The organism is Candidatus Kaistella beijingensis, from assembly GCF_020084865.1.
Taxonomy (GTDB): domain Bacteria; phylum Bacteroidota; class Bacteroidia; order Flavobacteriales; family Weeksellaceae; genus Kaistella; species Kaistella beijingensis.
In genome coordinates this window covers 115343-173013 of record NZ_CP071953.1, presented here as the reverse complement: position 1 = coordinate 173013, position 57671 = coordinate 115343, and the positions used below count along the sequence as shown (strand labels likewise).

Below are 57671 nucleotides of genomic sequence, written 5' to 3'. Positions count from 1 at the left end.
GGGCTATAATGGGGCGCTCCGTAGGAGCGCTATGTAAAAAACAGAATTTAAATGTGATTCAAGAAACCTACAAGGTTTTTAAAACCCTGAAGGTATATGAAAAGATAATGCATTAATAAAATTGAAAAAAATTTCAGCAGATTGATTCGTCATTTCGCTTTGCTTCAACCCTCGTAATGACGGACTGCATTCATAGCCCTGCTTGCAGCGGTTACCCCGCAACAAGCGATGGCAAAAGCGTTGGAGTGAGGAGTATGAGCGGAAAGCAGATTCCCGGCTCCTAAAAAAAAGTTGGAGCGTTGGAGACTTTGAGAGAGGAATACTGAATTGTGAATGAGTGAATGAGTGAATGAGTAAATGAGTGAATAACTGAGTTGAACTTGAAACTAGAAACTAGAAAAAATAACTAAAAAATATATTATGAAGAACTTGTATATCGACGATTTGCCTGATTATTTCAAGCAGTATAAGAAGTCTATTAAAAATCCTAAAAAATTCTGGGATAAGATTGCAGATGAAGGTTTTGTGTGGTATCAACGCTGGACAAAAGTGGTGGATTTTGATATGGAGGAAGCCAAAATTAAGTGGTTTAAAAACGCCAAACTGAACATTACGAAAAACGCTTTGGACAGACATTTATCTTTGCGAGGCGATAAAACCGCAATTATTTGGGAACCGAATGACCCGAATGAAGAAGCGCAGCACATCACTTATCGCGATTTGCACGAACGCGTTTGTAAAATGGCGAATGTCCTCACAGAAATGGGCATCCAAAAAGGTGACCGAGTGTGTATTTATTTGCCGATGATACCGGAATTGGCAGTTACGATGTTGGCTTGTGCGAGAATGGGAGCGGTTCATTCCGTGATTTTTGCAGGATTTTCGGATAGTGCGGTTGCGTCGCGTGTGAATGATTGTGAGGCGAAGTTAATCATCTGTTCTGATGGAAGTTACCGCGGAAACAAAGCGATTGATTTGAAAGGAATTATTGATAAAGCCGTTGAAAAATGTCCAAGTGTGGAAAGAGTTTTGGTGGTGAAAAGAACGGGCGGCGAAGTGAATATGAAGGAAGGCAGAGATTTTTGGCTGGATGATTATTATCCCAAGGCTTCGAGTGATTTTGTAACGAAAATTATGGATGCGGAAGACCCGCTATTTATCCTTTATACATCGGGGTCTACAGGAAAACCGAAAGGAATGTTGCACACTTGCGCCGGATATATGGTTTATACGGCTTACACTTTTAAAAATGTGTTTAATTACCGCGAAAACGATATTTATTGGTGTACCGCAGACATTGGTTGGATTACGGGACACTCCTATATTTTGTACGGACCATTGGTGAATGGTGCTACAACAGTGATTTTCGAGGGAGTTCCGACGTATCCTGAACCAGACCGTTTTTGGGCGGTAATTGAAAAACATAAAGTAACGCAATTTTACACGGCTCCAACAGCAATTCGTTCTTTGGCGAAGGAAAGTTATGAATGGGTAGAAAAACACGATTTATCCAGTCTGAGAGTGATTGGTTCCGTTGGTGAACCGATAAACGATGAAGCGTGGCATTGGTACAACGACCACGTTGGAAAGAAAAAATGCCCGATTGTTGATACTTGGTGGCAAACAGAAACCGGAGGAATTATGATTTCGCCAATTCCTTTTGTGACGCCTACAAAACCAACATACGCCACACTTCCACTTCCGGGAATTCAGCCGGTTTTGATGGATGAAAAACGCAACGAAATTACAGGAAATCAGGTCGATGGAAATTTATGCATCCGTTTTCCGTGGCCGGGAATTGCAAGAACGATTTGGGGCGACCATCAAAGATATAAAGAAACCTATTTTTCTGCATTTCCGGGAAAATATTTCACGGGCGACGGTGCTTTGCGCGATGAAACCGGCTATTACAGAATTACAGGCCGTGTTGATGACGTGATTATCGTCTCCGGACACAATTTGGGAACTGCGCCAATTGAAGACAGCATCAATTTACACCCTGCTGTTGCGGAATCTGCCATTGTTGGTTATCCTCACGATATTAAAGGAAGTGCGTTGTACGGTTTTGTGATTTTGAAAGAGGACGGGCAAACAAGAGACCGCGACAATCTTCGCAAAGAAATCAACCAAATCATTGCCGACACAATTGGTCCAATCGCAAAACTGGATAAAATTCAGTTTGTTTCTGCGCTTCCGAAAACGCGTTCCGGAAAAATTATGCGTAGGATTTTGAGGAAAATTGCGGAGGGTGATTTCTCTAATTTCGGGGATACATCTACTCTACTAAACCCTGAAATTGTGGAGGAGATTAAGAATGAGAAGATCTGATTTGAGATTTACTCACGAGTTTTATAATTATTTTCATAGTTCGTGAATGCATTGCATTTGAAGTTTGAGATTTGAAATTAAACCTTGCGGAAACGTGAGGTTTTTTTTCAGCTTTAAAAAATGTTTTTCCTTTCATCTTGAATCTTAAAATCTTACCTTTGCAAAAAATAAAAAGGAATGAAATTTTTTATCGACACAGCCAATCTGGAGCAAATTAAAGAAGCGCAGGATTTGGGAATTTTGGACGGTGTTACAACCAATCCGTCATTACTGGCAAAAGAAGGAATCAGCGGTGCAGAAGCCATTAAAAACCATTACAAAGCCATTTGCGACATTGTTGACGGCGATATTTCTGCCGAAGTTTTAAGCACCACTTACGACGAAATGATTAAGGAAGGCGAAGAACTAGCAGCAATTCATCCAAATATTGTGGTGAAAATCCCAATGATTAAGGACGGAGTAAAAGCGTTGAAATACTTTTCAGATAAAGGAATTAAGACCAACTGTACTTTGATTTTCTCTGCAGGACAAGCTTTATTGGCTGCAAAAGCGGGCGCCAATTACGTTTCTCCATTTTTGGGAAGATTGGATGATATTTCTGTTGACGGAATGAATTTAATCGAGGAAATCCGTGTGATTTTTGATAACTATATGTTTGATACTGAAATTCTTGCCGCTTCCATCCGTTCACCTTTGCATATTGTAAACTGTGCAAAAGTGGGTGCAGATGTGGTGACTTCGCCTTTAGCTTCAATTCTAAATTTATTGAACCATCCTTTAACTGATAAAGGTTTGGCGCAATTTGTGGCAGATGCGAAGAAAATGGGATAATTTAAATATTAAAAATAAAAAATCCGTCTGAAAAAATTCAGACGGATTTTTTTGTAGCCGCAGAAGGATTCGAACCCTCATCCTCGGAGCCGAAATCCGATATTCTATCCATTGAACTATGCAGCCGACAATGGTGAATTTTGCTTCGCAAGTGAATGGTCAATTTTTAAAATTCACTCAAAGAAATTCACTTCGCAGAAAGTTCACAATGTAATTAATTCACTTAAAATGAAATCTTCACTCCTCCCAAAACCTGCGCTCCCAAAACTTTGTAACCCTTGAAAGTTTGATACTTGGCGTTCAGCAAATTATTTCCGTGTGCAAAAATACTGAAATTTTTGTGAACCTTGTACTCCGCGGAAAGATTTAAATCTGCAAAACCGCCCACTTTGTCATTGGTGTTTTCTTGCATTGAAAACATCGGTAAAGTAGAAACAACAGAGTAAGAATTGGTTGTCTTATCCGATTCAAAAAATACTTTCGCACCCAGATTCAACTTTTTGTCGAGCATCGCGTATTTTGCGCCCAAACTTGCTTTGATTAAAGGTTTGTTGTAGATGTTTTCCTGATTGTCGAGTTTGTATTTCGCGAAATGAAGTTCTCCATCCAAAACCAAATTAGCCAACGGAAAATACTGTACACTTCCCTTAACTTCGCTCACCGTTCCATTATCGTAGATTGCTGAAAATGTGTTTGCGAAGTTATAAGCATTTTTATTGGTAGAACTGTTGTCGAAAAGATTATTCGCCTTAAAAAACATGATATCGTTCACTTTCGAAAATCCTGCGCTGAAATCATATTTGATATTTTGATCAATATCTCCTCTTAATCCAAAATAACCGTGATATTTTGTTTCGGTTGGTTTCAACCATTGGTCAGAAGCGAGATATGGATTTTGTTCCAAAAGATTGGAATAGGAATTCATTTTCAAACCGCCATCAATTCCTGCATAAAACTTGAATTCATCGGTTGCTGCAAATTGTAGTTCCGCTTTTGGAAACCAATACGTTTTATTGTTTTTCAATTCTTCAGGCAAAACTGTATTTGAATTTCTTCCATTTAAAAACGAAAAATCCGAACCAACCATCAAATACGAATTTCCTTTAAAGAAAGTCACTTTCGGCGACAATGTTGCATTAAAGAATGACGAAGAATTTTCATTTAGAATTTTAAAATCTGATTTCAAGGTTTCTAAATTGATTCCCAAATCTCCATTCAAACGTACATCATCAAATTTTGGAATTTCAACACCATGTTTTGAAAGGTTCAATAAAATGTCAGCCTGAACCTCTTTTGCATTAAAATGGTCGCTCAAAAATGAAGATTTCACACGAACATCATTCAAAATTTCATTCGAATAAAAATCGTAATATCCATTGACTTTAAATTGATTTACTTTTTGTTTCAGGTCAATATCCGATGGAATATTAATTCCCTGGATTCCATCAAAGGCGTAAATTCCGTAATAATTGTAATCTTTAAGTCCGTAATCTGCATTGATTCCAAACTTTCCCCTTTCTCCATACGAATTTAGAAATGCCCCCAAATTGGCTGAACTTTGCTTGGAACTCCAGTCATAATCTTTCTTTAAACCCGACGTCGAAAGGAAATGAACGTCACCACCAACTTCCATGTTGTTTTCTAGTTTGGTAGACATATTTCCATCGGCGAGGATTTTTCCGTAATTACCCATTCCCAACTGAAAATAATTGTTCTGATAATTCGCATCAAATTTCGGCGAAATATCCTCACCCTGAATTGTGGAAGTTTTGAAATCCGAAGCAGCGGGAACATCCGTAATATTGTATTTCAGATTTAATGAATCTTCAATTTTCTTGGTTTGCGGAGGATAATTTTTAATGGTTTCGATGGAAGTTTTCTTTTTCTCGATTTTTTTTACTTCGGGTTCGCGCTTTCTGTCGAGGATGAGTTTTTCTTCCTTGATTTGAGAGAAAACGGCAGTTGAAGATACCATTAATCCGAGTAAAAATATTTTTTGAATTGGGTTCGTCATATTCTTTTATTGATTTCGCCACTTCGTGGCTTCACTTTTCTATCTTTATTTCAAAATACAAAGGGCTTCACCCTTTACTGTTTTATTTCGCCACTTCGTGGCTTATAAAATCCTTCGGATTTTGGCCAATTGACTTCGTCGAACAACTTCGTGGCCTCACTTTTCTATCTTTATTTCAAAATACAAAGGGCTTCAACCTTTGCTGTTTTATTTCGCCACTTCGTGGCTTAAAAATCCTTCGGATTTTGGACAATTAACTTCCTCGAACAACTTCGTTATGTTTCGCGATTTGTCCCTACAAATAATCATATCCATTTGCGCCAATTGCAACCTGCACCAATTTGCACCCACAATCATCATTTTATTTGCTTTTTCACTTCTTTCGCTTCCGCCACAATTTCAGGGAAATCTTGGTAATTCGCAATGATTTGGTCAACGGTATAACTCGCTTGATAACTGTCTTTCAAACCGATGTAATTTTTCGCCATCAAAACCAACGCTTTCGCTCCCCAATATTCTTCGGAAGCATAATTATTTGCCAATCTGAAAATCGTTTCGTTGGATGTTTTAAATGCTTTTGCCTTGTTTTGATAAAACGCTTTTGCATACAGGGATTCGGCGGCAACTTCGGTATTTGCAGACTTTTCTAATGTCGCATACGCAGATTTTGCTTCGTTGTCTTTTCCGCTATTCATCAAGCTTCGTGCTTTAATTACTTTTGCCTGTTCAATGACTGCTGCAGAATTTTTTGGATTTCTCATCACCAAATCCGCAAACTTTTCTGCTTGAGAAAAATTCTTTTCTTCTGCATAAATCTTCATCATCTCAAGGTTCGCAAAGTTCTTCACATTCACATTAGCCGAGTTTGAAAGCGATTCCAAATACTTCTTCGCCTCGGAATAATTGTTTTGACTTAAATAAATCTGTGCGATCCGAGTTTGCGCGTCTTCCTGATAATCGTTCTGAACATTGGCGACTTCCTGTAAAATCAACAACGCTTTGGTTGAATTTTGAGTTTGGAAATAACTTTCTCCCAATTCGTATTGGGCTTGGTAAAGTCCGTCTCCTGTTGGATTTTGCGTTAAATATTTTTCGTAAAGCGGAATTGCAGCTTTGTAATTTTTCTGTGCGTAATAATTTTTCGCGGATGACAAATTGATTTCGTCAATTTCCGAAGCGTCAATCCTCACTCCTAAACTTTGTGCAAAATTCTGATAACCTGAAACATCGCCATTTTTCATGAAAATCGGACGTGAAGCCTGAACGATTTTACTTGCAAACGCCGTATTTTTATACTGATTTCCAAGTGATTTTAATTCAGAAAGTGCTTTTTCATTTTGGTTTAAATCAATATAATTTTGAGCGCGGTAAATCTGCGAATTGGCTACCAAATCTCTGTCGGAACTCGTTCTGATAACTTGCGAAAAATATTCGTTTGAATTATTAAAATCGTCATTCGCTGCATACGCTGTTCCGATTTCATACTGTGCATCGTCCACATACTCTGAATTTTTGTATTGCGAAATCAGTTTCTTCAAATTAGAAATTTTCGCTTCAGTATCCCCTTTAAAACCTAAAGCCATTGCTTTTTGGAACAAAGTGTAATCATCCGCATTTTCCGTTTTGTCGTAAATGGCGATGGCTTCGTTCAATTCGTTATTGGCGTAATACGTGTCTGCCAACCGTAATTCCGCATCATTTTTAAATTCAGTTTTTGGATTTTCTAGATATTTTCTGAAATACTCTTTCGCCTTATCGAATTTTTTAGATTTAAAGTAAGCATAACCTAAATCGTAATTCAGCTGTTGTTTTTCAGGAAAATTTTCGTTGGCAATTTTTTCATAACGAACAATTGCAGAAGGATAATTTCCTTTTTGATAATAGGTTTGAGCCAACCAATACGTTGCTCTCGTGTTGAATTCTTTGTTAATGTTGAATTCCAGGCTTCTTAAGAAAAACTTTTCCGCTTGGTCGAAATTTCCTTTGTTAAATTCCTCTGTTCCCAATAAATAGGAAACTTCCTGGTCGATTTTATTGGTTTCTGGAGTAGAATTCGGCATTTTGTCGATGGCAGCCAAAGTTCCTTTGTAATCACCTGAGTAAAGATAAGACTTCATCAAAAGCGAACGCATTTCCGTAACCTCCGAACTTTTCGGGTATTTTGAAATATAACTTTGAATCACATTGGAAGCCGATTCAAAAGGATTTCCGATATCGTAACTTAATTTAGCATACTGTAAATGAGCAAGTTGCTGAACTTTAACATCATAACTCATTTGATAAGCCGAACGAAACGCAGAAAGTGCTTCCTGCTTTTTTCCAACCGCCAAATAAGCGTTTCCTAATTGATAATAAGCGTTTTGAGAAGTCGATGAATTACTGTTAATCAATTGGTTATAATAAGAAACCGCTTCATCATATTTTTTCAGCTGAGCAGAAACAAAACCCATCTCGTACAAATCGCTTTCAGACGGAGTTTGCTTGCTTTCCAAATAAATTTTCAAATGGGGATACGCAGAGTTATAATCTCCTTTCATGAAATAACTTTCACCGATGATCTTGTGCACTTCTGCGCTGTATTCCTTTGATAATGACTCATTTAACAAAGAATTTCCTTCCGTAATTGCCCGATCGTAATCTTTGTCGTTGAAATACATTTGTACGTAATACGGTTTTACCAACCGTGCAAATTTTTCATGATCCTTGATTTGGTCGAAAAAAGAAAAAGCTTTATCGTTCTGTTTGTCAGCATAATACAGATGTCCCAACATGTATGCAATATCGCCTTTATCGTTTCCCTCTGCATTTTTGTAGGCTTCTTCCAACGCTTCCACCGCACCTTTAGAATCTCCCGTCATGAACTTCGCATAACCGAGTTTGGTGATATACTGCGTGTTTTCCTCTTTTGAAAGTTGGTATTGATTGACGTTTTTCAAAGTTTCCAACGCCTTTTCAAAATCCTTTTGCGTCAAGTAATAGTCAGCCAACGGAAGATTTGCCTGTGCAAAATAAGCGGAGTTTGGATATTCCTTGATAAACGCTTCCAAGCCTTGCTCCGCATGATTTTTCCGGAGAATTACGCCAATCACATTATCGAAAAACTGCGCCGCTTCTTTCTTGGAGTTGGTAAGCGAAGAATTATAGAAATATTGACGTGCATACTCAAATTGGGAGGCGTTAAAAATCTTGCTGTTGTAAAGGTTTTCAGCGAGGTTGAAGCGGTAATTTTCACGGTCGGCGAAGAATTGGGATTGCTGCGCATCGGAAATTCCGTAATAGAAAATCGCGGCGGCAATAATGATTTTTTTTGAATTCATGTAATCTTGGTTTGATGAGCGTTGTTAGCGCTTGAAGCGAAAACTACGCTTCCAATATTTTCCACAATTAATCAACGAAAATATTGAAAACTTATTGTTTATACAAGTTTATTTGCACATTGTGGAAATGTGGATAAGTGGTGTTTTTGGTGGAAATTGGTACAGCGTGGTAATTGGTCCAAGGTAAAAACTGCAAAATTAACCACTGCGTCTGAATCTTTGATTCAGACATCCCTAAAAAGAAGCGGAATTTCGCCGCCGATTAAAAACTAGAATCCAGCATGTCGTAACTCGTCACTCGAACCTAATTTCTGTTTTTCAGTAAAATCCAACCTTGACGCTGCTCGTTTTTCTGGGTTACAGGATCAAACCAAGTCACGGAATACCAATACGTTGAAGTTGGCAAACTTCTACCGTGATGACTTCCATCCCAAACCAGACTGTTTTTGTTCTGAGATTCAAAAACTTTATTTCCGTAACGGTCGGTGATCATTAAGGAAATATTATCCATTTTATCCAGATTTTCGATGGTCCAATAATCATTGATTCCGTCGGAATTTGGAGTGAAGGCATTGTTGATTTTAATAAAATAAATTGTTTTCGGTTCGCCGAAACAACCTGTCGCAGATTCCACTTGAATGACGTAAGAGGAAGCTGTAGGATTCAGCAATATATTTGAACTTTGCGAAAGTCCATTAAACCAGTATTGATAAGGTTTTTCGCCTCCATTTGCAATGACTTCTATTGAATCATTGGTTTGATTGATGACCTCAATTTTCGGTTGATTTTCATCAGAAACAATAAAATCGTGGGTGTAAAAACAGCCATTTGCATTGGTTAATTTCACTGAATAATTTCCAGCTTTGGTAATTTGAATGCTTTGCGAATTTTCTCCTGTGCTCCACTCCCACTTCACATTTTCAGTTCCTGCGTCAATTGTTAAAGTTTCGCCGTAACAGATAAAATATTTAGGCAAAATCGTTGAAGATTTAGATGGCGTATTCACAATCAGATGAATCTTAACAACCACGGGGCAGAATCCAGGCAAAGTAATTCTTGCATAAACCGTTTGATTAAAGGCGACTTCATTACTATAAGTCGAAGTGATAGTTTGGGTAAGACCGGCATCTTTAAAATATTCAAAAATCGCAGTAGGATCGGTGGTAAAATCTGATTTTTTAGAATCAAGATTGAAAGAAGTTTTCCCATCAAAATCATCATCGCATAAAGAATAATTAGTTTCGGTACTCAATAAAACCGATGCTCCACCTTGAATAAAACGCACCGATTGTGGATCGGACAAACATCCATTACCATTATCTTTCATTAAAAAGTTCACCGTTAAAGGCAAAACAGAAAGGTCAAAATTCGCAGGAAGCGGATTTCCTGAAAGATCAGTAAAAGTGTAGTTGGAAGAATTGGCAATCACTTTATCCTTAAAATTTTGAAGAGAATAAGAGAGCTCGCTGCAAATTAAGATTTGTGAAATTGTAGCGGCAGGTTTCAACAATAATTTCAAATCGAAGTTGATTTTATCTGAACATTCCAAATTATTTGTTTGGTTGTAAACCAAAATCATGTAAGGATTTGCACCCGAAATTTGCGAGTTGTAATTCTGCCATTGCGCAGTATTCGTCAATTGATTTCCGTTTCCGTCGAAATACCTAATTTCAGAATATCCAGTCCAAACGCCTATATAATCTGAAACTTGAGATGTTAAATCATAAATTGTTGTACCACATGCTTTTGGAAATTTTATTTCAGGTGATGATTTAATTAATGCGGGTTTTGGGTAAATTGTTAAATTTATTGTTGTTGAAACGAAACAGCCCGTGTCGGTATTTTCAATTTTGATATAAACTGTTCCACTTCCTCTGTAGTTTAAATTCGTTATCTGATCTGAAAATGCAGCATCTTTAAAGAAAGTTGCCTTGATATTCGGAGCATATTCCAGTTCGGCTTTTGTAAAATTCAAATCAAAATATTCCGTAGACGAATAACAATGTGCGGGAAATGGCGTTATCGGATTTATTAAAATTTTGGGATGAAAATCGAACTTTAATTTAACAACAGTTTCACAACTGAAATCAGGATGTTTAATTTTCACCAAAATCGGATTATTCGTTTGTGGATTTACCGAAGTTAAGTTCTGAAAAGTACTTCCACCATCCAACGAATAAGAATATTGATAATTTTTACCTGAAAAAAACTGATTTTGGAAATCGTTTAATATATAATTATCGGCACCAAAACATAATTTATTCGCGATTAATTCAGAATTATTTGGTGGTAAAGAGGCAAAAACAATATCGAAAGTCGTATTGAAACTACAGGAAGAAGTTGTGACGCTATTGGCAATAATTCCCACCGTTCTTGTTGTATTAGCGTTGATGGGAAAATTTGTCGGATCGGGAACATTTACTCCGTTTTCTTGAAATGTTACCGTATAATTTGCGGGATTTGCAGGGTAATAATCATACAAATTTACGGAAGTTGTTGTAGCACCATCGGTTTTGCAAATGTATTTTGGTGCATTGTTAAAATTGGGGAAATTTCCACCTACAGAAACTGGAACAGGATCTGAATCTACAAAACAACTTGAATTGGGTGATTTTATTCTGACAAAATAATTTCCGTTTGCAGAAGCTGTTAATGTATTGATGGTGGATAAAACGGTAGTATTTCCAGATTGAAACCATTCATATTGGATTCCAGGAATTGATGGGGTTGTTAAAACCGCAGTGGAACAGCTTGGTTGCGTAAGCGTAACTGGTGGCTTTGAAAGCATTTTAAACGTTACAGAATCGGTAACTGTTGATCCAACCTGATTACCGGAACTATCAAGATAATTTACCTCAACTTTCAGAATATCGTTATCGCTTGGCGAAAAATTGCTTAAAGTGTTGGACGATTCCCCCAATAAAGTTGCGTTTTGATACCATTTGAATCTCGGCGTAAGATTTTGATTGGGTGTAAAAATCCAGGCTACACCTTCACTCTTCCAGAATCCGTTATTGTAATCCGATCCGGCAGAACTGTGTGTAGGAACTTTAAATTTTGTGGCATCATCATTTTGAATTCCTAAAATTGCACGGTAACTGTTCTCGCTTTTATTATTAACATTGATGATGATTCTTCCATCCTGTAATAATAAAATGTAACTTTCGTAAGAGGTGGAAGAAATCGAACCCGTTCCATTGGTTCTGATCATATTCTGAAATGATACTAAAAGCGCATTTACACCTCCAACAGAAACATTTTTGTAAAGATAGGTAACGCCCGAATTCACCGATTTCGGCACCAAATCCGTGTAACCAAAAAATATCTGCGCTAAATTGAGTTCCTGATTTGGATTATTTTTAAAGACCTTATTATAGTCGGTTGATGCCAAAACCGACAAGGTATTATAGCCTGCAATTCCGCTAAAAGTTCGATCGGTGTAGGTATTTAGATCTTTTAAACTTTCCAGTTGAGGATCATTGGTGAAAACAAGTCTTCCGTTGCTTCCTGCCACAACTCTTGAGTAGGTTTTACCGTAAAAACTAAAACTGAATCCAATTGGAAAAGAATCACTGAATTTATTAGAACCGGTTGCTGGGAAAGTAATTTCAGTAGAACCGGCTCCAAGCGGAAAACTTGAGGCGAAATCTTTGGTAATTGCATAATCCCCTGTTGAAGTTGCAACTGCATCAACCTTTAAATTAAATTGCTCTCCGCTACAGAAATATTGTTCAGAAGGATAAGGAACATTATTTGCCGGGTTGTATAAAGATACACTTTGAGCAAAACCCAAAACTAGAAAACAGATAAAAAAAACAACAGAAAGCTTCCGCATCATCTTCAATTTTTGCCAAAAATACATTATTATTTAAAAACCAAAATTCTGCCACTTTTAGTATTTGAAACCTAAAAAAAATAATTTTCCCAAATTTTCTTTTACATTTGTGTAAATTAATTTTTATGAACCAGCTTTTCAGAAGAAAACATTACAGCGAAAGCGACCATTCATCGGGTTTGCTTCGGGTTTTAGGAGTTTGGGATATTGTATTCTTCGGAATTGCCGCCATTATCGGTGCGGGAAGTTTCAGCAGTTTGGGTGAAGCCGTTTTCCGCGGCGGACCAGGGGTGATCGTTTTATACGTGATTTGTGGTTTTGCATGTGGATTCACTGCGCTTTGTTACGCGGAATTTGCGAGTAGAATTCCAACCGCTGGTTCTGCTTATACCTATGCTTATGCCAGTTTCGGGGAATTGATTGCCTGGATTATTGGTTGGGCTTTAATCATGGAATATTCTTTCGGGAATATTTATGTTGCCTTTTCTTGGAGCGATTATTTCACCAGTTTTATGGGCCGAATCGGAATTCATATTCCAGATTATTTAACTTGCAGCTATACGGAAGCAAAAAAGGCCTTTTTAGGACATTCCACCAATCAAGAACTTATCAACGCTTGGAAAACCGCACCAATTATAGGAAATTTAAAAGTAATTTTAGATGTGCCGGCTTTAGTCATTAACGGTTTAATCACTTGGTTGTGTTACGTCGGAGTGAGAGAATCAAAAAATTTCAACAATCTTTTTGTATTATTAAAATTGTTCATCATTCTTTTGGTTATCGCAGTTGGAGTTGCCTACATCAATACGGATAATTGGTTTCCGGTGAGTAAAATTACGGGTGAAAGTTCATTTATGCCGAATGGTTTTTCGGGAGTTATGAGTGCCGTTTCTGGAGTTTTCTTCGCCTACATCGGTTTTGATGCATTGAGTGTTTTATCTGAAGAAACAAAGAATCCACAGAAAAATCTACCACGAGGAATGATTATTTCTCTTGTTTTGTGTACCGCGATCTATATTGTCCTTACTTTGGTTTTAACAGGAATGGTGGATTACCGAAAATTCGACGGAGTTGGAGATCCACTTTCGTTTATTTTTGATAAAACTAATGCCAATGTTGCTTGGATGGAATTCGTGGTTTCATTGGGTGCCATTATCGCGATTACTACCGTTCTTTTGGTTTTCCAAATGGGACAGCCGAGAATTTGGTACGCCATGAGTCGCGACGGTTTAATGCCAAAAAAATTCATGGAGATTCATCAGAAGCATAAAACTCCAGGTTTCGCAACCATTGTTACAGGTTTTGTAGTGGGAGTTCCGATTTTGTTTACCGATAAATCCTTTATTTTAGACTTCACGAGTATCGGGACGATTTTCGCTTTCGTTTTAGTTTGTGGCGGCGTTTTGCTGCTTCCATCAAAACAAAAACTGAAAGGAAGATTTCATTTGCCGTACATCAATGCGAAGATTATTTTTCCGGTTTTGTTTTTAGGAGGTTTGACTTTCTTCTATTTTTGGCAACCTGAATTTTTCCATAACCTCATGGATTGGCACGATCCCAATGAGGGCGAATTTAGAATCTCGATCTTCTTCTTTATCATCATCAATTTGGTTTTGTGCGTTTTAGCTTTCGTGAGAAATCTATCTCTAATTCCGTTGATTGGTTTGAGTTCTTGTCTATATCTTTTAACGGGAATGAGCCACAATAACTGGTTTTGGTTCATTCTTTGGTTTGGGATCGGTATGATCATCTATTTTTCTTACGGCTACAAAAACAGTAAATTAAACCAGGAACTCAACGGAGATTTGAATTAAAATGGAACGCATCAAAACTTTCAGGGAATTTTACCAGTTCTATTTGAGTGAGCACAGCAAACCAATGACGAGAATTTTCCACTTTATTGGAACATTCTTGATTTTCGTGGTCATTGTTTATGTAATTTGGTCGGGAAAAGAAAGATTTCTTTGGTACATCCCCATTTTCGGATACGGTTTTGCTTGGTTTTCACACGCGGTTTACGAGAAAAATAAACCGGCAACATTCAAATATCCTTTATGGAGTTTGATTTCAGATTTCAAAATGTTCTTCGAACTTCTCACCAGAAAGTTAAAATTTAAGTCATAACGAAATGCCTGAAAACTAAGTGTCCTGCAAAAAATTGCAGGACAGTTAGTATCAATTCTTTAGCGATTTATTTTTTAGCCAGGTCATCCATTTTTTGTGTTGCCGCCATCGAAACCATCAAATCGTTCAACATTGTACTTGCAGAATTTGGCGAGTTTGGAAGTAAAACCAAATTACTTCTGTTATTCGCGCCAATCGACTGAAGCGTGTCATAATGCTGAGTAACCACGATTAACGCAGAAGCTTCCTGTGCATTGATGTTTGCAGCGTTCAACATTTTTACGGATTCTTCCAGACCTTTTGCAATTTCCCTTCTTTGGTCTGCAATACCTTGACCCTGAAGTTTTTTAGATTCAGCTTCCGCTTTTGCAACGGCGACAATTCTAATTTTTTGAGCTTCAGATTCATATTCAGCGGCAGTTCTTTCACGTTCTGCAGCGTTAATTCTGTTCATCGCATGTTTTACCTGTTCATCTGGATCGATGTCGGTCACCAAAGCTTTAATAATGTCGTAGCCGTAACTTTGCATGGCTTCCTGAAGCTCGCCTTTTACAGCAATCGCAATATCGTCTTTTCTCACGAAAACGTCATCCAACTTCATCTTTGGAACTTCTGCACGAACAACGTCGAAAACATAGGAAGTAATCTGATTATCAGGACTTTCCAATTTATAGAAAGCATCTGCAACCTGTTCTTTAATCACTTGATACTGAACTGAAACCTTCATTTTAAGGAACACGTTGTCCAAAGTTTTGGTATCAATCATCACATCCAATTGCTGGATTCTCAAGTTCATCCGTTTTGCAACTTGGTCAATAAAGGGAATTTTCAAATGCAATCCCGCGTGACGAACGGAATGAAATTTCCCCAAACGTTCCACAATTGCTGCTGTAGCTTGTTTCACCGTGAAAAACGATGCAAATAATACGATAAGTCCTAAAAAGACAATTACTCCCATGTATGTCATAACTCAAATTTTTATAGGTAATTTTTAATATTAAACTTTAGAAAGATATGAAAAATTCATGAATTTACATCGTCATTCCAATATCAATTCCCTTAATTTTTCGGTAAAGGTCGGTCGCAAAATTATCGGTCATCCCAGAAACGAAATCAATCACGCCCAAAACCTTCTGATAATCATTTCCATCTTCATAAAAAAACTGTTTTGGTAATAATTTTAAAGCCATTTTGTCGTAAGATTTTCTCTCCGCTTTTTCTTTTAATATTGGCGGAATAAAATGATTCAGCAATTCGTACATGACGTTGTATCCTGCATTTTCTATCTCTATTACAGCTTTATGTCCGTAAATTTTTTCAATGGAAAAACTTTCGATTTCCTGCAAAGATCTGTTTTCCGATTTGTAAATATCGAGTAACGCTTTATCTAAGTTTCCTTCCAAAATTTTAGAGAAATTGTTTTTATAAATTTCAATGGATTTATTGATTAAAGCATTGATGACTTTTGCCCTTAAATAAGAAATACGTTCATTGGAATTGGTTAAAATCGCCAATTTATCTTCTACCCTTTTTGTGTTTTGATTTTCCGATTTAATGAGTTCGAGAAACAAATTTTCACAATCAGAAGTCGAAACAATTCCCAGTCGGTGCGCATCTTCCATGTCGATAATGTTGTAGCAAATATCGTCGGCTGCTTCAACGAGCCACACGAAAGGATGTCTTCTAAAAATCGTCGGTTCTTCACATTCCTGAATCAAATTAACCGACTTTGCAATTTCTAAAAAAGTGTTTTTTTCGTTTTGAAAAAATCCAAACTTCTTTCGGTGGATCATTCCTTTTTTCTTCGCAACCGCTTCGCAGGGATATTTTGCAATACTTGCCAAAGTTGAAAAAGTGAGTTGTGTTCCGCCTTCATCTTTTCCGTTTTGCTGATGCGTTAAAACCCTTATTGCATTTGCATTTCCTTCAAAATTAACCAAATCCGCCCATTCTTTTTCGGTGAATTTTTGCTTTAAATCCTTTTCATTTTTCTCAAAATAACTCGCAATCGCATCTTCACCTGAATGTCCGAAAGCGGGATTTCCCACATCGTGACAAAGACAAGCCGCCGCAATAACGTTGTGAAGATTGTGGAGATAGAAGTTTTTTGAATTATCACTCAAATCATTTTCAAATTGATCAACGATAAATTCTCCGATTGCGCTTCCCAAACTTCGTCCCACAGAGGAAACTTCCAAAGAATGCGTCAAACGGTTATGCACAAAAACACTTCCCGGAAGCGGAAAAACCTGCGTCTTATTTTGCAATCTTCTGAAAGCGGCAGAGAAAATAATTCGGTCAAAATCCCTTTGAAAATCAGTTCTTGAAGCGGAAGTTGCGGGATGATTTCCGGTGCGTTGGTTGGTGAAAATTGTATTAAGATTCATAAACTACAATTTGTCTTAAGATATATGTTATTTTTATAAAAATATTTATGTGATAAACTTCAATAACGAAACTTACAAAAGTATAAGTGAGAAATTTTTTTCCTCATAAATACATTTTTACCCGGAATTGTTGTATTAGAAATAATTTTTAAAAAAGGTCTATTCTTAAATCAACCACAAACAATATTCGAATATATTCTTTTTTTTTGGGCTATAATATTAAGTATACCATTTTATTTCTTAATTGCTTTAAATACAGGAGAATACATTCTTGGAAAGATCAAAGAAAATAATTTGAGCACAAGAAACATTGATAATGAAAAACTTGAAGTTTTAGATTTTAATTTTCAATTTATATACATTTTAAATTCTACTCTCCTATTTTACATAATTGACCGGATATTTCATCAATATTTCTACTTTATTGAAATTTTTGGTATTAGTCCTAAATTTATTGAACTGTTTTCCGTTTTCTCTCTTACTGCAATGATCAGCGTTATTTTATCGATTCCACTAACTATTTTATTTACTAAAATAATTAATAAAAAGTTTCTAAAAATAATCAATCTTATAAAAAAAGACTGAAAATTCTATTTTCTAAACATTTCATTTAAAATTCCGAAAACTTCTTCCTGTTCTTTCTCCTTCAAAACAGATAATTTATTCTTAATTCTGATTTTATCAATCGTCCGAATTTGGTCTAAAGCGATTTGACCTTTTTTACTTTTCACCACACAATTTACTCGAGAAGGATAATTCTTTAAAGTAGAAGTTAATGGCGCAACAATTACCGTGTTCAGTGCTTCGTTCATTTCATCAGGAGAAATAACTACTGCAGGACGAGTCTTATTGATTTCGCTTCCTTTGGTTGGGTCGAATTCAATAAAATAAATTTCAAAACGTTTTACCATGTCCATTCTTCGGTATCAAAATCGTTGGGAAACTCCATTAAATCTCCTTTTTCTTGCATAGAACCGGCTTTTAGAAGCTTTTCTTTCCAATCTTTTCTTGGCTCGTCAATTTTTTGAATTAGGATTTTTCCATCTTTCACCGTCAACTCTAACTCATCTTTTGGTTCGATATTTAATTCTTCCAACATTCGTTTGCTAATAATGATTCCTGAAGAATTTCCGATTTTTCTGATTCTTGTCGTCATCTCAAAATTTTTATCAAAGTTATAACAAAATTATAACATTAAAGAGAAAATCCCGAAATATTTTCGGGATTCCTATATATTGAACACGCCTTTTTGGCGTGCTTTTACAAATAATACTTACATATACTCCTCAATCGGTGCGCACGTACAAACCAAATTTCTATCGCCATACGCTTCGTCAACACGGGAAACGGATGCGAAGAATTTATGTTCACGAACCCAATCTAAAGGATACGCCGCTTTTTCACGGGAATATGGTTTATCCCAAGAATCGGAAATCACCAATTGTTCGGTGTGTGGAGCATTTTTCAAGACGTTGTTTGCAGCATCTGCAGTTCCTTCTGCAATTTCTTCTATTTCTTTTTTGATAGAAATTAATGCTTCCGCGAAACGGTCGATTTCTGCTTTGCTTTCCGATTCGGTTGGTTCAATCATCAAAGTTCCTGCAACCGGGAAACTCACCGTTGGAGCATGGAAACCATAATCCATCAAACGTTTTGCGACATCTGCAACTTCAATTCCGAGTGATTTAAACTGACGGAAATCCACGATACATTCATGGGCAACCCTACCTTTTGAATTGGCATATAGAATTGGGAAATGTTCCGCTAGAATTTCTTTCAAATAGTTTGCGTTTAGAATAGCGTGTTCTGTAGCTTTTTTCAAACCGTCGGTTCCGAGCATTTTGATGTAGGCGTAGGAAATATTTAAAACCAAACTTGAACCGTAAGGAGCACCAGAAATTGCGTCTATCGCTTCATGTGAGCCAATCTTAATATTCGGGTTTGATGGTAAGAATTTCACCAAATGTTCCGCCACACAAATTGGTCCAACTCCAGGACCGCCTCCACCGTGAGGAATTGCGAATGTTTTGTGGAGATTCAGGTGACAAACATCTGCACCAATATTTCCCGGCGAAGTGTAGCCAACTTGAGCGTTCATATTCGCACCGTCCATGTAAACTTGTCCGCCGTGTTCGTGAATTAATTTTGTGATTTCCTTAATATTATCATCAAAAAATCCGTAGGTTGAAGGATACGTAATCATCGCAGCAGAAAGGTTTTCGCTGTGTTCTTCAGCTTTTTTCTTTAAATCTTCAAAATCGATTTCGCCGTTTTCAAGATTTTTTACAACAACCACTTTCATTCCGGCAATCACCGCTGAAGCAGGATTGGTTCCGTGTGCAGATTGCGGAATTAAGACGATGTTTCTGTGAGATTCTCCTCTTGATTTATGATATTCGCGAATCACCATCAAACCTGCGTATTCTCCTTGAGCACCGGAATTTGGTTGTAAAGAAGTTCCTGCAAAACCGGTGATTTCGGCTAAATCTTTTTCTAATTCTTTAATTAAATATTGATAACCTCCTGCTTGTTCAGTCGGAACAAAAGGATGAACACTTCCCCATTCTGCCCAAGAAAGTGGCAGCATTTGAGTCGCTGCATTCAGTTTCATCGTACAAGAACCGAGCGAAATCATGGAATGCGTCAACGACAAATCTTTTCTCTCTAAACGTTTTATATAACGCATCAATTCGGTTTCCGTATGGTATTTGTTGAAAACTTCATCTTTTAAGATTTCATCGGTTCTCAATAATTCTTTTGGAATTTGGATTTCTTCTTTGAACAAAAGTTTGAAACCTTGCTTGTCTTTGAAATTCGCCAAAGCGTCAAAAAGTCGCTGCAATTTTTCCTCAGTTGAAGCCTCATTTACGGCAATGCTCACAATTCCTTCAGAGAAATAATTAAGGTTGATTTTCTGATCACGCATGGTTCTCATCAAAGCATTTTTCTCATCTTCATGAATCCTGAATTTCACGGTGTCGAAAATAGGTTCTTCCACAACGTCGTAACCCAACATTTTCAACCCTTCATTCAGTCCGTTTGCTTTAAAGTGAATTTGGTCGGCAATAAAGTTCAAACCTTTTGGACCATGATAAACAGCGTACATTCCGGCCATTACCGCCAAAAGCACTTGCGCGGTACAAATATTTGAAGTCGCTTTTTCTCTCTTGATATGCTGTTCACGAGTTTGAAGCGCCATTCTCAAAGCACGTTTTCCGTAGGCATCTTGTGAAACGCCGATAATTCTTCCCGGAATATCGCGTTTATAATCTTCTTTACACGCAAAAAATGCTGCGTGAGGACCGCCATAACCCATCGGAATTCCAAATCTTTGGGTAGTTCCCACTGCACAGTCTGCACCCATTTCCGCTGGAGATTTCAGTTTCACTAAAGCCATTGGGTCACAAGCAACTACAACCTGCAAATTAAATTCTTTGTAATATTTGATGTTTTCGGTATAGTCTAAAACAATTCCGTTCTTTCCCGGATATTGTAGAAGAACTCCGAAATAAGACTCATTGAACTGATGATTTTTGTGGTTACCAACGATGATGTCGATTCCTAAACCTTCCGCTTTGGTCTTTAAAACGGCAATGGTTTGAGGAAAAACCAAGTCTGAAACAAAAAATTTAATCGCCCCATTTTTTTTCTGTTCTTTGGTTCTGCTCTCAAAAAACATGTGCATAGCTTCAGAAGCAGCGGTGGATTCATCCAACAAAGAAGCATTCGCTAAAGGAAGTCCTGTTAAATCGACAACAACGGTTTGAAAATTCAGCAACGCTTCCAATCTTCCCTGTGCAATTTCCGCTTGATATGGTGTATAAGCGGTATACCAAGAAGGATTTTCTAAAATATTTCTCTGAATTGCACTTGGCAAAATAGTGTTGTGATAGCCAAATCCAATATAGTTGTCGAAAAGTAAATTTTTTTCTGCAAGTTCTTTGGAATGAGCCAACATTTCATGCTCTGAAAGTGCTTCCGAAATGTTCAGTTCTTTTTCCAAACGGATGGAATCGGGAATGGTTTGTGAAATTAATTCGTCAATACCAGAAACGCCCACTTTCTTTAACATTGCCTTTTTATCGGCTTCGTTCATGGAAATGTGGCGGTTTACAAACTTAGTTGTGTTCATATATTTTTAGAAGATTTATTTTAGAATTAAGGTTCGTAAAAATACAAATTATTGGGCAATTTGCCAATTTTTCCGCTTTCCCAATCAGCTTTCACCTATCGGCAATGAGCAGAGAATCATCGTTACTCTTTAAATCGATTTAAAATCATAAACCTCCGCATTTAAAGTTCTGATTTTGACGTAAAACTTATTTTAGTTATTTTGAATTATTCTAAATTACATTATATTTGCCCGATGAATTTACCAATCATACCTTTCAAAATTGCACCGCTGCAGCCTTTTTATGGAAATACCGAAGAAATCTATTGTGGAAAAAAGAAATGCTGCAAGAAATTCAAGAAAGGAAAACGTTGCAAAAAATGTCCGGGAAGACTGAAGATGGCGTGATTTGAGTGGGTGTGTTGGTGAGTGGGTGTGTTTTTTTGGAAAAACTCCCTTAACGCGCAAAAGTTTTTACTAAAAGCAAAATAGCGATTATCAGAAACAAAACCGCCAAAACGATCTTCACTGCTTTTGGTTGCCTGCCTGGATTTGTACGGGTAGATTTTTGAGGTTTAAAGAAATCTTCAGCTTCACTTTTCAGCTGTTCTCTTTCTGTTTCAAAAATTTGCGTAATAGTTATTCCTTGAACAACTGTTTTGTGTAACAATGTATTCGTTGCGTGAAGCAATATCTGAAATTTTCCATCTTTAAATTCTTTAATTCTGAAAGTTCTTTCGCCGTAACCTTTCTCTAAACCAAAAGGTAAAATTTTTACTACATCTGCATTATTCGTATGCCAGTTGATGATGACTTCTTCGCCTTGTTTAACACGAATTTTATTGGCAGAAAATGTTCGGATTGATGGCGGCAGATTTGGGCGATAACTTCTTTGTTGATGCGCTAAATTTTCGTCATAAATTCTCCGTTTTTCATCATCACTCAACATTTCATACGCTTCCTGAATTTCGCGAAAACGGGCTTCGAAGAAATCGTCGTCGGGATTTTTGTCGGGATGATATTTTAAGGATAATTTTCGGTAGGCTTTTTTGATGTCTTCTTCGGAAGCATTTTCTCCAACGCCAAGAAAATAATAGTAGTTCTTCATATTACAGATGCGGGATGCGGGATGCGGGATTCGTGTTTCGCACTGCAAAAATATGGATTTTAGATTTTAACGAAAAAACGGAAAGAAGTGATTCTTTCCGCCTCAAAAAATTGATTAGTTAATTGGAATTTTTATGCTTCTGCCTTTTCAGCTTTGCACGCAGATTTGTGGCAGCATTTTGAAGAGAACTGTGTTTTGAATTTGTTCTTCAATTCAGCATATTTGTCATCATCAAGCTCTCTGATTTTGTCAGCGAATCCGAAAGGAGTTCTCTCTTTGATGTCGTATTCCTCAAAAATACCTTTCATAAATTTTCTTCTTTCGCCCATTTTTTTTGCTGCGAAAGCAACTCCTACTACTGCTAATGCTCCTAAAGCACCTTTTAAACCTGAATTTTTCATTTTCTAAATTTTAAATTTTACGTTTTACTTTTGTTTTCCTCACCCCGATTCTCTACAAAGGAGAGGGAGTTAATTAGGATGTTTTTGATAAAGACGATTGGATTTGTGTTTTACTTTAAAACATTTTTAAAAGATTTTGATCAAACCAAATCTCAATTCTTTTTCTATTAAAGACGGGTAGATTTTTGTTTTACTTTAAAAATGGTTGAAAAACTATGAAAATATTATTTGGAAAATTAACGTTGTGTTTCTACGGAGCGCTCTAATGACGAACTAAACTTTTTCTACAAACTTTTCAATCCTACGGAGCTCAAAAACAATTTTGAAACTTTCTTCTACGCAGATTACGCAGAAATAGTACTGTTAAAATCTGCGCAATCTGCAATAACTTATTAATTATTCAAGAAAACCTCAATCAAATCCCATTAAAAACAAAAAAAAACGAACCGAAGTCCGTTTTAAAATTCAATATTGATTTTTCCTGAAAAATCCGCCGTGTTCGCAACGCTTTTTCCACATTTCTTTCAGTCGCTCTTTTTCCTCGTCCGACATTCCACTCATCTTCTCATCAGAAAATCGGTCGCAATTTTTTCTTCCCCAATGTTTTCCTCCTTTTCCGCCAAATCCGCCGAAAAGAATTTTACTTAACACTAAAATTCCCATCGCCTGCCAAAATGTGATGACTTTCACGCCGATAATATCAGGCAAAAGCAAATTCCAAAGCCACATCACAATTCCCGTTACCACAAAAAACATCGCAATTCCGCCCACGATCAAAAGCCCGATTCTACCTTTAAATTTATTATTCATTTTCTTATCCTTTCAAATCTTTATACAAAATCGCCATTCTTTTTCGCAGATGCTTTACCGCATAATTTTTTCTGCTGATAATGGTCTTGATATTTTCTCCCTGTTCGTCGGCAATTTCCTGCAGTTTCTTTCCTTCGATTTCATTCTCCACGAAAACCAAACGCTGATTTTCCGGCAATTCTTCCAAGGCTGCGAAAAGCTCCTTCCAAACTTCCTCCCGAAACGCCAAAAGTTCAGGATTTTCAGAATCATCCAACAACAAAATATCTTTCACCGCAAAACTTCCGTCCTCGTCTTCATACACGAAATCCTCCAGATTATCCGTCGTCTTTTTTCGGTATTTATCGATAATTTTATTGTTTGAAACCCGATAAAGCCAACCGCCGATATTCACAATCTCGCCAATGTTGGTCAGGTTGCTGAACTGATACCAAACCTCCTGCAAAATGTCTTCCGCATCCTCTGTATTTCGAACTTTCGGTCGGATAAAAGACAGCAGTTTTCCGCCGTAATTCTTCACGGTTTCGCCAATAATGTTGTCTCTTTCGGTTTGCGACATATAAGTTAATTCCAGCTCCATATTTCGTATGACGAGCGAAATTTAATTTTACTTTAAAGAATTTACAATTTTTGCAGAGCGAAGTTGAGCTGGAAATTTTTGGAATTAATTGAACATAGTTTTGTCTTTCTGAAATGTTTTTTTTCGGCGGCGGCTTCGCCGCCGTCGAAAAAAAATTCAAAAAAACCTGCAATAAAATGACTTCCTACTCTTCTGAAATTTCTTTTATTTTCTGAAATATGTTCGGGAAATAATTGTTGTAAAAATCCACAAATTCATCCATGGAATTGACTTTGGATTTTAAAAAAGTTCCAGTTTCGATTGGTTCTAAAATATACGCAACATCTGAACCGCCAAAATCCTGTGCATCCAAAACACCATCATAAATCCAACCAAGATGTTTCAATTTTAGTTCTTCTTTGGGTTTGTTTGTTACTACTTCGCTGAACATTCCGTTATTTTTGGGGTCGAAAAACTTCATCACGCTTCCTTCTTCCCAATTTCCCTCGAAACGGTTTCCCTTCGTCCATTTTGTGTATTGTTCGTCACCGACCAAAGTTTCCCAAACTTTTTCGGGAGTTGCGTTGATTTCTGTTTGAAATTCTAATTGTTTCATGAAAATTAAGAGATTAAGAAATTAAAAAATTACTTGCGTGAAATTAAGAATTATAGGCTTTCTCCAAATCGGCGATCACAATTTTCTTCATCGTCATCATTGCCTGAAAAACTTTTTGAGAACGGTCGGTTCCATCGAAACTGTTCATCAGTTCCAACAATCTTTTAGGAGTGATTTGCCAACTTACGCCATATTTGTCTTTCAACCAACCGCATTGACTTTCTTCTCCGCCATCAGAAGTCAGCGAGTTCCATAAATGGTCGGTTTCCTCTTGATTATCGGTCATCACAACAATTGATATTCCTTCCGAAAAATCAAATTGGTGGTCGTAGGAATTATCCATGCAGAAAAAATTATAATTGTCAATAACAAAATGCGCATGTTGCACATTTTCAGGAACTTCATGGGTTTCATTTCCAACTCCAACTCCGTAAGTTAAGACACTTCCAATTTTAGAATTTGGGAAAATGTTGGTGTAAAACTCCATCGCTTCCATCGCCTTTCCGTTGTTATGATGAATAAACATCAGCGTAGGAATAATTTTTTGTTCGCCCTGTTTTTCACCCAAATAAACCTGCCAAGTCACACCAAACCTGTCTCGAACCCAACCGTATTTTTTACTCCACGGATATTCGCCGAGCTCCATCAATACAATTCCCCCTTCAGCAAGTGATTTCCAATATTTTTCGACTTCTTCTTCGGTTTCGCAAAGGATCATGAAAGAAATCGTAGCATTTTTTTCAAAAGCGGGACCTCCGTTCAACAACATGAAACGCTGCCCAAAAAGGTCGAGATTAATTACCATCGGTGTATCCACCGTAATTTTTCCGCCGAAAGTTTCTACATAAAAATCGGCGGCATGTTTGCCATCGTTATTAAACCAAAGGCAAGGGAAAATATCGTTATTCATAAATTTTGTTTGAAGTTGTTTGAGTTTGTTTGATAGGTTTGAAGCTGTTCAATATTGTTCAACACGGTTCAATAAGTTCAATATTTATCAATTTTTTTTATAAGACTTTTTTTGCGGAATTTTACGACTTTAAGTATCAAATCATAGGGAATCTCTTCATTTAATGCAAACTGAACCGAACCTTTTCCCTGTTTATAGTTAGAAAATTCTTGTGCAAATTCTTCATGTCCGTTCGGTGTGGCGTAAAAACCGATGTGATTTTTATAGCCTGCGAAATAAACCAAAGGTTTTTTGTTTAAAAAGAATGCAGGCATTGCATAAGAGATTCGTTCTTCTGCATTGGGAACTTCGTCCAAAATAATGTTTCGGATTTTATTTAAAATTTCCTGAACTTCTTCAGGAAATTGATGGATATATTTTGAAACTTCACTCACTTAAAATGTGATCTTAATGTTTTTCCACATATTTATGAAATCGGTCTAAAATCGCATACCAACCAACGCGCTGCATTTCTCTTCCGTTCTGAACTTCGGGTTCAAAAACCTGAACAATTTCGGTAGTGTTGTCATCAATTTTATTGAAAAAAACTTCCACTTTTCTACCGTCGTTCAAGTGACTTTTGATGTATTCGTGAACCTTAATTTCATCAATATAACCCGAAAAATTGTAGCCAAAACTTTTATCTTTATATTCTAAGCGGTAATCGAATCTGCCACCTTCACGAAAATCGTTGTCCGCTTTCGGACAATGCCAATTGGTGGTCGGAAAATTCCACTTCACAATATGTCTTGGATTATTAAAATAGTCCCAAGTTTTGAGCAAAGGCTTTAGAATCGTTACTTTGATTGTTATTGGCTCCATAATCTTATTTTTTCTAAAAATAGGAAATTATTTTCAGACGTGAAAATCAGTGAAATATAAGTTAGTGGTTTTCAGTGTACTTGTGGAAATTATTCAAAATAGCGTACCAACCTTCGCGCTGCATTTCTCGGGAGTTTTGCATTTCAGGATCGAAAGTTTCAATAACCTTTGTCGTATTCTCATCCATTTTTTCAAACTGAATTTCCACTTTTCTGCCGTCTTCCAAATGGTATTTTATAAGTTTGTAAGGAATTATCTCGTCATAAATTCCCTCGAAATCAAACCCGAAACTGCCGTCTTTTGCCTGCATTCTCGTTTTGAGTTTTCCACCGACTCTTAAATCGTTTTCCGCTTTCGGGCATTCCCAAGATTCGTGCGCAAAGTTCCATTTCACGATGTGTTCGGGATCGCTGAAGTAGTTCCAAACTTTTTCAATTGGTTTTAAGATCGTGATGTCTATTTTTATTGGTTCCTTATTTTGGTTGTTTAGGAAACTTAACAAATTTTTTAACTTGTAAGGTTTGTTTTGATATTAATTAATCTTTTAAATTTAAAGAATAAAACTTAAACCATAAAAGAAGATCATGTGAATTATTTTATGTTTGTCATGGATTATTATATGTCTAAATTAGTTTTTAAACTTTTTAGAACTCTTTTTTAAAACAGTGAAAGTTGAATTCCACCATTATTCAGGCGCTCTTTTTCGGGTGGTTTCGAATCTCCGAAAACTGTTTTTCCACCAAATCGCCAAGAATTTTTTCGTTCATCTTCAATCACTTCCTGAATATCAAAATTAGGTGTAAAATTTTCTTCTAATTTCAAATTAATTTCATGAAGTTTTTGAATTGCCTGCAGTTTATCGGAATTTCCAAGTTTAGATTTTTCAATTCCTGAACGTAGAATTTCCAAAGTTTCATCGTAAATTTTTGTGGGAACCGGAAACGGATGACCATCTTTTCCACCGTGCGCAAAGGAAAAACGTGCAGGGTCCTGAAATCTTGAAGGTGCTCCGTGAATCACTTCCGAAACCAAAGCCAAACTTTGCATTGTTCGTGGACCAACTCCTTTTAACATCAATAAATCTTCAAAAGTTTCGGGCTGCATTTCCCGCGTCATTGCCAACATTGCGCCCAATCTTTTCAAATTAACGTCAGAAGCTTGAACATCGTGATGTGATGGTAAAATTAATGAAACTTCCTTCATAATTTTTTCCGGAGCTTTGTGCGAAATTTCTAAAATCCCATTTCGATTTTCTTCAGCAGATTTTGCGGTTAAGTCTAAAATAATTCCTTGATTTTTTCCACAAATTCCGGTGTGAGGTTCATCAACAAAAGATTTTAAATTTTCGGAATGCCAATGATAGCGACGCGCAGTTTTGTCTTTTGGGTTCATTCCCTGTTGAACGACGCTCCAACTGCCTTCATCGCTCAAAATAAAATTATGGGTGTAGAGCTGATAGCCATCGTGAATTGCTGTATTGTCAACCTTTGCGGAAAGTTTGCTTGCTTTCACCAATTCAGTTCCGTTGAGTCCGGTTAAATCTGCAATTTTTAGTAATTCGTTTGGGGTTTCCTTTGAAAATTTTCCTTTTCCGCCTGCAATGTAAATTCCCAAAGATTTTGAATGTGGATTTACGGCTCTTTTCAAAGCGCCCATTACAGAAGTCGTAACTCCCGAAGAATGCCAATCCATTCCCATCACTGCGCCCAAACTTTGAAACCAAAACGGATCGCTCATTCTGCGAATAACTTCGTCTTTTCCGTAATCGCTCAATAAAACTTCAAAAATTGCAAGTCCAAGTTTCGACATACGTTCGTAAAGCCACTGTGGAACGTAGCCATAATGAAGCGGTAAATCTGCGGAACCGGAGCGAAGCATTTTTGAAGTTTGAGATTTTGAATTACATTAATAACTGAAAAAACAAGCACTGTCATTCTGAATGAAGCGAAGCGAAATGAAGAATCTCTTGATTGAGATTCTTCACTTCATTCGTTCCTCATTTCGTTCAGAATGACAAACCATATTTTTCTAATAAACAAACTACTTCAAAGCATTCAAAGCGTTTTCATAATTTGGTTCCTGAACGATTTCCGGAACTTGTTCTGTATAAACAACGTTATTATTTTCATCCGTCACAATTACCGCTCTTGATAGCAAACCTTTCATTGGTCCGTCCACAATTGTTACTCCGTAGTCATCTCCAAAAGTTCCTCGGAAATCGGATAAAGTTTCTACATGGTCCAAACCTTCAGCCGCGCAAAACCTGCCCAAAGCAAACGGCAAATCTTTAGAAACATTAATCACCACAGTGTTTTCTAAATTCCCCGCTTCTTCATTAAATTTTCTTGCAGAAGCGGCGCAAATTCCAGTGTCAATACTTGGAAAAATGTTGAAGATTTTTCTTTTTCCGTTGTAATCTTCCAAAGTTTTCACCTCCAATTTATCATTTACTAAAGCCAAATCCTTTAACGATAAACCAACTTCGGGAAGGTTTCCGATCGTGTGAATTTCATTTCCTTTTAATGTAATATTTGCCATAATGTTTAATTTTTAATTCCCTCAAAAATACGGAATATGATCCGCAAAGTAAATTAATGAAAGGTTAAATTAGTCTTAAAGTTTGCAGAAGAGCCTAAATAATTGCAATTTTTTCTATCAAATTTTATCTTTGACAAGATGAATGATGGAGATGATTTTAAGGCAGAATTATTGCAGCAAAAAACACCGAATTCAATAAAAACAATTTATGAAATATTTAAAACTGAACGACGGAAACCAAATCCCCGCAATTGGTTTCGGTACCTATAAAGCAACTGAAGAAGAAGGAATTGAAGCCGTAAAAACCGCTCTACGAAACGGCTATCGATTAATCGACGGTGCCGCAAAATACGAAAACGAAGTCGCCGTTGGAAAAGCCATCAAAGAAAGCGGAATTCCACGTGAAGAAATTTTTGTAACGACGAAAGTTTGGCGGGAAAATTTGGGTTACGAAAACACGAAAAAAGCATTCGAAGATTCTTTACAAAAATTGAATTTGGATGATGTGGATTTATACCTGATTCATTGGCCTGCAAATGCGAAAAATTTTGAAAATTGGCAGGAAATAAATGCTGAAACTTGGCGTGCAATGGAAGATTTGCAAAAAGAAGGCAAAATAAAATCCATCGGTGTAAGCAATTTTTGGGTTGAACATGTGGAAGCTTTAATGAAAACCGCAAAAGTAAAACCTGCTATCAACCAAATCGAATTTCATCCCGGATACTGGCAACCGGAAGTCACCGAATTTTGTCAAAAACACGGAATTGTAGTGGAAGCATGGTCTCCATTAGCAAGAGGAAAGGTTTTTGAAAATGAAGCGCTAAAAAAAATTGCAGAAAATCATGGAAAATCGGTTTCACAAATTTCATTGCGGTGGATTGTTCAACATGGCGTAGTTCCCATTCCTAAATCGACAACAGAGGAAAGAATTCTCGACAATATTTCCATTTTCGATTTTGAATTAAATTCTGACGAAATGAAAACAATGAATGAGCTTCCTGAAATGGGTTTCAGTGGCGAGTTACCGAATATTTGGCCGGATAGAATTCCGCAAGAATAATTTCAAAATCAAATATTCTGAAGCTCCCATAACTTCACAAAAAATCCTTAAATTTGTATTCCTTAAAAATTGAATAAATAAACTACAATAATGTCACAGGCAAAAATTTACTACACATTGACGGACGAAGCGCCAATGTTGGCTACACACTCGTTTTTACCGATTGTAAAAGCATTCACCAATTCTGCAAATATCGAGATTGAAGTTCCCGATATTTCTTTGGCAGGAAGAATTTTAGCAAATTTCCCTGAATTTTTAAATGACGACCAAAAAGTTCCTGATTATTTGGCTCAATTGGGTGAATTAGCGACAAAACCTGAAGCAAACATCATCAAATTACCCAATATTTCAGCTTCTGTTCCACAGTTGGAAGAAGCAATTGCCGAACTTCAAAAACATGGTTTCGCAGTTCCAAATTATCCTGCAGAACCGAAAAATGACGAAGAAAAAGCAATCAATGCAAAATATGCCAAAGTTCTTGGAAGTGCGGTAAATCCAGTATTGAGAGAAGGAAATTCCGACCGTAGAGCTCCGAAATCCGTAAAAGATTACGCAAAAGCCAATCCACACAAAATGGGAGTTTGGAATGCAGATTCTAAAACTTCTGTGGCACACATGAATTCAGGAGATTTCTATGGAACAGAAAATTCAATGACGGTTGAAAACGAAGGAAAATTCAGAATTGTTTTTTATGGAAATGATGGTTCAGAGAAGGTTTTGAAAGATTATGCACCTTTGAAAGCAGGAGAAATTATTGATACTTCGGTTTTGAGTGTGAATACCTTAAAATCATTCGTGCAGGAAGCCATTGATGAAGCGAAAGAAAAAAATGTACTTCTTTCCGCACATTTGAAAGCGACCATGATGAAAGTTTCTGACCCTATTATTTTCGGGGCGATTGTAGAAACTTATTTTAAAGATGTTTTTGAAAAATATAAAGATACTTTCGCGGAGTTAGATATCAATCCGAACTTTGGTTTGGCGACACTTTTCGAGAAAATTTCGGGAACTCCGAAAGAGACCGAAATAAAAGCAGATATTGAAAAAGCGATCGAGAACGGACCAAGAATCGCGATGGTAAATTCTGACCAAGGAATTACGAATTTCCACGTTTCTTCGGATGTGATTGTAGATGCTTCAATGGCAGCGCTTGTTCGTGGAGGCGGAAAAATGTGGAACAAAGAAGGCAAAGAGGAGGACACTGTTTGCATTATTCCGGACAGAACTTACGCAGGTTTCTACGAAGCGATTATCGATGATATGAAAGCAAACGGTGCGATTGATCCGAAAACTTTTGGCTCCGTTCCGAATGTTGGTTTAATGGCGCAAAAAGCTGAAGAATACGGCTCTCACGACAAAACTTTCCAAATGACTGCAGAAGGAACCGTGAAAGTAGAGGACGAAAACGGCAACACTTTACTGGAGCAAAAAGTTTCGAAAGACGATATTTTCAGAATGTGTCAGGTGAAAGACGCTCCAATTCAAGATTGGGTAAAATTGGCGGTAAACAGAGCCAGACTTTCCAACACTCCTGCTATTTTTTGGTTGGATAAAGGAAGAGCGCACGATTCGCAAATCATCAAAAAAGTAGAAAAATATTTGAAAGGTTACGACTTGACCGGACTTGACATCAGAATTATGGATGTGAAAGACGCGATGTTGGAAACCTTGAAAAGAGGACGTGAAGGAAAAGACACCATTTCCGTTTCTGGAAATGTTTTGAGGGATTATTTAACCGATATGTTCCCAATTTTGGAACTCGGAACTTCGGCAAAAATGTTGTCCATCGTTCCATTAATGAACGGCGGAGGTTTGTTTGAAACCGGAGCAGGCGGTTCTGCACCAAAACATATCGAGCAATTTATTGAAGAAGGTTATTTACGTTGGGATTCTCTAGGTGAATTCCTTGCGTTACAGGCGAGTTTAGAGCATTTATCTCAAACGCAAGACAATCCAAAAGCGAAAGTTTTATCCGATGCTTTAGATACTGCAAACGCAAAATTTTTGGCAACCGACAAATCTCCGGCTAGAAAAGTAGGCGGAATAGACAACCGTGGTTCGCATTTTTATTTAGCGATGTATTGGGCAGGAGCTTTGGCCAACCAAACTGCAGATGCAGAAATTGCTGAAAAATTCAAACCAATCGCTGCGGCAATGCAGGAAAATGAAGCTAAAATCAATGATGAATTAATCGGCGCACAAGGAAAACCTCAAGATATTGGCGGATATTATCAACCCAATTTTGCAAAAACCGATGCGGCGATGAGACCGAGTTTGACTTTGGATTCTATTGTGAATGGGATATAAATCAAGATTCCAAATTCTATATTCAAGATTAAACTTCCCAAAATTTCGGGAAGTTTTTTTATGAAATCTCAAAGCCTAAAAAAACAATTATATTTATTACATAATTAATTGTTAAGAAAATTTTAAGAATTATTGTTGTTTTTTTAAGAAAATTTTTAATTTTGAAAAAAAACAGAATCAACCGTTGAAGAATATACAATTAATTACAGGGATTATTTGTTTTATGGGAATTTTTTCGTTGCCTTATGGTTTCTACACATTTTTGCGGCTCGCAGTTTCCACATCTTCAATAATCTTCATTTTCAAAAACCAAAAAAACGGCATTGATTTCTGGAACATCATTTTCGGAATTATGCTTTTACTTTTTAATCCGTTATTTCCTGTTTATCTGCATCAAAAAACAGCTTGGATAATAATTGATTTCATTGCTGGTACTGTATTTTTAGCAAAAGCTACTTTAACCAAATGAATTATTTTTTCAAATATTTTGTTTTTACTGATTTTTTGAGAAAGTCTCTTGAATTACTAAAATTTTGGGTGATAATTTCGTGGCGCAAATTGAAATTAGTTTTTAAAAAGAATAAAAATCTAAAAGAAATTGATCTTTATTTTTCGAACAAATACGTATTTGACAAATCGATTTTCACACTTTCTTATAATTTTCAAAATGCGATTTATTATGAAGTCGTAAATATTCATAAATCAGTAAATGCGGAAATTATTGAGATAATCAATAGTAATCTCAAAGAAATTATCCTAATTATTCATGGATCTAAAGAAAAGAAAACTTTAGCTTTCGAAGTAAATGTTGAAGAAGAAATTTCGTCAGAAAAATTTAACGTCGAATTTAAAAATAGCTTTAAAAATCTTCAGCTACAAATGAAAAAAAATCAGGAAACTCCGAAAATTGAAATGGAATTTAAACCCATTTTTTTTGATAAAAAACAACCACAATTAAACTTAAAAACTATAAAATTTAATCCTAAAGAATTTAACAAAACCGATTTTATATGATGGAAAATTACACTACTCCAAAAGCCGGGAAACTTATGAAATTTATGTGGGAATGTGCAGGCGGAGATACTTTTCTGCTTGAAAGAGCAACTTATTCTGACCAGGTAAAGTATTTCTGTATGGGCGGAATTGTTTTGGCAACCGGAATTATGGCCTCACTTTCAGGAGGTTATGCTTTCTACACCATTTTTTCACCGAAAACTGACAGTGTGCTGAATAAAATGCAGGTTGTGAATGCAACTGAAATTCCAATTCATTATCCTACAGTAATTTTATCTGTCGTTTTTGGAATACTTTGGGGATTGATGATTTACAATATCGACCGGTTTATTGTAACCAGCACAGGAAAAGGCGACGGAACGGAAGCAATTACTATGCAGGAATTCAAGAGTTCTCTCCCAAGAATTATTATGGGATGTATCATTGCGATTTCGATTTCAAAACCTGTCGAAATAAGGATGTTTAAAACTGAAATTGATTTGGAAATCCAAAAAGAACAGGAAAAAGAAAAAGCCAATCTAATTTCGCTTGCGGAAGTAAATTTTAAAAAAGGAATTGCACAAACCGAAAAAAATCTTGGAAAAATACAAATGGATATTGATGCTTTGCAAAAACTTCAAACAGAATATTCCGAAAATCTATCCAATGAAATTTCGGGAAAATCGGGAAACGGTGCGGATTACGGACCTAGAGCAACGCAGTTTGAAAGGCTAAAAAAAGAAACCGAGGCAAAAATTGCAGAACTAAAAAACACTTCAGAATTCAAAAAAGCGGAAAAAGACAAAGCTGAACTCGAAGATAAATATAAACAGGATATTGATGATGCAAAAAGAAAAGGAGCAAGTTTAGATGGTCTCCTTATTCGGATCAAAAAAGCTCACGAAGTTGCTGGAACAACCATCACATTATTTATAACACTCCTATTTTTGGCAATTGAGCTCACTCCTATTTTCTTTAAAATGATGCTTATTAAATCTCCGTACGATTATTTGTATGAAAACCGAAACGAAATGAAACTTGCAGAAAACGGAATAGAAGTTCGCTATGATTTTTATAAGGACAAGGAAGGTTTGGAAAGACACCTTGTCATAAACCATGAAGCCGACAAGCAAAAATTTGAAAAAGTAAAAATTGCGGAAATCCAAAAAGAACTCACGCAATACGCCGTAGATAAATACAAGGAAAGAGAAAAAGAAAAAATTGACGAAAACCCAGAATTGTATATCAAAGAAGTTTAATTGTGAGTCAAAAGAACAGTAGTTTTCACGATTTTTTTCTGAAATTCTCTGGAGAAGATTTTCAAATTATCAAAAGAAGCCGAACGAGCTCCGCTTTTGTAGGAATCGGCGTGTTTGTGTTTGTTATCTTTATGCTCTGTTTTGTAAGTTCATTTTCATTTCTATATAATTCTTTCGATGGTAATATTTTTCTTTCGGCTCCGGTTGGCGTATTTTGGGGATTGCTGATTGCAACGATTTACGTTTTCTTAATTTACACGATTACACCGATACTTTTACCAACACCCAAAAAAAAGAAAAATAAAATCATTGGTGAAATCGAACCTTTAAAATTCGATTACAACATTTCATTTTTTTTAAGATTAGCATTTATTATTTTCTTGGCAATAATTGTTGCCCAACCTTTGAACGTGCTTTTACTGAAACAATTCTCGGAAAGAACGGTTGAGAAATATAAGATTGAATTCAAGTTAAATGAAGCTTTAAGCGCAGACTCACTGTTTGTAAAGAAGGAACTTACATTCAAGGAAAAATTTGCAGAAAGAAGCCGGCTTCTTCCCAAAAGTGATTCCGCTGTGCTCAAAAATTCCTTTATGCTTATAGATAATAAAGTAGATGCAGATGTGAATACATTGCAATATGGAGGAGAATTAAGACGGAATTTGCTAAAACTGAAGTCTCTTCCGTTCAGCAAAAAAAATCAGGAAAAATTTGATTTTATTTACGATGAAATTCTAAATCTTTTGGACAAAGAAAAAAGCGATGATTCCGAATTTTTGCAGAGTATAGAAACCATCCATTTCGCGGACAATTTTCTGAAATCAGACTTCGATATTTATAAAAAAAGCATGACAGAAGTATTACAGGAAAAAACCGAGCGTTTTCAAAAATTGGATGCTCTGATTGAAAAAAGCAATTTTTACGTCACTACAATGCGGACTATTTTAGCAGAAAATCCAGTGTCTTGGCTGATCAGCTTCTTATCCATCATGATTTTTTCGCTTCCAATTTACATCAAGTATAGAATTGGGAAAACAACAGAATTTTTCAAGACCAAACAAAATATTGAATTGAAATTTGTGCAGGAAAACTACGAAAAACACCTTGAAACCTACAAAAAAATTCTCACCGAAAAACTACTTTCTTTAAATGCAGATCTGAAACAAAATCTTGAAATTCAGTTAGAAAGAATTAGAATTCATAACGTTGAAAAATCGGAAAAACTTCGTTTGGAATTAAAAGAAGAAATTTCTGAACTTTTTCGCGACAAATATCAGTTCTGGAAGAATCCGCCTTTCCGAACACAAAAAACAATAAGAAATACTGTATATAAAACCGAAAAACAATTCTTGGAATTTATATATGGCAATAAAGACGATTGATTTTGTTTAACTTCTTTAAAAATAAGAAAAATAAAAGTTTTACTTCCGCAGAAAAGTCGACTGCAGAAGAAATACCTGCTGAAATTATCCATACTTCCGATATTATGGAAGATCATGGCGGTAAATATTACCTCATCCAATATTGGGGAAAGGAGGAGCGCAGAACACATATTTCTGGCATTTTAAAAGGAAAATACAGAGGTTTCTACGATTATGAAGACACTCACTCCAAATATTTTCGTTTTGAAATTTACGAGTCTCAAATTACGAATGTGGAAAAATTGGAATTTGAGCCAAATTATGAAAAAAGCAAATTCTTTCCAAAGGATAAACTTCCCGAATTACTATCCACCTCTTTAAAAAATGGTTCAGACCAGTATCAGATCAATATCCATGATCCTCAATTCACGGATCAAAGAAAAATTTCTCAAAAACTACAACAAACCGATGGCAATGAATCTTTTGGCGTGATAGAAGGTGAAATTTTTGGTTATGTGAAAGATGAGGTTGACGCTGTAGTAGAAAAAAAAATCTACATTACCGAACCTGACATTTGCAAACCCACATTAGAACCAACCGGAAACCAAGAAATTAAAGAAAACTGCATCCGAAAAGAATATTGGTGCGAATGCAAGACAAAGACTTATTGGGGAAATTGGGAATGTGAAGAACTCGTAAAATCCGACATAAAGACAGGAAATATTGAGCGGTCAGGAAATTTTTTTCGCGAAGAATATTGGTATGAAGGAAAAAAACATAAATATTGGGGAGATTGGAAGACGAAAACGGTGACCGAGAGTTCATCTTCATATGGATGCGGTACAATTTTATGGTTAATTTTAGGAATAATTTTGCTTATTATTTTTGCGCCCTATTTATTGTATATTGTTCCGTTTTTAATTATTTGGCTCATTATCAAATTTTTACAGGGAATTTTTAAGTATATTTTTCCAATTTTAGCAATTCTGTTATTAATTGGATTATTTTCTGGAGTTTTTAGAGGCATTTCAGAAGCTAATAATCCAATACCTGTTAAAATAATAAAAGACGATTCTCTTGAAAAATCGGTTGTCGAAAAAATAGAGAACAAGAAAGAGCCAAACAAACCTGATAGCATCATTACTCATTTTAGAAAATGGAAGGACTATAAAGGAAATATTTATGAAGGAAAATACAGCTTGAAACTTAATGACATTCGGCAAGCACATCAATTAAAGAGACAGCTTCCACAAGATAATTACGCCTATTTTATTCATTCCTTAAAAGAAAATGATAGAAGTAAAATCGAAAATCTCTACACCTTGTTTGACGGAATTAGAGCTGACAAAAAACTCAATAATGATCAGTTCGCTGATGTTATTGTAAGTTTTGTGCAGGATATTCCCTATGCATTAGTATTGGATAATGCCTGTGACCCAAACCTTTATAGCGAAAAATATATAAAAGATTATTTTGCAGGTGCAAGCGCCAGTTGCGATCCAAACCAAGCTCTAGGAATTAATTCACCTGTTGAATTTTTAGCAAATTTGAAGGGTGATTGTGATACGAGAACACTGCTTATTTATACTATTTTGGATCATTATGGGTATGAGGTATTGTTACTCACAAGTCAGATTTATCAACATTCAATAATTGCAGTTTATAAAAATTCAAACGCAATAAAATTTAATTATTTCGGAAAAAATTATACCGTTTGGGAGACAACCAGTTTTCAGGAAGCAGGAATTCTACCACTTGAAATCTCAAATCAAAATTATTGGGACGTAACTTTAAAATCAAAAAACAATGGACAATAACAAACTTTTTATCATCGGAATTTCAATTCTGATTTATTTTTTCATCAGTATTTTCGTTACGAAATCAATAACCGCAAAATATCGAAAAACAGCAATTCAAAAAGATGATTTGAATGGTTACAATTTAATTCTTGCTGGAATTATTTTATCGATTGGCATAATCGGAAAAGAAGTTTTTTCTCATTTAGATATGGTGATCGACTTAATATCCACAAATAAATCTACAACTACCTCTTTATTTCAGCAAATTTGCTTGCATTTAGGAACTGGAATATTTACTTTGTTGATGTGTTACTTTTTATCCCAAACATTACTGAAATTTATTTATGAAAAAGAAAAAATTACGGAACGATTTGGTTTTAATCAGTTTGGATACTTTATATTGTTTAGTATATTAATGATTTCCTTAAGCTTACTGGTAAATATTTTTGTTTTAGAAGTACTCCAATTTTTCGCACCAAAAATTGAGGGAAGCTTATACAATTAAGTAAATCTAACTTGAGTTGCTAAACTTCCCGAAATTTTGGGAAGTTTTTTTTTCAATAAAATTTGCAGATTAAAAATAATTTCCAAATTTGTAAAATAAGCAACCGAAAAAGTGAAACAATTCATAGTTAGTTTTTTTAGTGTTTAACGAAAATTTCCCGCCATCAAAAGCGGGAAATTTTTATTTATTTCAATTTTAAAGAGACTTTTTTTAAAGCATTTTCAAATTATTCACTTCCAATTCTGTAAGGATTCTCCAGTGTCCGCGTTTGATATTTTTCTTGGTTAATCCTGCAAACATCACCCTGTCGAGTGCTTCGACTTCATAACCCAACTTCTGGAAAATTCTGCGCACCACTCTATTCCAACCGATGTGGATTTCGATGCCGATTTCGTTTTTCGGTTTGCCGTCGATGTATGAAATACTGTCCACTTCTGCAACGCCTTCTTCCAAACGGATTCCGTCCGCAATAGTGTTTAAGTCTGCTCTATCGAGTTTTCTGTCCAGAGTGACGTGGTAAATTTTCTTCATATTGAATGAAGGGTGCGTCAACTTTTTGGTTAAATGTCCGTCGTTGGTTAAAAGAATCACTCCTGTTGTGGAACGGTCCAATCTTCCCACTGGAAAAACGCGGTAAGGTGAAGCATTTGCCACCAAATCCATCACGGTTTTTCTGGCTTTTTCGTCCTTGGTAGTTGAGATATACCCTTTTGGTTTGTTGAGCAAAACGTAAACAGGTTTTTCGGGCGTAATTCCCTGTCCATCAAAGATGACTTTGTCGGTTTTCTGAACTTGATAACCCATTTCTGTCACCACTTTTCCATTGACTTGAACCAATCCTTGCGTGATTAATTCGTCTGCTTCTCTTCTTGAACAGATTCCCGAATTGGCGATGTATTTATTGAGTCGGATTGTTTCTTTCGGAACCTCTTTTGAAAGCTTGTCGAACCTTCTTTTTTGCACAAAAGAACGAGTTCTTTCCGCATCATCATTTCGGTCAAAAGATTTCTTGAATGGTTTTTTAGGACCGAATTTGCTGTCTCCTTTTTCGTATTTATCTCTTGTATCAAAAGATTTTCCCGTTCTTTTTCCTGCAGGTTTTCTTGAGGTTTTCTCGAAATTTTTTTCGTAAGATTTAGCTTCCGACTGCGACATCAATCTTGGTTCTCTTGCAGGTTTTGCAGATTTTTTTTCCGCTGAACCTTCAGATTTTGGAGCACGTGAAGCAGCAGGTTTTGTTCTTCCTGCAGAAGGTTTTGAAGTTCGTGAAGAAGAAATTCTCGGTCTTCTTGGTTTATCGTTGTCTCGGCTCATCGTCTGAAAAATTTTTGCAAAGATAGGTTTTTTTTGGCGGGATGCCGGAAGATGGATGCTGGAAGTCACAAAATTCTGCAAATGATTCCGCAAAAATCTTTCCCTTAATTTTTAGAATATTATAGGTATCCTATTTCGTATTTCGAAATTCGTATTTCGCTTTTCGTAATTCATATTTCTGCTGGATTCCATTGGCCAACATCGCAAAGATCCCGATGAGAAGCCAAATTCGCAAAACATTGAGGTTCGCAAATTTTGAATATTTAGTTTTGTTGAGTACTAAATAAACTGAAAGTATCTGCACGAAAATACTTGTCGCAAAATAATAACTCATAATGCTGTGCAAACCTTTCTGATGAATAATCAGCATAGAACAAATTTGTGCGAAAATCAAGAGAACGACTATGATTCCCCTCGTTGTGTAATTATGAAAAACATTCGCAATCGTGCGATAACCGAAAACTCTATCGGCATTTTTGGTCAAAGTGTCTTTAATAATGTCGATGATTAAAAGCATCAAAAAGATGAAAACCGCCATCAGAAAAACCTTCATCGAAAAGGTTTGGTAATACATCAACATTCCGAAAAATGGGTATAAAGTCAAACTGACGAAAGTTAAATTATTGATAATTAAAATCTTGCTCAATTTATGACTGTAAAACCACATCAAAAATTGATAGATTAAAAAGAAAAAGAAAACCCTTGGCGAAATTAAAAATGCAATCGTGAGCGAAAATAAATTCAGCAATAAATAGGCGTATAGAAAATATTTTTGCTTGAAAAAACTCTGTAACCGAGTTCGGAACGGTTTGGTTAATTGGTCTTTTTCCCGATCGTAAAATTGATTGATAATTCCACCTGCCAAAATACTTAAAACCGCACAAAATATAATTCCGTGGACTTTGAAATCGAACACGAAATTCCTCAAACTTTCTTCCTGATTGAACAGAAAAAAAGTAGAAACATAAAGTGCAAAAGTAAGTAAAACGGTCACGAAAAACCTGGCTCCCAAAAGGAAGCCAATCAATTGCGATATTCTGTAAAGGATAGGGTTTTTCATGAATTTAAGCCGAATAAAAGTAAAAATATTTCAAATTTTCCGACTTAAATAATTAGAATCTGTAAATGACTTCTTTATGGAAACCTTCCAACATTTTTTCTGCTTTTTTGTAATCTTTAGTGAAACCCAAAATATAACCTCCACCGCCGCTTCCGCAGAGTTTTAAGTAATAAGCATTCGTATCAAGACCTTTTTTCCAGGCGTTGTAAATATTTTGCGGAATCATGGGTTTGAAATGTTCGTATGCCCAAACTGAAAGATTTTTCAGGTTTTTGAAAAGTGGATTCATTTCTTTTTTCAAAAAAGCGTCGATACAAGCGTTGTTGTAACGGATAAACTCTTCCTTTAAGGTTTTTCTGAAACCTTCCGTCTTCATTTTTTCAAAGAAAATCTGAACCATTGGTCCCGTTTCTCCCGTCATTCCCGAATCGATGAGGAAAATCGCTCCTTTTCCTTCGTGACTTGCTGGAATGGAAACTTTATCTACATTCTCCTTATTTTCAATTAAAATCGGAAGATTCATGTAGCAAATCAGCGGATCAATTCCCGAACTTTTTCCGTGGAAATAGGATTCCATTTCGCCGAAAACTTTTTTCAGGTTTTTCAAATCGTCTTTTGAAATGTTTTCAGGAACCAATTTATTCACCGAATACCTCTCAAAAATCGCTGCAACCAACGCTCCTGAACTTCCCACTCCATATCCTTGCGGAATATTGGAATCGAAAAATAAACCTTTTTTAATGTCTTTTTGAAACGCTGAAATGTTCAGTTTAAAATTTTCCGGAAGTTCCAAATTTTTCAAATATTCGGAATATTTTTGAAGTGAAACGTTCGATTTTTTCTCAAATTCGGAATCCAAATCGGACAATTTCATCGTTCCCGTGTAGAAACTGTAAGGTAAAGTAAGTCCCTGCGAATCTTCGATAATGCCGTATTCGCCGAACAATAAGATTTTTGCGTAGAATAAAGGATTGGTCATAGTTTATTAATTCCTTGATTTACTGGTGCAAAGATACGATATTTTTGGTGCAGATGGATGCAATTGGTGCAAAATAATGGTTGCTGATTTTTGCAATGGTTACAATTGTAGGAATGTATGAGATAATTAACTGGTTCATTTGTATGGAATAATGGTGATTTGTCAAAAAACCGAAGGTTTTTAATTTGAACAAAGCTTTCCCAATTGATTCTTCGCTTCTTCATCATTAAAAAACTCAGCATCTTCACCCCCATATAATCGTAATATTCGTAGGCTTCTTTTTTCAACTGTTCAAATTCTAATCTTCATCTGAAATTATTTCATTTATGTCTAGTTGATCTTGTATGGGATATATTTTTTTAAATGCACGAATTACATCCATATTTAGTTGCGTAGAGTCAAAAGCCACAAGTTGAAAATGCCTTTTTTCCTGATCATTGATAGGAACAGAAAACAAATCACCTATTTTCGTATCAACTCTGCATATATCTAAAATTAATTTCAGAATGAAGGAAAAACCTTTAATTCCATATTGTAATTTTTTCATAAAGATCTAACTCACCTCTTTATCACTCAAAATCTTCGCCTTCACAAACCGAATTAAAATTAATCCAATCAAAAAGAAAATTGACATCGATAATGCGGAATATCTCATATTGTGATATTTCTCAATCATCGTCGCAAAAATGAAGGTTCCCAAAATAATCGCCAATTTTTCTAGCACGTCGTAGAAACTGAAATAGGTGGTATTGTCCATTCCGTCTTCAGGCAGAAGTTTGGAATAAGTGGAACGCGACATCGCTTGTAAACCGCCCATCACCAAACCGATGATTCCGGCAATTCCGTAGAATTGGTATTCTACATTCGGGTTATCTCTTTTCAAATAATACGCGGATAAACACGCCACGATCCACAACACAATCGCAATGGAAATCACGTTTTTATTCCCTATTTTTCTAGATAATCTTGAGAAAATCACCGCACCAATAATCGCCACAATCTGAATCACGAGAAGTGTCATAATCAATTTATCTTGCGCCATATTGATTTCGCTTTTTCCAAAAAGTGTCGCCATCAGGAAAATCGTCTGCATTCCCACGCTGTAGAAAAAGAAACTCGAAAGGAAAAATTTTAGGTTTCTGTCTCGGAATAATTTGTTTCCCACTTTGAATAATTCACGGAAACTCTGTTTCGTTATGTCAATGTAGAAAGCGATATTGTCTTTCAAAACTTCCCAGAAACCGCCATTTTCCTCATGCCTTTTAAAAATATTTTTGTAATTCAAAAGCACCAAATCTTTCGGCAACTGATCTTTCACATTTCCAAACTGAGGTAAATGTTTGAAAGTGTATTGCGAAAATCCAAACCACCAAGCTCCTGTAATTAAGAAGGAAATTCGGGTGTAAATCTTCGCCTGTTGAGCATCTTTGGCCAAAATCTGAATCAAAACCAAACAGATAATCACCAAAATCACCGAACCGATATATCCGTAAACATAACCTTTTGCGGAAAGTGCATCCTGTTTATCGGGCGTCGCAATATCGGGCAAAAACGAGTTGTAGAAAACCAAACTTCCCCAAAAACCGACACTCGCCGTAATGCTGAAAAGCAGTCCGAGGAAAACGTTGTTCATTCCCGTAAACATCGCCAAACCCATACAGGAAGTCGCTCCCAGATAACAGAAAAATTGAAGGAAAGATTTTTTATTACCAATCGTATCTGCCAAAGAAGACAAAATCGGCGACAAAAACACGACAATCAAAAAAGAAATCGTCAATGAGTAGCCGTAAACTGCATCCGGTTGATATTCTCTGCCAAAAATTTTAATCAGATGGCGAACAGGAACATCGATCCACTGTCCGGTTTCCTGAACATATTCCTTTTTTTCCGATGCAGTGGTAAGAATTGCGTAATAGATCGGGAAAATGGTTGAAGTAATCACCAATGAATATACGGAGTTTGCCCAATCGTAAAGCGCCCAAGCTTTCATGATTTTGGGGTTGTTCTTTATATTCTGCGTTTTCGGAATGTCGTTTTCAGGCATTTTTATAATAATTATTAAACAAAAATAAAAAAACCATTAAGAATCTGCTGAAAAAATTCATTAATAATTCTTAATGGTTGTATTTTAGAAGTTACAAACGTTACATGTTCTCGATTACGATTGCAGAAGCTCCACCTCCACCGTTACAGATTGCGGCAGCTCCGTACTTTCCGTTGTTTTGTTTTAGAACGTTGATTAAAGTCACGATGATTCTGGAACCTGAACTTCCAAGTGGATGTCCCAAAGAAACCGCTCCGCCATTCTTGTTTACTTTATTTGAATCTAATCCCAAAATCTTATTATTCGCCAAACCAACCACTGAAAATGCTTCGTTAAATTCAAAGAAATCGATGTCTGAAAGTTCCAGGTTTGCTTTTTTCAATGCGATTGGAAGTGCTTTTGCGGGAGCTGTTGTGAACCATTCCGGAGCTTGAGCGGCGTCTGCGTAGGAAACGATTTTCGCTAAAGGTTTCAAACCCAGTTCTTCCATTTTTTCTTTCGACATTAAAACCAAAGCAGAAGCACCGTCGTTCAAAGTTGATGCATTTGCTGCGGTAACCGTTCCCTTTTCTTTTTGGAAAACTGTCGGCAAAGTTCCGATTCTGTCAAAGTTGACGGATTTATATTCTTCGTCTTCGCTAAAAATTACAGGATCTCCTTTTCTTTGTGGAATTTCCACTGAAACTACCTCATCAGCAAATTTTCCTTCGCTCCAAGCTTTTGCGGAACGTTTGTAAGATTCAACGGCGAAATCGTCCTGGTCTTCTCTGGAAATATAGTGTTCTGCCGCACATTTTTCCGCACAAACTCCCATGTGGACTTTGTTGTAAACATCGGTCAATCCGTCGAGAACCATTCCGTCCTGCATTTTTACGTCACCGAGTTTTGTGGCGTTTCTTGCGTTAAAATAATGTGGAACCGAAGACATATTTTCCATTCCGCCTGCAACGATCACGTCTGCATCACCTGCTTTAATTGCTTGTGCAGCCATCATCACGGCTTTCATTCCTGATGCACAAACTTTGTTGATGGTTGTGGAGGGCGTTTCGTTGGACAAACCTGCTCCCAACGCAGCTTGACGAGCGGGAGCTTGACCTTCTCCTGCCTGCAAAACATTTCCCATATACACTTCCTGAACCAATTTCGGGTCGAGACTGATTTTGTCTAATGCACCTTTAATTGCGGTTGAACCTAATTTCGTTGCGGGTACCGAAGCCAAACTTCCCATGAAACTTCCCATTGGTGTTCTTGCTGCAGATACGATGAATACTTCTTTCATTATGATTTTATTTAATTTGAAATTCGATATTTGACATTTTTTCACCATTAAGATTGTGAAGTGATTAAGAAAATTATCACCCCAATTCTTTGAGGATTAGTTAAATCTGAATTGAAGTTAAATTATTTTCAACCCAACAATCCTTAATATTTTCTGAAATACTTTCCTTAAAACCTCGATTTTATTAATGGTTTAAACCTAAATATTTTCAATCATTTCCACGTTGAAATCACTTCACTTTTCTCACGCCAAATTACAAAAAAAAGCGCACTTACTGAAAGTACGCTCCTTGAAATTTAATTCTATGATAATCAGAAATCTAGGTTCATTAAATCTATGCCGATTTGGATTCCGTTTTTGTTGGGAAATAAAGCGTGGTCATTGAAAATCGGGGTCAAGTCTTTTTTGATGAACAAATTGATTCCGCCGTAACTCACACTCAACTTCGCTCCGAATAGAAAGGTATTTACTCCGTGATCAAGCGTGTAATCGTACTTGCTGAATTTATTGTCTTGATCGTAATATTTCACTTTCACGATATTTCTTAGATTCACTCCCGCATAAACTCCAGCTCCAATTCTGAATTGTCTTGATTTTCCGTCCAAATATTTTTGATCTTCATAATCTGTATATTTCGGATTCAGAACCCACTGAAAATCAACCGGTAAAGTCAAATAAACATTTCGCAATTTTGAACGTTTCAAACTTCCTTGAGTAAAATCCTCGAAATAAATCTGCTCGTTATTTTGCGCCACAACCAAAGGTCTTTTCGGCATATACGTATCGCTTCTGTACGCCAAACCGTAGTGAATAAAGAACGGACTTTCAAAACTCCCAAGCTGTCTCTCCTTTCTCGCCTGAATTTCGAAACTGTGCGAATTTCCAATCCTCATTTTCGAATCGTTTTCAAATGGATTCAAACTTCCCGCATCTTTGGTAAGGTTCATGAAACCGTAACTTACCGCGAGATAATCGCTCTTCAAATAATCTTTTGGCGTTTTCTCCTTTTTTGTTGAAACCTGCACCATTCCGCCTTGTTTATTAGAAATAACGACGGTTGTTTTAACGGTATCAGAATTCTTTTTGAAAACAGAATTCACCGCAGTTTCCTTTGTTATTTTTTGTAATTCCGCATTTTCGGCGTCCACTTTATCGTTGATGATTTTTTCGTATTTTTCTGCAATTGTCATTTTTCTTGCTTTCAATTCTTCGGAGGAAAGATTTCCAGATTGGAAGTTTTTTTCCACCAAATTCATTTCGTCGTTCATCTTCAATTTTTCAGAAGTTACGATGCTGTCGATTCTTGCAGTATATTTTTTAATGTCGTCGTCCATTTTTCCTTGTTGCGAAAAGACTGAAATTTGGCACAAGAATACACTTAGAAAAAGTAGTTTATTTTTCATTTTAATAATTTTTAGAGTTAAAATTGATATGGATTTTTGCTAGCAGAATTTTATTGCTCGTCAGAATAAACAGTGATTCCGAGAATTTTCACTTCTTTGGGTTTTCTCAAATTCACGCCCATTTTTCCTTCGTTATTTTCCTGTTGTTCTTTGTAGGATTTATCGACTTCTCGTCCGAAAAGGAGCTCGTTTGCAGTGATATATTTTGTTTTTTGTTTCACAATTGGTTGTTGCGCCAAAACTGGTTTATTCTCAATATTTGGAACGATGACTTTCGGTGAATCTTCTTTTTCCGGCTTAATCACATTTTCAACAATTGACTTTTGATTATTCTGAGTTAAAGTCTTTTCATCATTAACTTTAACAGCAGTTTTATCTGAAGAATTAACTGTTGAATTCGAAGTTTTATTGATCGCTATTTCCTGTGAATTATTAATTTGTAATGGTTGAATATTCTCAATTTCTTCGATAGGAATTGATTTTTCATTTTGCTTTAAGTTCGGTTCCTCTGTATTCACAAATTCTAGATTTACCGATTTTTGGTTTAAAAAATAATTCACCACCAATCCTAAGGAAACTACCATTAAAAAGATCGCCGCATACTTCCAATAATTGATTTTCTTGGCGACAACCACTTTCTTTTCTTCCGAATTTTCCAATTGCGATTCAATTCTTTCCCAAAGATTCTCAGTAGGAATTTCCGATTGGTTTTCGTATTGGTTTTTTAATTTATTTTTTAACGAATTTTTCATTTTCTTGAGTTCTAAAAAATTCAACGAGCCATTTTTTGGCCTTATTCAACTGACTTTTGCTGGTTCCTTCACTGATGTTCAGGATTTCAGCTATTTCTTGGTGCTTTTTGTCTTCAAATACATAAAGATTAAACACGAGTTTGTAACCTAAAGGCATTTGCGACAATACTTTCTCTAAATCGAAATCTGGGAAATTCTCCATTTCTTCATCTGAAATTTCATCCCCAATATGTTCAATTTCTCCCTCTACGTAAAGTAGATTTTTGCTTTTTCTAATGAAATTGATGGAGTCATTCACCACAATTTTTCTTAGCCAAAACGGAAAGCTTTTCGAATCACGACAATCTTCAATTTTTGTAAATGCCTTAAAAAAAGCCGTCACCAAAATATCTTCCGCATCATCGAAATTATTGACATACGATTTTGCAACGGCGAGCATTTTTCCAGAAAACATTTCGTAGATGGTTTTCTGAGCGAGTCGGTCTTGCTTTATTGCCCGATTAAAAATATGTTGAAAATCGTTTTGCATGGTTGCTTTCTATTAATAAGACGCAGGATTTTTGAAATGGTTGCCTGAAAGATTAAAAAAAATACACTTTTTTTGAAAGTGTATTTAAAGTACTGATTTTTAGATGATTAAATTTAATGCTTAACCTCGCCAATTTCCTCCGGATTGTGTTTGTGCTTGAACATGATCGCAAATAAAATCGCAATCACTAAAGCATAACCCGCGAAAACGAGCCATATTTCATGCCACATTTTGTCGCCATTTGGATGCGTGAAATACTTTTGAATCAACCAACCACTGACCAAACTTCCCATCACCGCTCCGAAACCGTTGGTCATCATCATGAACAAACCTTGAGCGGAAGAACGAATTTTATAATCGGTAGTGGTTTCCACGAAAAGAGAACCGGAAATATTGAAAAAATCGAAAGCCATTCCGTAAACGATACAGGAAAGAATAATCAATCCCAAACCAAATCCAACAGGAACTCCATAAGCGAAAAGTCCGAAACGTAAAACCCACGCAAACATGGAGATCAACATCACGTTTTTAATTCCATATTTCTTTAAAAAGAATGGAATCGCAAGGATGAAAAGCGTCTCCGAAATCTGCGAAATCGACATGATTAAAGTGGAACGTTTCACCACAAAACTTTCAGCATATTCAGGAATTTTACCGAAGTCGGAAAGGAAAGTATCCCCGTACATATTCGTTAATTGTAACGCCGCTCCCAAAAACATCGAGAAGAAAAAGAACAGCGCCATTTTATAGTCTTTAAATAAAGAAAAGGCGTTTAACCCTAATTTTTCCGATAAAGTTGCATTTTTCGGAATTAGGTTTTGCGGTGGACATTTTGGTAAAGTAAATGAGTAGATTCCCAATATAATGGCAAAAACTGCCGCGATGTAAAATTGATTTCCAGAATCTTTATTTCCTGTAAGATTGGTAATCCACATCGCCGCAATAAACCCGATGGTTCCCCAAACTCTAATCGGTGGGAAAACCTTTACCACATCGTATCCATTATTTTTAAGAACATAATAAGCGATTGAATTCGAAAGGGAAATTGTCGGCATGTAGAACAACATCGCGATCAGCATCACCCAAAAGAAATAATCGGGACTTGTAATTTGTGGAAGAAAAAACAGAGTAATTCCATAGAGAATATGTAAGATACCGTACAGTCTTTCAGCATTCATCCATCGGTCGGCGATAATTCCGGTCAAAGCGGGCATGATAATGGACGCGATTCCCAAAGTCGCAAAAACTTTTCCGAACTCTTCTCCACCCCACTGTTTTGTTCCAAACCAATACACGCCAATGGTGATGAGCCAAGCTCCCCAAACGAAAAACTGCAGGAACGACAAGATGGTTAATCTTAATTTTAAATTCATAGTTTAATGATAAAATTTATTCTATTTTCTTATTTCTTCTCTTGATTTCCTTTTGAAGTTCAAGTGCTGCGTCGAAATCTTCTTCCCTTACCGCATCTTCCAGAAGCTTATTGATTTCGGAAATCGAAAGGGTGGACAAATCGCCTTCATTTGCAACGGGTTCGTCCATTTCAACTTCCTTGGAAACGTCCTCCAATTCCAATAAAATTCCGGCTTCATTTAAAACTTGGTGGGTAGTATAAATAGGCGCATCAAAACGAACCGCCATTGCGACAGCGTCGGAAGTTCTCGCATCCATTATGAGTTCTTCCTTGTTTTCCTTGTTTTTAAAATTAATGTTTGAAAAGAAAACGCCATCTACAATCTGATAAATGATAACTGAAGTGAGCTCGTAATTTGCGGTGATCACAAATTTTGAGAATAAATCGTGCGTCAAAGGTCGCGGCGGATGAATATCCTTTTCCAGTCCCAACGAAATCGATTGTGCCTCGAAATTACCGATTACAATGGGAAGTTTCACGTTGGTTTCCTCATGCTCCAAAAGCAGGGCATAAGCACCGGATTGCGTTTGGCTGTAGGAAATTCCGCGTATGATCAATCTTTTATAATCCATAACCACAAATATACTTTAATTTTTAAATTAGGGATTTGAAATTTTATTTTTTTTAAGAAATCCTGATAAAATTAACCCCTTTTTCAATGGTCGGGAACTTGATCGGTATTAATATCGATAACGAACTTACTTCCCTGCCCAACATTTTCTTTCACAAACTTGGCGTTTAAGAATCGGATCCTTGAATCGATATTGCTTAAACCAATTCCAGGATTGATTTCTTTTGCCGAAAAACCTTTACCGTTGTCTTTCACGACAATTCTCAGCGCTGGTTTATGATAAGTAATTTCCACCTTTCCTTCCGTAGCTCCGGCATGTTTCACCATATTGTTGACCAACTCCTGTATTATTCTGTAGATATGAACTTGCACCGTTTTGCTCAACTCCAATTTTTCACCGGAGTAATCACAATCAAACTTCATTTGGTAGTTGTTGCCGATTTTTTGACAGAAATTTTCGAGCGCACCCCTTAAACCGTAATTGATGATTGATGAGGGCGAGAGATTATGCGAAATTTCTCTAATCTGCTCGTATGAATTGTTGATTATTTTTGAAACTTCCTGTACAACGGCGGCATTTTTAGGGGATGCTTCATCAATATTAAAGGTTGAGAGTTGAAATTTTATCGCCGTTAAATCTCCTGCAATTCCATCGTGTAATTCCTCCGCCATTCTCTTTCTTTCTTTTTCTTCACCTTGCAGCAAACCGCTAAATCTGCTGATCTGCTGCCGATGTTTATGTTTGATGACTTCTGCCCGAATTTTGTTCCTTTCATCGTTGATCAACTTCATTTTGAAAGCCAAACCCAGACTAAAAAATATAGTTTCTACAATAATTCCTATATAGAAAAATATGATAGGATTGTTCATATTTAATGATGAGACAAAGCTTCCGGTAAAGGCAATTAAGGCACAGAAGACAAAGGAACTTGCCCCGATCAAGAAATAATCCTTATGTTTCCCCGAAAATTTTATAGCGCGGTAAACACTCGGAAGAAACAGCGAAAGCATCACGGGAACATACAGAAAAATGTAGAAATCAATGAAAAGGTCTTCATCCTTAATAAAAAAGCAGACAATCCCCAAGACTACAAAGAAACTTCCAAGCAAACGCAAAATCCAAATTATTCTCCCAAAAAATTTTTTATCGTGTTTGTCCAGATCAAGAAAATAAAGGGCAAAAATGGTATAAAAATAAAGAAAGCCACCTGCACCAAAAAACTGGTAATATGCATCAAAACCGCGGCGTTTTTACCTCCCAAAACCACTGCCAACAATTCCTGCGAACCATCGTAGATCGGATCGTACCTGCTTAAAACATAAATAACCAAAAAAATATTATAGAGCGCATAATACTTAAAGCTCTTTTCTTTCAGGTAAAGGAAAAACACGCCACTTATTATAATGAACAGCAGTTGAAAAGAAATCGACATGCTCCATATAAACTCCGACATTGCAAAAAAATATTAAGCGATATGTAAATCTAAAGTAAATGTACCATTTTTTATAATGTGCGAAAGTATTTTTTTCTTAAAAAAACTACGTCGGCTGAAAATTCTTCCGCGCCAATTCCTTTCTCACCCTGCTCAAACTTTCGGGTGTAATTCCAAGATAAGAGGCGACCATCCATTGCGGAACACGCAGCAAAATATCAGGATACATTTTGATGAAATTCATGTAACGTTCCTCCGCAGTTTCAGCTAAAAGAGAATTGACTCTGTTTTGTAAATTCCGGATGTGTTTTTGTAAAAGTAAGTCGTTGTTTTCAGCAGTATTGGGGAATTTTTCGATCACTTTGGTAAAGAAATCATCATTCAGAAGCAGAACTTCGGAATCTTCCACAGCTTCAATAAAATATTTTGATTTCTCCCCAAAATAAAGCGAACTTCTATCAGAAATCAACCATTTTTCGGGAGCGAACTGTATGATGTGTTCTTTTCCGTTTTTGTCGATAGAATACATTCGCAGCAAACCTTTTTCCACAAAAAAAGTTTGGTGACAAACTTCACCTTCGCGAAGAAGAAACTCATTCTTGGAGACTTTCTTGGAAGTGTAGAAATTACTGCACGTTGACGCCGCATCCAAAGGAATTTCTAAAATTTCTGAAAGATAATTGGTGATGTTTTCCATAAACAAATGCAAGATTCAAAATTCAAGGTTCAAAATTTCAGGAAACCAAATTAAGTGAAATCGCTTGATGTGAAGCATCTTTCACCGATTTTCCATTTTCCAAAACAATCAGTTGCGGACTTTGATGTTCAACCCCAAAATCTTCTGCAATTTTGTTGGAAAGGTTTCTGTGCGCCAACAAATCGAGGAAATAATATTCAACATTTTTATCTGTATTTTGAACCTCACTTTCAAAATTTCGCAAAACGGTTTTACTGATGTGACATCTTGTGGAATGCTTGAAAATCGCCACTTTTTTCTCGAAAGATTTTTCGATTGCTTTATTTAATTCTTCTTCAGATTCAATATAATTCCAAAATGTTGTTTCTGATTTTTCATCTTCAGAACCTCCGAATATTTTATTAAAAAAACTCATAATCCAAATTGTTTTAGGTGATGATTGAGGTGTTTGTACTCCATAAAACCCCATTCTTTTTTTGTCATTTTCCCAAAAAGTTCGTGTCTCTCGGGAAGTTTGTTTTCGCTTGAAATTCTGATGAATTCATTTAAAGTTTTCAGCAGATTTTCACGACAATCCTCAAAGTTACAATTTTCTTCAACAACCAATTTTTTAAAAGTCGGCATGTTGGGCGGAATTCCGTTGTTGAAAATCATCATTTCAATTCTGGTAAGATTTCCGATATAATAAATGAAGAAATTTGTTTTGGGCAAAATCAATTTTCCGATAGCGACTTTCAAAACTTTATCGCAGTGACAAAGCATTTGAGCCGAATTCATTTTTCCCCACTTTGCTTTTGCATCCTCCTTTAATTCTAAAATTCTTCGTTGTATTTCCGCTAAAGTTTCCGGCTGAAAAAGTGATTTATACTTTACCAACCTTTCTCTTTTTTCAGGTTTTCAATATGGGCGAAATGATGGTCGCAATGCCACGCGTAAAAAGCCAAACTTTCTCGCAAAGTGATATCTCGATTTTGTTCGGGATGGAAAAAAGTATGCTCAAACTCTTTGTTGGTCAAAGATTTCAGTTCATAAACCCAACGTTTGTGCAAACCTTTCAAGAGTTGTAAAGCAGGTTTGATGTCGATGGTAAAACTGTCCTGCAATTCCGCCCAAGCTGCTTCGTCGTAAGTTTTGATGGTAGGATTATCTTCCGTTAAAGCCAATTTGAAACGGATAAAACTGTTCATGTGACTGTCTGCAAGATGATTCACCAATTGCCGAACTCTCCAACCGCCTTCTCTGTATTGCGTGTCGAGTTGTTCATCGGACCAATTTTCCAAAAGGTTTTTGAGTTTTCCGGGGAAATCTTTTAGAGTTTTGATATGTTTGTCAAGATCAACATCTGAAATGTGTTCAGGATCGCTGAATTTTCCGATGGGATATTTTGCCTGTTCTAAATTGTCCATTTTAAATTAATGTTTTGTCTTTTTGGCTGAATAAAATCTTTTGGCTGAAAATTTGAGTTTTAGTTTCCGTAAATTTATCAAAAAAATAACTTAATCTGAAGTCATTCAGCAAAATTTAAAGATATGAAAAAAGCCCTGATTGTTGTAGATGTACAAAACGATTTTTGTGAAGGAGGCGCACTTGCCGTTCCCGGAGCGAATGAAATTATTCCCTACATCAACCTTTTAATGAAGGAAAATGAATACGACCAAATTGTTTTAACGCAAGATTGGCATCCTGCAAATCATAAAAGTTTCGCTTCCAACAACGGGAAAAAAGTTGGTGAATCTATTGTCCTCAACGGTTTGCCGCAGTTTATGTGGCCCGATCACTGTGTTCAGGGAACTTTTGGTGCGGAATTCCATAAGGATTTAAACAGAGATAAAGTTACCCACATCGTACAAAAAGGAAAAAATCCTGATGTGGACAGTTACAGCGGTTTTCAGGATAATAATCATTTTGTAAAAACCGGTTTGGATGATTTCCTGAAATATCACGACATCAAATTGGTTGAAATTGTGGGACTTGCTTTGGATTATTGCGTGAAATACACGTGTCTTGATGCGGCAAACCTTGGATATGTAACGTGTCTGCATTTCAACGGAACGCGTGCTGTAAACGTAAAACCTGACAACGGAAAAGATGCAATCTTTGAAATGCTGCAAAATACCGTGACGGTTTTAGGATAGATGATGAATGATGAATGATGAATGATCAATTAAAACTCAATGAAACTTCCCATTAATTGGTGGAAGTTTTTTTGTTTTAAAATCTTTATTTTTATCAAAATTTTCAGGTTGAAAAAAATATTTTTTCTTGTTTTTATTTCCATTTTAAGTTCATGTGTTTCAGTAAAAAAGCACAACGAAAAACGTGAAACTCCCGTATCTGCTGAAAAGTTGAAGCAGGACGTTGATTACGCCTACAACAAACTTCAGAAACTTCATCCCAATCTGTATTGGTACATTTCAAAGGATTCTCTTGATTTTAAATTTGACAGTTTAAAGACCACCATCAGCAAACCTTTAAAACCCAATGAATTTTACCAAAAATTCGCACCTATTATAGCAAAAATTCGTGAAGGACATTTAAGGCTTTATCCTTTTGAAAAGCGGTTGACAAAGAAAGAAATCAGAGATTTGAAAAATCAAAAAGGTTTGTTGAGCCGCTATAATTTTGTGTTGGACGGTGACCGAGTTTTCGTGAAAGATAATACGGACAAAATTCCCAATATGGCAGTGGGAACAGAAATTTTAAAGATTAAAGATATTCCCATCAAAGACCTACTCGAAAAATACAGACCATTTGTAAACAGCGACGGCTACAACAAAACGTTTTTAAAATATTCGCTTGAAAGAAGATGGCCCTCCTTTTTCACCGCCGAATTTGGAATTCTTGACAGCGTAAAAGTGGAAACCAAATTTAATAATGAAGTAAAAACATTCTATTTAAATCGAGAAAAAGTCAGCAAAGAAGAAAAGAAAAAGGAAGAAACCGCCAACAAAAAACTCACAAAAAGCGAGACCGGAAAAGTAAAAGATTACAATATTCTTACAAAAAGCTACAACCGTGATTTGCAATTTCCCACGAAAGACAGCACGATTGCGTATATGAAAATCAAGACTTTTTCGGGAACATATAGCAGAAAATTCTACAAACAAAGTTTTGCCACACTGAAAAAATCACCTGCAAAATATCTGCTTATCGACATTCGCGATAATTTGGGTGGATCGCTTTATGAAATCAACAATCTGTATTCGTATTTGGTTTCCGACGAGTTTAAATTCATCAATGATATTGAGGTAACTTCGCGTTCAGCAATGTTTCAAGCGGATTATTTGGCTAACTTTCCGATTTTGGTTAAACCTTTAGCGATTATGGTATATCCATTTTATCTCGTCGGCACGGCACTTTCCACGAAAAAAGTTAATGAGAAAATATATTTGAGGAATAATGGAATTTTCGCTTTGAAAAAACCCAAGAAGAATAATTTTAAAGGAAAAGTTTACGTTCTAATTAACGGAAGCAGTTTTTCAGCAGCATCCATTCTTCCATCTAAATTAAAAGACGAGAAAAGGGCGTTTTTAGTGGGCGAAGAAACAGGCGGAGCAAATGACGGAACCGTTGCAGGGCGCTACTCCACTGAAAAACTAAAAAATTCAAAACTCTATCTTCCGATTGGATTAATGCTCATTCAGCCCAATATTAAGTTTACCCACACCAAAAAAGGAGTTGTTCCCGACCAAGAAATCATCCCAACTTTGGAAGAAATTTTGCAGAAAAAAGATGTGCAGTTGGATTGGGTGATGGCAGAAATTAACAAAGAGAATCCTTCAAGGTTTTAAAAACCTTGAAGGATTTTTCTAGAATCTAAAACTCAAATATAAATCCGAAGTATGGCAACGGCGTATTTTTATCAGCACTTCCTGTTTCCAACAAATAATATTGCTGATTTTGCGGTGCATTTGGATTGGCGATAATTCCGTTATCCGAAGCATCTCTTTGGAGATTGACCACCGGTAAATTGCTTGCGCTTTTCGAGCCGTAAACATTTACTACATCAACATAAGTCGTGAATTGCCATTTTTTGAAAATCCATTTTTTCTCGGCTCTTATGTCCAATTGATGGGCGACATTTCCTCGCAAAGAATTCAGTTGTGTAAAATCTTGAACCGGACCGTTGGAAACATTCCAAATATTTACCAAAGCGCTTCTTTGCAAATCATACGGTGTTTCCGGAAGTCCGGATTGCAGTCGAAATCTTGCGCCCAAATTCCAATTTCTTTTGAAATATTTTCCAGTGGTCATCGTTAAAATGTGTCTGGAATCCCAACTTGACGGCAATAAATTTCCGGCTGAATCGGAGAATTTTGAAAACCCGAAAGTGTAGGCAACAATTCCGTAGAAATTGTTCAAAGTTCGTTTTTGAGCCAAAAATTCCACACCATACGTTTCGCCAAAACCTCGGGAATCTACAGGTTCATTACCAACAACGCCAAAATCTCCACCGATATTTGCCAATGAAATTTGATTACGCAACGAGAACGGATAATTTTTGTACTTTTTGTAATATCCTTCCAAAGTGAAACGCAGATTGTCTTTTCCATTAAATTCTAAACCACCGACAAAATGCGTGTTTTGAATGTATTTTAATGAATTTTTATTCACTAAATTATTGCTCAACTGAAAACCTAAACTCGTATAAGCCGGAAGTTGATAATAAATTCCGGTATTGAAATTCGCTGCCCAATTTTCTGCAAATTTGTAATTCAATGAAAATCTTGGAGAAAACTGTTCAAAAGGATTGTTAGTCAAGTCAGAATAATTGCTGCCATCAATTCTGGCTCCAACAGAAAGTTGCATTTTATCATCCAAAAATTTCTTGGAAGTTTGAAGATATAAACCGTACTGAACAAGGTTCAATTCCGAAGAAATTTGGTCAAAATCTATGGTGTTTCGATTGACTTGTTTGATGGTAGAATTGTTAGAATATTTCGCGAAATTCACGTTGGTTCCTGCGCTGAACTGATAATCATTTAGTTTGAAATTTCGGTCGATTCTCACTTTATTTTCTGCTTCACGAGATTGGTAATCGTAAAGCAAATTTTGTGGCGTTTCAATATTTCTGTAATATTTTATGGCTTGATTGTCGAGCATATTTCTGCTCCAGGTAAAAAGCCAATTCCCGTTTTCCACCAAATGTCGGTAACCTGCCCCAACCGTGTAATTCCATTGCGGCGAGTTCGGAAGTCGGTCAATCAACGTTAAATTAGAGAGCGTTTTTTTCGCATTGTCGTTAAATTCAAATTTATCAATCGCACCCAAACCAATAAAATACAGTTCGTCACCACTTTTATATTTTTTTGAAATTTTGAAAGTAGTATCGTAATAACTCGGCAAAAATGGCAAACCAATTCCTTTAAAAAGCAACTGCAAATTGGATTTTCTTGCGGAGAAAAGTCCGCTCCAGCTTTGATCTTTGGAAAGTGGACCATCCACCATCAACTGCATATCGTCCAAACCTAAAACCGCTTTGTAACCAAGTTTGTCTTTCCTCGCCTGTTTTAAATTGAATTCAAAAAGTGAAGATAGAACACCGTTTCTTTTCGCCGGAAATGCGCCGCTGTAAAAATCGACATCTTTGATAAAATCCACCGTAATAATTCCGCGAGGACCACCGGAGGCGCCCTGAGTTTGAAAGTGATTGATAACGGGAACTTCAATTCCGTCAATATAAAATTTATTTTCTGCCGAACTTCCACCTCTGATAAAAAGGTCATTTCTAAAAGTTGCGGTACTTCCAACGCCCGGAAAACTTAGAATCGCTTTGGAAACATCTCGGTTGGAACCTGCGTTTTTCTGGACTTCTTCTGAAGTTATGTTTCGTAATGAAACCGGACTTTCCGCCGTGGTTTTGTATGCTTTCCGTGTAATGGTAACCTCCTGAATGTCGGTTGCAAATTTCGTTAATCCCACCGAAAAAGTAAGATTCTGGTTAGGAACTACGTTGATTTCATTCAGATAGCTGGGGCTGTAACCCTCCGAAACAATTTCAAATGTATAAGTACCCGAACTGATGTCTGAAATTAAAATATTTCCTGTTCCGGAAAACTGCTCCTCATTTCCGCCCAAAATTTTTACGGTTGCAGTGAGCGGTTTTTTACTGAAATCATCAAAAACATTAATATTGATACTCCCAACCTGGCTGTAAAGCGA

The 57671-nt window shown here is 36.3% G+C and carries 51 protein-coding genes and 1 tRNA gene (1 of these 52 cut by a window edge); 14 read left to right on the top strand and 38 right to left on the bottom strand.

The features are described from left to right. Positions 1-420 precede the first annotated feature (420 nt). Together acs and fsa are read left to right on the top strand one after the other, a co-directional pair. Complete coding sequence (gene acs, locus J4771_RS00750; RefSeq protein WP_224135583.1) at positions 421-2328, top strand: acetate--CoA ligase; 1908 nt, start codon at positions 421-423, stop codon at positions 2326-2328. 177 nt (positions 2329-2505) lie between these two features. Beyond that, positions 2506-3159: a fructose-6-phosphate aldolase gene (fsa, locus tag J4771_RS00745; RefSeq protein ID WP_224135582.1), complete on the top strand. Its 654-nt coding sequence runs from the start codon at positions 2506-2508 to the stop codon at positions 3157-3159. A gap of 54 nt (positions 3160-3213) precedes the next feature. Here the strand turns inward: fsa and J4771_RS00740 are convergent. The 4 genes from J4771_RS00740 to J4771_RS00725 all read right to left on the bottom strand — a co-directional run bounded on the left by J4771_RS00740 (position 3214) and on the right by J4771_RS00725 (position 12352). Further along, positions 3214-3285, bottom strand: a tRNA-Arg gene (locus J4771_RS00740). 97 nt (positions 3286-3382) lie between these two features. Next, a complete protein-coding gene (locus tag J4771_RS00735; RefSeq protein WP_224135581.1) occupies positions 3383-5173 on the bottom strand; it encodes a TonB-dependent receptor in 1791 nt (596 codons plus the stop codon). A gap of 356 nt (positions 5174-5529) precedes the next feature. After that, positions 5530-8490, bottom strand: a complete 2961-nt coding sequence (locus tag J4771_RS00730; RefSeq protein ID WP_224135580.1) for a tetratricopeptide repeat protein — start codon at positions 8488-8490, stop codon at positions 5530-5532. Positions 8491-8794: 304 nt separating this feature from the next. After that, positions 8795-12352, bottom strand: coding sequence for a T9SS type B sorting domain-containing protein (locus J4771_RS00725; protein ID WP_224135579.1), 3558 nt, complete (start codon positions 12350-12352; stop codon positions 8795-8797). Positions 12353-12450: 98 nt separating this feature from the next. Here J4771_RS00725 and J4771_RS00720 point away from each other — a divergent pair, with 98 nt between their 5' ends. Together J4771_RS00720 and J4771_RS00715 are read left to right on the top strand one after the other, a co-directional pair. Beyond that, positions 12451-14139, top strand: a complete 1689-nt coding sequence (locus J4771_RS00720; RefSeq protein WP_224135578.1) for an APC family permease — start codon at positions 12451-12453, stop codon at positions 14137-14139. Position 14140: 1 nt separating this feature from the next. Continuing rightward, entirely contained in the window at positions 14141-14449 is a 309-nt protein-coding gene (locus tag J4771_RS00715; protein ID WP_224135577.1) for a DUF962 domain-containing protein, read from the top strand. Positions 14450-14516: 67 nt separating this feature from the next. On the opposite strand, the gene J4771_RS00710 is transcribed toward J4771_RS00715, so the two are convergent. The 16 genes from J4771_RS00710 to tpx all read right to left on the bottom strand — a co-directional run bounded on the left by J4771_RS00710 (position 14517) and on the right by tpx (position 28750). Continuing rightward, the gene (locus J4771_RS00710) at positions 14517-15416 is read right to left on the bottom strand and encodes an SPFH domain-containing protein (RefSeq protein WP_224135576.1); all 900 of its coding nucleotides are present in this window, start codon (positions 15414-15416) and stop codon (positions 14517-14519) included. Positions 15417-15480: 64 nt separating this feature from the next. Next, positions 15481-16836, bottom strand: coding sequence for a deoxyguanosinetriphosphate triphosphohydrolase (locus J4771_RS00705; protein WP_224135575.1), 1356 nt, complete (start codon positions 16834-16836; stop codon positions 15481-15483). Between the two features lie 590 nt (positions 16837-17426). Next, positions 17427-17753 carry a type II toxin-antitoxin system PemK/MazF family toxin gene (locus tag J4771_RS00700; protein WP_224135574.1) on the bottom strand — a complete coding sequence of 109 codons (327 nt, stop codon included), beginning with the start codon at positions 17751-17753 and terminating at the stop codon, positions 17427-17429. Then, positions 17741-17992, bottom strand: coding sequence for an AbrB/MazE/SpoVT family DNA-binding domain-containing protein (locus J4771_RS00695; protein ID WP_224135573.1), 252 nt, complete (start codon positions 17990-17992; stop codon positions 17741-17743). The genes J4771_RS00700 and J4771_RS00695 overlap by 13 nt, the downstream gene beginning before the upstream one ends. A gap of 117 nt (positions 17993-18109) precedes the next feature. Continuing rightward, positions 18110-20968: an aminomethyl-transferring glycine dehydrogenase gene (gene gcvP / locus J4771_RS00690; RefSeq protein ID WP_224135572.1), complete on the bottom strand. Its 2859-nt coding sequence runs from the start codon at positions 20966-20968 to the stop codon at positions 18110-18112. Positions 20969-21404: 436 nt separating this feature from the next. Then, entirely contained in the window at positions 21405-22055 is a 651-nt protein-coding gene (locus J4771_RS00685; protein ID WP_224135571.1) for a DnaJ domain-containing protein, read from the bottom strand. A gap of 131 nt (positions 22056-22186) precedes the next feature. Continuing rightward, positions 22187-22456 carry a hypothetical protein gene (locus J4771_RS00680; RefSeq protein ID WP_224135570.1) on the bottom strand — a complete coding sequence of 90 codons (270 nt, stop codon included), beginning with the start codon at positions 22454-22456 and terminating at the stop codon, positions 22187-22189. Between the two features lie 465 nt (positions 22457-22921). Next, a complete protein-coding gene (locus J4771_RS00675) occupies positions 22922-23266 on the bottom strand; it encodes a hypothetical protein (protein WP_224135569.1) in 345 nt (114 codons plus the stop codon). Between the two features lie 4 nt (positions 23267-23270). Continuing rightward, positions 23271-23846 carry an RNA polymerase sigma factor gene (locus tag J4771_RS00670; RefSeq protein WP_224135568.1) on the bottom strand — a complete coding sequence of 192 codons (576 nt, stop codon included), beginning with the start codon at positions 23844-23846 and terminating at the stop codon, positions 23271-23273. Positions 23847-24030: 184 nt separating this feature from the next. Next, positions 24031-24441, bottom strand: coding sequence for an SRPBCC domain-containing protein (locus tag J4771_RS00665; protein WP_224135567.1), 411 nt, complete (start codon positions 24439-24441; stop codon positions 24031-24033). A 43-nt stretch (positions 24442-24484) separates the two neighbouring features. After that, entirely contained in the window at positions 24485-25351 is an 867-nt protein-coding gene (locus tag J4771_RS00660; protein ID WP_224135566.1) for a VOC family protein, read from the bottom strand. A gap of 77 nt (positions 25352-25428) precedes the next feature. After that, a complete protein-coding gene (locus J4771_RS00655; RefSeq protein ID WP_224135565.1) occupies positions 25429-25785 on the bottom strand; it encodes an iron chaperone in 357 nt (118 codons plus the stop codon). Between the two features lie 13 nt (positions 25786-25798). Continuing rightward, on the bottom strand, positions 25799-26212 hold the full coding sequence (locus J4771_RS00650) for an SRPBCC domain-containing protein (protein WP_224135564.1): 414 nt from the start codon (positions 26210-26212) through the stop codon (positions 25799-25801). Between the two features lie 61 nt (positions 26213-26273). Next, entirely contained in the window at positions 26274-26714 is a 441-nt protein-coding gene (locus tag J4771_RS00645) for an SRPBCC family protein (protein ID WP_224135563.1), read from the bottom strand. A gap of 155 nt (positions 26715-26869) precedes the next feature. Next, positions 26870-28090: a DUF763 domain-containing protein gene (locus tag J4771_RS00640; protein WP_224135562.1), complete on the bottom strand. Its 1221-nt coding sequence runs from the start codon at positions 28088-28090 to the stop codon at positions 26870-26872. 162 nt (positions 28091-28252) lie between these two features. Further along, complete coding sequence (gene tpx, locus J4771_RS00635) at positions 28253-28750, bottom strand: thiol peroxidase (protein ID WP_224135561.1); 498 nt, start codon at positions 28748-28750, stop codon at positions 28253-28255. Between the two features lie 208 nt (positions 28751-28958). Here tpx and J4771_RS00630 point away from each other — a divergent pair, with 208 nt between their 5' ends. The 8 genes from J4771_RS00630 to J4771_RS00600 all read left to right on the top strand — a co-directional run bounded on the left by J4771_RS00630 (position 28959) and on the right by J4771_RS00600 (position 38034). Beyond that, positions 28959-29810 (top strand): aldo/keto reductase, encoded by an 852-nt coding sequence (locus tag J4771_RS00630; protein ID WP_224135560.1) that lies wholly within the window; start codon positions 28959-28961, stop codon positions 29808-29810. A 90-nt stretch (positions 29811-29900) separates the two neighbouring features. After that, on the top strand, positions 29901-32117 hold the full coding sequence (locus J4771_RS00625; protein ID WP_224135559.1) for an NADP-dependent isocitrate dehydrogenase: 2217 nt from the start codon (positions 29901-29903) through the stop codon (positions 32115-32117). A 223-nt stretch (positions 32118-32340) separates the two neighbouring features. After that, positions 32341-32586, top strand: coding sequence for a DUF6804 family protein (locus J4771_RS13280; RefSeq protein ID WP_394369783.1), 246 nt, complete (start codon positions 32341-32343; stop codon positions 32584-32586). An 89-nt stretch (positions 32587-32675) separates the two neighbouring features. After that, complete coding sequence (locus J4771_RS00620) at positions 32676-33131, top strand: hypothetical protein (protein WP_224135558.1); 456 nt, start codon at positions 32676-32678, stop codon at positions 33129-33131. Then, positions 33128-34369: a DUF4407 domain-containing protein gene (locus J4771_RS00615; protein WP_224135557.1), complete on the top strand. Its 1242-nt coding sequence runs from the start codon at positions 33128-33130 to the stop codon at positions 34367-34369. The genes J4771_RS00620 and J4771_RS00615 overlap by 4 nt, the downstream gene beginning before the upstream one ends. Before the next feature lie 2 nt (positions 34370-34371). Then, the gene (locus tag J4771_RS00610; protein ID WP_224135556.1) at positions 34372-35751 is read left to right on the top strand and encodes a DUF4407 domain-containing protein; all 1380 of its coding nucleotides are present in this window, start codon (positions 34372-34374) and stop codon (positions 35749-35751) included. A gap of 2 nt (positions 35752-35753) precedes the next feature. Further along, positions 35754-37547 carry a hypothetical protein gene (locus J4771_RS00605; RefSeq protein ID WP_224135555.1) on the top strand — a complete coding sequence of 598 codons (1794 nt, stop codon included), beginning with the start codon at positions 35754-35756 and terminating at the stop codon, positions 37545-37547. Beyond that, positions 37537-38034, top strand: a complete 498-nt coding sequence (locus J4771_RS00600; RefSeq protein WP_224135554.1) for a hypothetical protein — start codon at positions 37537-37539, stop codon at positions 38032-38034. Before J4771_RS00605 ends, J4771_RS00600 begins: the two co-directional genes overlap by 11 nt. A 210-nt stretch (positions 38035-38244) precedes the next feature. Here the strand turns inward: J4771_RS00600 and J4771_RS00595 are convergent, their stop codons facing one another. The 17 genes from J4771_RS00595 to J4771_RS00515 form a co-directional block, all read right to left on the bottom strand. Then, entirely contained in the window at positions 38245-39348 is a 1104-nt protein-coding gene (locus J4771_RS00595; protein ID WP_224137731.1) for a pseudouridine synthase, read from the bottom strand. A gap of 130 nt (positions 39349-39478) precedes the next feature. Beyond that, entirely contained in the window at positions 39479-40408 is a 930-nt protein-coding gene (locus J4771_RS00590) for a UbiA family prenyltransferase (protein ID WP_224135553.1), read from the bottom strand. A gap of 52 nt (positions 40409-40460) precedes the next feature. Next, on the bottom strand, positions 40461-41387 hold the full coding sequence (locus J4771_RS00585) for a mevalonate kinase family protein (RefSeq protein WP_224135552.1): 927 nt from the start codon (positions 41385-41387) through the stop codon (positions 40461-40463). Between the two features lie 298 nt (positions 41388-41685). After that, positions 41686-41934, bottom strand: a complete 249-nt coding sequence (locus J4771_RS00580; RefSeq protein WP_224135551.1) for a hypothetical protein — start codon at positions 41932-41934, stop codon at positions 41686-41688. A 6-nt stretch (positions 41935-41940) separates the two neighbouring features. After that, the gene (locus J4771_RS00575) at positions 41941-43431 is read right to left on the bottom strand and encodes an MFS transporter (protein WP_224135550.1); all 1491 of its coding nucleotides are present in this window, start codon (positions 43429-43431) and stop codon (positions 41941-41943) included. Between the two features lie 100 nt (positions 43432-43531). Further along, positions 43532-44710, bottom strand: coding sequence for an acetyl-CoA C-acyltransferase (locus J4771_RS00570; protein ID WP_224135549.1), 1179 nt, complete (start codon positions 44708-44710; stop codon positions 43532-43534). Between the two features lie 311 nt (positions 44711-45021). Next, positions 45022-46113, bottom strand: a complete 1092-nt coding sequence (locus J4771_RS00565) for a PorT family protein (RefSeq protein ID WP_224135548.1) — start codon at positions 46111-46113, stop codon at positions 45022-45024. Between the two features lie 50 nt (positions 46114-46163). Continuing rightward, entirely contained in the window at positions 46164-46865 is a 702-nt protein-coding gene (locus tag J4771_RS00560) for a hypothetical protein (RefSeq protein ID WP_224135547.1), read from the bottom strand. After that, positions 46843-47394 (bottom strand): RNA polymerase sigma factor, encoded by a 552-nt coding sequence (locus J4771_RS00555; protein WP_224135546.1) that lies wholly within the window; start codon positions 47392-47394, stop codon positions 46843-46845. The genes J4771_RS00560 and J4771_RS00555 overlap by 23 nt, the downstream gene beginning before the upstream one ends. A 113-nt stretch (positions 47395-47507) precedes the next feature. Then, positions 47508-48767, bottom strand: a complete 1260-nt coding sequence (locus J4771_RS00550) for a nucleoside permease (protein WP_224135545.1) — start codon at positions 48765-48767, stop codon at positions 47508-47510. Positions 48768-48783: 16 nt separating this feature from the next. Next, entirely contained in the window at positions 48784-49380 is a 597-nt protein-coding gene (locus J4771_RS00545; RefSeq protein WP_224135544.1) for a bifunctional nuclease family protein, read from the bottom strand. An 83-nt stretch (positions 49381-49463) separates the two neighbouring features. After that, positions 49464-50564: a sensor histidine kinase gene (locus J4771_RS00540; protein ID WP_224137730.1), complete on the bottom strand. Its 1101-nt coding sequence runs from the start codon at positions 50562-50564 to the stop codon at positions 49464-49466. Further along, positions 50504-50833: a hypothetical protein gene (locus J4771_RS00535; RefSeq protein ID WP_224135543.1), complete on the bottom strand. Its 330-nt coding sequence runs from the start codon at positions 50831-50833 to the stop codon at positions 50504-50506. The genes J4771_RS00540 and J4771_RS00535 overlap by 61 nt, the downstream gene beginning before the upstream one ends. Before the next feature lie 85 nt (positions 50834-50918). Then, positions 50919-51509 carry a Crp/Fnr family transcriptional regulator gene (locus J4771_RS00530; protein ID WP_224135542.1) on the bottom strand — a complete coding sequence of 197 codons (591 nt, stop codon included), beginning with the start codon at positions 51507-51509 and terminating at the stop codon, positions 50919-50921. A 37-nt stretch (positions 51510-51546) separates the two neighbouring features. After that, positions 51547-51924 (bottom strand): bacillithiol system redox-active protein YtxJ, encoded by a 378-nt coding sequence (ytxJ, locus tag J4771_RS00525; protein WP_224135541.1) that lies wholly within the window; start codon positions 51922-51924, stop codon positions 51547-51549. After that, positions 51921-52385: a DUF1569 domain-containing protein gene (locus tag J4771_RS00520; RefSeq protein ID WP_224135540.1), complete on the bottom strand. Its 465-nt coding sequence runs from the start codon at positions 52383-52385 to the stop codon at positions 51921-51923. Before J4771_RS00520 ends, ytxJ begins: the two co-directional genes overlap by 4 nt. Next, complete coding sequence (locus J4771_RS00515; RefSeq protein ID WP_224135539.1) at positions 52379-52915, bottom strand: YfiT family bacillithiol transferase; 537 nt, start codon at positions 52913-52915, stop codon at positions 52379-52381. Before J4771_RS00515 ends, J4771_RS00520 begins: the two co-directional genes overlap by 7 nt. A 123-nt stretch (positions 52916-53038) precedes the next feature. Between J4771_RS00515 and pncA the strand changes: the two genes are divergently transcribed. Further along, positions 53039-53644 carry a bifunctional nicotinamidase/pyrazinamidase gene (gene pncA, locus J4771_RS00510; protein ID WP_224135538.1) on the top strand — a complete coding sequence of 202 codons (606 nt, stop codon included), beginning with the start codon at positions 53039-53041 and terminating at the stop codon, positions 53642-53644. Positions 53645-53752: 108 nt separating this feature from the next. Continuing rightward, a complete protein-coding gene (locus J4771_RS00505) occupies positions 53753-55300 on the top strand; it encodes a S41 family peptidase (protein WP_224135537.1) in 1548 nt (515 codons plus the stop codon). A 25-nt stretch (positions 55301-55325) separates the two neighbouring features. Here J4771_RS00505 and J4771_RS00500 read toward each other — a convergent pair whose 3' ends face one another. Next, on the bottom strand, positions 55326-57671 hold the 3' portion of the coding sequence (locus tag J4771_RS00500) for a TonB-dependent receptor plug domain-containing protein (protein WP_224135536.1). Its footprint extends 42 nt past the window's final position; the window shows 2346 of its 2388 coding nt (coding positions 43-2388); the start codon falls outside the window, past its right edge; the stop codon is at positions 55326-55328.

Excerpts from the sequence above, each read along its gene's own strand:
- acs (WP_224135583.1), top strand. The coding sequence starts at position 421 with ATGAAGAACTTGTATATCGACGATTTGCCTGATTATTTCAAGCAGTAT.
- fsa (WP_224135582.1), top strand. The coding sequence starts at position 2,506 with ATGAAATTTTTTATCGACACAGCCAATCTGGAGCAAATTAAAGAAGCG.
- J4771_RS00735 (WP_224135581.1), bottom strand. The coding sequence starts at position 5,173 with ATGACGAACCCAATTCAAAAAATATTTTTACTCGGATTAATGGTATCT.
- J4771_RS00730 (WP_224135580.1), bottom strand. The coding sequence starts at position 8,490 with ATGAATTCAAAAAAAATCATTATTGCCGCCGCGATTTTCTATTACGGA.
- J4771_RS00725 (WP_224135579.1), bottom strand. The coding sequence starts at position 12,352 with ATGTATTTTTGGCAAAAATTGAAGATGATGCGGAAGCTTTCTGTTGTT.
- J4771_RS00720 (WP_224135578.1), top strand. The coding sequence starts at position 12,451 with ATGAACCAGCTTTTCAGAAGAAAACATTACAGCGAAAGCGACCATTCA.
- J4771_RS00715 (WP_224135577.1), top strand. The coding sequence starts at position 14,141 with ATGGAACGCATCAAAACTTTCAGGGAATTTTACCAGTTCTATTTGAGT.
- J4771_RS00710 (WP_224135576.1), bottom strand. The coding sequence starts at position 15,416 with ATGACATACATGGGAGTAATTGTCTTTTTAGGACTTATCGTATTATTT.
- J4771_RS00705 (WP_224135575.1), bottom strand. The coding sequence starts at position 16,836 with ATGAATCTTAATACAATTTTCACCAACCAACGCACCGGAAATCATCCC.
- J4771_RS00700 (WP_224135574.1), bottom strand. The coding sequence starts at position 17,753 with ATGGACATGGTAAAACGTTTTGAAATTTATTTTATTGAATTCGACCCA.
- J4771_RS00695 (WP_224135573.1), bottom strand. The coding sequence starts at position 17,992 with ATGACGACAAGAATCAGAAAAATCGGAAATTCTTCAGGAATCATTATT.
- gcvP (WP_224135572.1), bottom strand. The coding sequence starts at position 20,968 with ATGAACACAACTAAGTTTGTAAACCGCCACATTTCCATGAACGAAGCC.
- J4771_RS00685 (WP_224135571.1), bottom strand. The coding sequence starts at position 22,055 with ATGAAGAACTACTATTATTTTCTTGGCGTTGGAGAAAATGCTTCCGAA.
- J4771_RS00680 (WP_224135570.1), bottom strand. The coding sequence starts at position 22,456 with ATGAAAAATTCAGGTTTAAAAGGTGCTTTAGGAGCATTAGCAGTAGTA.
- J4771_RS00675 (WP_224135569.1), bottom strand. The coding sequence starts at position 23,266 with ATGAATAATAAATTTAAAGGTAGAATCGGGCTTTTGATCGTGGGCGGA.
- J4771_RS00670 (WP_224135568.1), bottom strand. The coding sequence starts at position 23,846 with ATGGAGCTGGAATTAACTTATATGTCGCAAACCGAAAGAGACAACATT.
- J4771_RS00665 (WP_224135567.1), bottom strand. The coding sequence starts at position 24,441 with ATGAAACAATTAGAATTTCAAACAGAAATCAACGCAACTCCCGAAAAA.
- J4771_RS00660 (WP_224135566.1), bottom strand. The coding sequence starts at position 25,351 with ATGAATAACGATATTTTCCCTTGCCTTTGGTTTAATAACGATGGCAAA.
- J4771_RS00650 (WP_224135564.1), bottom strand. The coding sequence starts at position 26,212 with ATGGAGCCAATAACAATCAAAGTAACGATTCTAAAGCCTTTGCTCAAA.
- J4771_RS00640 (WP_224135562.1), bottom strand. The coding sequence starts at position 28,090 with ATGCTTCGCTCCGGTTCCGCAGATTTACCGCTTCATTATGGCTACGTT.
- tpx (WP_224135561.1), bottom strand. The coding sequence starts at position 28,750 with ATGGCAAATATTACATTAAAAGGAAATGAAATTCACACGATCGGAAAC.
- J4771_RS00630 (WP_224135560.1), top strand. The coding sequence starts at position 28,959 with ATGAAATATTTAAAACTGAACGACGGAAACCAAATCCCCGCAATTGGT.
- J4771_RS00625 (WP_224135559.1), top strand. The coding sequence starts at position 29,901 with ATGTCACAGGCAAAAATTTACTACACATTGACGGACGAAGCGCCAATG.
- J4771_RS13280 (WP_394369783.1), top strand. The coding sequence starts at position 32,341 with ATGGGAATTTTTTCGTTGCCTTATGGTTTCTACACATTTTTGCGGCTC.
- J4771_RS00615 (WP_224135557.1), top strand. The coding sequence starts at position 33,128 with ATGATGGAAAATTACACTACTCCAAAAGCCGGGAAACTTATGAAATTT.
- J4771_RS00600 (WP_224135554.1), top strand. The coding sequence starts at position 37,537 with ATGGACAATAACAAACTTTTTATCATCGGAATTTCAATTCTGATTTAT.
- J4771_RS00595 (WP_224137731.1), bottom strand. The coding sequence starts at position 39,348 with ATGAGCCGAGACAACGATAAACCAAGAAGACCGAGAATTTCTTCTTCA.
- J4771_RS00590 (WP_224135553.1), bottom strand. The coding sequence starts at position 40,408 with ATGAAAAACCCTATCCTTTACAGAATATCGCAATTGATTGGCTTCCTT.
- J4771_RS00585 (WP_224135552.1), bottom strand. The coding sequence starts at position 41,387 with ATGACCAATCCTTTATTCTACGCAAAAATCTTATTGTTCGGCGAATAC.
- J4771_RS00580 (WP_224135551.1), bottom strand. The coding sequence starts at position 41,934 with ATGAAAAAATTACAATATGGAATTAAAGGTTTTTCCTTCATTCTGAAA.
- J4771_RS00575 (WP_224135550.1), bottom strand. The coding sequence starts at position 43,431 with ATGCCTGAAAACGACATTCCGAAAACGCAGAATATAAAGAACAACCCC.
- J4771_RS00570 (WP_224135549.1), bottom strand. The coding sequence starts at position 44,710 with ATGAAAGAAGTATTCATCGTATCTGCAGCAAGAACACCAATGGGAAGT.
- J4771_RS00565 (WP_224135548.1), bottom strand. The coding sequence starts at position 46,113 with ATGAAAAATAAACTACTTTTTCTAAGTGTATTCTTGTGCCAAATTTCA.
- J4771_RS00560 (WP_224135547.1), bottom strand. The coding sequence starts at position 46,865 with ATGAAAAATTCGTTAAAAAATAAATTAAAAAACCAATACGAAAACCAA.
- J4771_RS00555 (WP_224135546.1), bottom strand. The coding sequence starts at position 47,394 with ATGCAAAACGATTTTCAACATATTTTTAATCGGGCAATAAAGCAAGAC.
- J4771_RS00550 (WP_224135545.1), bottom strand. The coding sequence starts at position 48,767 with ATGAATTTAAAATTAAGATTAACCATCTTGTCGTTCCTGCAGTTTTTC.
- J4771_RS00545 (WP_224135544.1), bottom strand. The coding sequence starts at position 49,380 with ATGGATTATAAAAGATTGATCATACGCGGAATTTCCTACAGCCAAACG.
- J4771_RS00535 (WP_224135543.1), bottom strand. The coding sequence starts at position 50,833 with ATGTCGGAGTTTATATGGAGCATGTCGATTTCTTTTCAACTGCTGTTC.
- J4771_RS00530 (WP_224135542.1), bottom strand. The coding sequence starts at position 51,509 with ATGGAAAACATCACCAATTATCTTTCAGAAATTTTAGAAATTCCTTTG.
- ytxJ (WP_224135541.1), bottom strand. The coding sequence starts at position 51,924 with ATGAGTTTTTTTAATAAAATATTCGGAGGTTCTGAAGATGAAAAATCA.
- J4771_RS00515 (WP_224135539.1), bottom strand. The coding sequence starts at position 52,915 with ATGGACAATTTAGAACAGGCAAAATATCCCATCGGAAAATTCAGCGAT.
- pncA (WP_224135538.1), top strand. The coding sequence starts at position 53,039 with ATGAAAAAAGCCCTGATTGTTGTAGATGTACAAAACGATTTTTGTGAA.